Here is a 57671-nt window from a genome sequence, read left to right as displayed (position 1 = left end):
CCCGCAGCGCATCTTCTCGACACGTTCATCGGTCAACAGCAGCCCGCACACAGAAATACTTCATTCGCGATATCACCTGCGAGCGAGTACGCAAATCAAGCCGCTGAAGGATGGCCGACACATGTTCCTTGACGGTGTTGATGGATAAGCCCAGGTTTCGAGCGATGAGCTTGTTGGGCAATCCCTCCAGCAACTGGACGAGCACCGCGCCTTGGCGTTGTGTCAGACCGAGTTCTTCTGGCGTGATTGGAATGCTTTGCGCCGGCTCGAACGATTGGTCATGCTCGTTGAGACGTTTCATCCACGACACCGCCTGAAACCGGGTGCGCACGCCAAGCCGCTTGAGAATGGCCGACACATGTTCCTTGACAGTGTGCTCCGTTATGCCCAGGCGATGGGCGATGTCCTTGTTGAGCAATCCCTCCTGCATCAGGACGAGAACCGCGCCTTGGCGGTGGGTCAGCCCTGTTTCTTCCGGCATCATTGAAGAGGCATCCGCTGTCTCAAACGATTGACCATGCACGTCGTGCGCGTCGTCGCCAGCCAGTACCTCATGCACAGCTACAGTGGCAGCATTGGCGTCCAGATGCTTGTCAACGGAATCGCGAGCGTTGAGCGCGGCAACGCCTCCGCAGGTCTCCATGTTCGCCGCCGGAAGCACGTAGGTAGTCTCGCTAAGATCGCACGGGAAAGAATCGGTGCCAATGAACCTGCTGGCCTGACTGAGCTGAAAACTTGGTGCCCCTCTGTCAGCGTTCAAGGGCTTGTCGCTATCGCGGTAAAACATCCGCTGTCGCTGGCCCTGAAAGTCACTGTTCCCAACACGCGTGCCGCCGTAGTAACGGTCGGCCAGAGGCTGACCTGTCTTGATGGATGGGTTGCGGATACCCTCACCGTTCATCATATCCATCATCGCCCGTAAGTCTTCAATCTGAGGCGGTGTTAATTCCGCCAGTGCCGCAAAAATCTCCCCAACCTGCTCTGAAAACATTGTCCTTCTACCCCGTCTTTCCGCCCCACAGTCCGTGTCAATCGCCGTTCTGCCGAAACCATGAGATGCTGCCCGATTGCGTGCGCATGGCAGATTCACCTAACTAAACACCGAATTGGTATTTAAGTAACTACTTTACATGGCAGCAGCCTGATGCCCGAAGAAGCCGCCCGTGGAAATGTGCGATTAGCGGCCTACAACGGGCACTGCTGTGGGGGCACTTGGCGGAAAGAACTGTTCGCAACAAGAGCATGCATGCATGGGACTCCACTTTCATCTGCGTGAGGTGCACCATAGAAAGCTTGCATCCAAATCTTGGGGTATCTCGCGTCATGCGATGGCAATTTCTGTGTTGCGGATCCCGGATTAAAGGCCCAGGTGGAGCCGGCTTTAGATGTATCGAAAATGCAACAAAAGGCTGTCGTGGGGATGGGCATCCACCGCATGTTGCTACCCCCCAATCGGGCTAGGGGCTTTCTCATGTACACCTGATAGAGTGAGGGCCGTGTGGATTTCCCGTCCACCCGCTCCCACCCCGCGTTACCACCCCGGCAACGCGGGGTTCTTTTTTATGGCATATGGCGATCTCGGCCACTGTTGAAATTCGACTGGATTGGGGTGATAGAAAGGTAGGGTTGCCGTTTCTGTCGGTGGTCGGGGTTCTGACGGCGCTTGCCAACACTTCGTGGGGCACGATGGAAATCATCGGTTGCCGTCCCGGATTGACATTAGCCCGGTCGCTGCGTGGACTTGAAATTCTGATCCAGAACGTCGGTTTGGCAAGAAAGATACGGTCTCCAATGGTGTTTCGGATGCGGGCCACGCTCGGCGGATTGTGAAGTCGGCCGAGCACCGCCCCCTAGCCACGAGCGGCATAGGCTCAGGACGTTGACGAGCGCGTGGCAAACAAATGAGTAAGCTAAGGAACATTGACAAGCTGTTCGAAGGGCGGCATTTCGATCGCGAAGTCATCGTCTTGTGCATTCGTCGGTACCTGCGTTACAAGCTGAGCCTGCGCGATCTGGTCGAGATGATGGCCGAGCGCGGTCTGTCACTGGCGCACACGACGATCATGCCCTGGGTCAAGCGGTTCACTCCGGAGTTCGTTAAGCGCTGGAATCGCTTTGCTATGGCAGCCGGCCGGTCTTGGCGAGTCGACGAAACTTACGTGAAGATCCTTGGCAGGTGGGCCTATCTTTACCGTGCGGTTGACCGGGCTAGTAAGACAGTCGATTTCCGGCTCAGGTCAAGGCGCGATGTCGCTGCTGCCAAGGCCTTCTTCGCGAACCAAGGGCTCGCTCCGAAGACAATCACGCTGGACGGCAGCGCGGCATCTCACCGCCCAGTGCGCGAAATGACGATCGATGAATTGCTGCCCGAAAGTACGACGCTGCGATCGTCGAAGTACTGGAATAACCTGATCGAACAGGATCATCGCAACCTCAAAGCGCGGGTGAACGTGATGCACGGCTTTAAACGCTTTAGGACTGTGGCGACAACCATTTCCGGCATCGAGCTGATGCATCGCATTCGCAAAGGCCAGTTCAACCTGACGGAACTGCGCCTCAAAGATACCACTGCGCCCGCTGTCTGGATGGCTGTTCTCTCAGCTCGCTGAGGTGCCCCGCAATCGGACGCTCTTCGCTGGCCTTCACTATTTGCACCAGAGCCCGATTATCCACCGGCCAGGCAACGAGCCAAACCCGCCCAACAAGATGTTGATTGACCAGGCGATCACAGCGTCGATGCCACAGATCAGCATTCTTGACGTGTTGCCTATCGCCGGGTCAGGCAGCGCTCGCAGTGCGAGGTCGACTTGACCGCGCTGCCGGAGCAGTCACCGTGGCCTACCCTTGTTGCACCGACAGCCGCCGCCGAGGGCAAGCTGCGCCGCGGCCGTGCGCTGGAGACGTCCGGGTGTGCCGACTATCTCGACGGTCGCCGGGTAGCCCTCGATCGTGACACCACGGACGCCCCGCCCGCCCAAGCTTGGGGGTCAGTAGCTTCCTGCCGCCCCAAAGAATCCAAAGTCTGGTCGCACGCAGAAGGAGTGAACAACGACTTGCAAGCTGATCCGCATGGCTGTCTCCCCGTACGTCTGGGCAGCCAGACTAGGGGGATGGCCGGGATTCGTAAATATCCTACGAACAGCACATCATGCGGTTCCCGCGGTGACGCAACCCAAGCAGGGTCACTCTCGGGCATGTGAGACCAAGCGCTCAAGCAGGTGATCGAATTGCTCCCGCTCCGCGGCATCGAGACAGGACACGATTTCGGCATTGCGGCGCTCGATCAGGGCCATCGCCCGCAGCCAGATGCGCTCCCCCTTGTTCGTCACCGTCAGGACGACGCCGCGGCCGTCCGTGGCACTCGCCGCCTTGCGCACCAGCCCCTGGTCGACCAGCGACTGCGCCGCACGGCTCGCCTGACCCTTGTCCAGATTCGCGCGACGCGCCAGATCGTTGACCGACAGCGGGCTGAACGAGCCAATCGCGGCCAGGCACCGCCCTTCGTGCATCGGAATGCCCACTTCTGCTTCATAGGCCTGTTGCGTGATCCGGTCAGTGAGCTTAGTGAGTTCGTGCAGGCGGTGTGTCAAGGTGCGGTCAAGGGCGATTGGGATGTATCTGGAAGTCACCGGCAGGTACCTCTCAAGGCAAAAAAATCATGCAGAAACTATACAGCTGACTGGTTGCGGACTCAACCAAGCGGGTCGATCAACGCCCGTTGGCATGATCCGGGGTTTCGCCTGATGATTCGGCGCATCTAGTTGCGCACGCAACCAGTATAAACCCTAGTGCCGATTCGCATGCCGTTGGCACATACTAGTTGCGCGAACAACTAATAGGCAAGCCGTGTCTGACAACCGCTGCGCCAGACCAGCCCACGTCGGCCAGGCATCAGATTGTGCGAGGCCGTCGTGTTCGTCATCCTTCCATCCATCCAGCCAACGGCGGCGCCGTAGGAGACAAATCCCGTGAGATCACCCATTGCAGCCCCCCAACCCGCGGACGCCGCCGCAACGTTGAGCGCAAATCACTCCATTGCCGAAGCCCGGCTCGTTATCGCCAAGGTATCGCGCCATCTGCTGTGGTTCCTGTTTCTCTTGTTCGTGGTTTCCTTCCTGGATCGCATCAACATCGGCTTCGCCGGCCTGACGATGATGAAGGACCTGGGGCTGACCGGCACCCAGTTCGGCCTGGCCACCACCCTGTTCTATCTTGCCTACATTGCGTGTGGCGTGCCGAGCAATGCCATCCTGGCACGCGTTGGTGCGCGACGCTGGATCGCGACGATCATGGTTGCCTGGGGCCTGGCCTCCACGGCCACGCTCTTCGCTACCGATGCGCATACGCTGTACTGGCTCCGCGTGTTAGTGGGCATCACCGAAGCGGGCTTCCTGCCGGGCATGCTGTTGTACCTGACCTTTTGGTTCCCGGCGGCTTACCGGGCACGCGCCAATGCGCTGTTCATGATCGCCATGCCGGTCACGGCCGCTTTCGGTTCGGCAGCCTCCGGTGTGATCCTCGGCATGGACGGGCTGTACGGGCTCAAGGGATGGCAGTGGCTGTTCCTCCTCGAAGGGTTGCCGGCCTCGGTGCTGGGCGTGATCGTGTATTTCTATCTCAACGACACGCCGGAGCAAGCGCGCTGGCTCTCGCCGGGCGAGAAGCAAACGCTCGCGCAGATGCTGGCTGCCGAGCATCGGGCTGCCCCCGTGGCGCAGGGGCCTGGCGAAACGTCGCGCAGCCTGTGGTCCGAACTGACCTCCGCCACCGTGCTGAAGTTCTCGCTGGCCTATTTCTGCCTGGTCAACAGCCTCGCCATGGTGGCCGTGTGGACGCCACTGATCGTCAAGAGCTTCGCCGGCGGCGCCACCAACACAACCATCGGGCTGCTGGCGGCGATTCCCCAGGTATGCACGATCATCGGCATGATCTGGTGGGGCCGGCGTTCGGACCGCGCGCAAGAGCGCCGCTGGCACACCGTCCTGCCGATGCTGTGCGCGGCGGCGGGCTGGCTGCTGACGGCGTATTCGTCGCATCCTGCGGTGCAACTGCTGGGCGTGTGCCTGGCTTCCACCGGCGCCTATACCGCCATGTCGATCTTCTGGACCACGCCGGACCATGCGTTGAGCTTCGCCGCGCGTGCCTTGGGCATCGCGGTGATCAACGCGACCGGCAACCTTGGCTCCGCCCTCAATCCGCTGGTCGTGGGCTGGCTGAAGGACGTCACGCACAGCTTCAACACAGGCCTGCTCTACGCGGCGGCCTTGCTGGTTGCGGGCTGTGTCATTTTCCTGGTCTTGCCGATCCCGCGCACGCTCAAGCCAACGACCTGACCGCAGGTTTCATACCTTCTGCCCGGTTACCCATTGGCCAGCCGGGAAGCGACGTAGCTGCCGCGCGCTACGCCCAACCCATTCCATTGAATCGGAGTCAAGTCCATGCATCTGCCCACCACTGCAGCCCGTCCTTCGATCTACTACGACTACCAGTTGTTCGAGCCTTGGCTGGCTTCCGCCCACCCAAAGCAGGACCGCAAGAAGGTGGTCATTGCCGGTTCCGGCCCGGCGGGCATGGTCGCCGCCCTGGAACTGGCCCGCCATGGCGTACCCAGCGTCGTCGTCACCTCGGAGCTGCAAGTGTCCCAGGGCAGCCGCGCCATTGTCTTCACGCGTCGCTCGATGGAAATCCTGCAGCAAGTCGGCGTGGCCGATCGTATGAGCGAGAACGGCCTGCCCTGGCGCTTCGGCAACTCCTACTACCGCGGCCAGCGCGTCTTCCGCATGGAAGCCCCGCACGACGGCGACGACCGTTTCTTCCCGATGCTGAATATCCAGCAACAGTACATGGAGGAATACCTGCTCGATGCCTGCGCGGCGAATCCGCTGATCGATTTCCGCTGGGGCAACAAGGTGGTCAAGGTCGAGCAGGAGACCGATTTCGCGCGTGTCGAGGTGGACACGCCGGAAGGCCCCTATTGGCTGGAGACCGAGTGGCTGGTCGCGGCCGACGGCGGACGCTCCGGCATCCGCACCGCAATGGACCTGCAGATGGAAGGCGCCTCCTACGAGGGCTTCTTCGTGATCGCCGACATCAAGATCGACCTGCCGCTGCCGACCGAGCGCCTGGCCTACTTCGACCCGGACTGGAACCCCGGCAACACCATCTTGATGCACCGCGAGCCACATGGCATCTGGCGCGTCGACTACCAGTTGCCCGCCGGCGAAACGCCCGAAGACGCGCTCAAGCCCGAGTCGCTCAAGGCGCGCATCGATGCCCAGTTGGCGATGATCGGCCATGCCGGCGCCCCCTGGGAAATGGACTGGTGCTCGGTGTACTCCGCCCGCACGCTGACGCTGCCCGATTACGTGCACGGCCGCGTGATCTTTACCGGCGATGCCGCCCACCTGCTGCCGATCTTTGGCGTGCGCGGCGCCAACACCGCCTTTCAGGACGCCCAGTCCCTGGCCTGGCATCTCGCCTTCGTGGTCAAGGGACTGGCCGGCCGGAAGCTGCTGGCCAACCACAGCGCCGAGCGGGTCGGCGCGGCACGCGAGATCATCGAGGAGGCGGGCAAGAGCACGCGCTTCATGACGCCGCCGAGCGAGGGCTTCCGCCTGCTGCGTGACGCCGTGCTGTCCCTCTCGCTGACCGAGAAGTTCGTGCGCCCGCTGTACCACTGGCGCACCTCGCGGCCGCACGAGTACACCGCTTCGGTGCTCAACTGTCCTGGTGACGACAACGCGTTGTTCGTGCACGGCCCGGCCCACGGTGCCCCGCCGCAAAACATCCGCCTGGCGGCCAACGACTACCTGCTGGATCATCTGGGCGGCGGCTTCGACCTGTTGTACTTCACCGAGGCCGACGCCATGCCCGAAGCGCTGCAGAGCGTAGCGGCCGCCACCCGCGAGCGCGGCGTGCAGTTGCGCGTCATCGCCGTCGGGGCTGCCAGCCCGGTGACCGGCGCCGACCTGACGTTCGCCGACGCCGATGGCCACTTCCGCCGTCGCTACGGGGTGCAGGCCAGTGGCGCGGGTTATCTGCTGCGCCCCGACCAGCACGTGTGCGCGCGCTGGCTGACGCTGGACGCCACGCGCCTGCAAGCCGCCCTGAACACCGCCCTGCCCCAGTGAAGACCCATTAGGAGAGAGTCCCATGACTGCCCCTCACAACACCCTGAGCATCCCCGGCCTGGAAGCCGTTTATGACGCCCTGGCCACCGCCATCGACCAGGCCGGCGCGGACAAGGCGCAACTGTTCCTGGTCAAACTGGCGCTCCTCAACGCCAACGCGCTCGGCGCGCCGGAGCAATTCCAGCAGCACGTGCAGGTCGCGCTGAAGAACCTGTAAAGCGCCCAGGCCTGCCGTCTTCGCCGCGGCGGGCCTCAGGCTCTGTCGAGAGCGACCGCCTACCACACCAAGGAGTTCCCCATGCTGATCAAGAAAGGCCACCACGTCGCCTACCGCTGCATCGACACCAAGCAAACCATAGAGTCGTACCCCTGGACATGAAGTTCGTGCTGGCCATCGCCGAGGACGAAGTGCCCTCGACCAAGGCGCCGAATCCCTATATGTACATCTTCCTCGATGCCGGACAGGGCAACATCCTGGCCTTCTTCGAACTGCCCAGCCAAGCGCTGATGGCCACACCGCGGACGGATGCAACCTGCATACCTATCTCGTTGCTCACTAATCTATCAGGATAGGTGACGCACGTCATATTGGCACGGGGGGCACTTCGGTGAATTCGTACCAGGCGGCAGCGAATCTCGCAGCGAGGTGTTTGCGATAGAGCGAAGCACGCAGCAGATGTCGTTTCAGCGCGAAGTGTTGCCGAATCGGACCGAAGCTCGAAAGGAAAGCTTGCGTACGTTTGCAGTCGCGAAACCCACGCATGCGCCCCTCGCGTTCTCGGGTTGGCTGATGGCTGTTCTCGGCGCGATTGTTGACGCGGGCGAAGCAGCCTTGACGAATACGTGCTTAACGTTCGCCAATTCCGGGGCGTCAGCCTTTGCCACCGGATAGCTGCGCAGCTGATCGGTGACGATCTTGCGCGGCGCCAGGCATGAGCAAAGCAGCCGCTTGAAGAAGCGTTTGGCCGCAGCCTTCTCGCGCCGCATTTGCAGCAGGGTGTCGAGTTCGGCGCCATGCTCGTCCGCCGCGCGCCACAGCAGGTATGGCTCGCCGCGTAGCGTCACGAACATCTCAACGAAATGCCTAGTGCTGCCCGATTTGATGCCACGTACATGCGTGTGCCGTCGAGCAGATGCATCACCGAGCCCTGACCCGCGAAGCCGCGTGCGGTCAGCGAAGTACCACCGTTGCCGGGCGCCGAGTTGCCCGTGATGCCGGTGGCGCGGGTGACGGCTTCGCGCACGGACTGGTCGCCGCGTGCAGGAATCGTTTCGCCGCTGATGACTTCCACACTCGCCGGCGTTTCCAGCGGTGTCAGGCCCATGCGGCTGCCCATGTATTCGGGCGTCGATAGCGCCATGCCCGGCTGAGCGGCTTCACTGACAACAACGGACGGCAGCGCGGTTTCGTGCTTGTCGGCCGTGTCCTCGGCAAATGCGCAGGGAATACTGAGGCTGGCGATGGTGCCCACCGATGCGGCGACCACGCGCGGGCGATAGCCACGCGCAAGGCGCGACAAGGATTTGGCCGAGCGCGGGCGATCGGCGGAATTCGCGGGCAAACTGTGGTTCATTGTGAAGCCGCGATAGCGGTCGGTAAGGCGCATGAGTCGGAGGACTTCGCGCTTGAGCACTTTGTTAGGCGACCATTCGAAGATGGCATCGTGAAAGCTGCGATGCCGGTCAATCCATTCCGCCCGATTGACCAAGGCGAGCAATTCGTCGAGTTCGTCCCCCGCCAACACGCAAAACTTTGGCGCGCCGGCGGCCGGTGTTCAACGCCATGTTTCAGAGTCAGTCAACAGATTCCATTTAATGACCTTGTTGCGAGTCACTTGAAAGACTTGAAGCCGCCAAAAGTAACGCATAGATTGCATAACGTTTACCGAGCTTCAGGGGGGGCGATCTTCCTGCTCAGATCGCGAAGAAGTGCCGGCTAGGGGTGGACAATCGCCAGTCTGATCCGGGCACGCCAACGATGCGCTGGATGAACGGGTCGCCGAGGTAAAACTAGCTCAGTGGAGCGTACGAATCTTATCGAGTTCGACCTTATACAAATTCATAAGGGAAGCGTCATAGTCACTTGCAATGCGCGCAAGCACCGGGCGGGCTCGCACGCTCAACTTTTTGAGCTCGGCCGGATCCAGCTCATTCATACGCATTCCTTTGGATGCAAGGTCCGCACGCATCTTGGCTTCCTCATCGCGAATCAGGCGCCGCTGGTACTGGCCAGCCTCTCCCGCGGCGTCACGCAACAGTGCCTGGTCAGCCGGCGACAGCGTGTCCCAGAAGCGCTTGCTCGCAATCAATGTCATAGCACCGTAAGAGTGGCGTGTGGCGCTCAGGTATGTCTGGACCTCATACAGTTTGCCCGTCACTATCTGGGAATAAAAATTATCCTGCGCTGCGACGCTCTTGGATTTCAACGCAGCATGCAGTTCAGAAAATGGCAAAGGAATGGGATTCGCCCCGATTTCCTTGAAGCTTTCAACGAACAATGGCGAAGGTATGACACGAATCTTCAAGCCTATGAAGTCGTCCGCATGCAGGATGGGCCCAGTAGAAGTCGTCACCTGTCGGAAGCCGTTCTCCCACCATGCGAGGCCGATCAGATTACGGCTTGCCAGACGATCCAACAGGGTGGAGCCGAAAGGGCCATCGAGCAACGCACTGGCCTGTTTTTCATTGCTGATCGTGAACGGAAGGTCGATCAGACCAAAGCCCTTTTCCACGTCGGCCAGTCCGATCGTAGCTTGCAGCATCAGCTCTGGCGTTCTGCCATCTCCCGCCTGCAGAGACGCGATCTGCCTTGATGGAGATCCCGGCACGGATTCCGCGGCGGCTTGCACGAGTAGGCGGCCATCACTTCGGGCGGCCACCAGTTCTGAAAACTTGTTCATGCCACGGCGCACCGGGTGGTCGGCCTCGAGATATCCACGATAATCAGCGATATGGATAATTCTCGACTCCAGCTTCGCGGCGGGGAGAGGATCTCCGGCCGCAGTGGTTGCCAGTACAGGTAAGACGATGCAACAAGCCAGTCTTCCGAGACTTCGCCTATACCCTAACGACGTCAATAAGATAAGAACACCCAATACGGCTAAATTCTTATGCACTTCTATCTCCTCGTTATGGCACCACGATGCGCTCTACTGACTTCTTGTAAAGGGGTAACAAGTGTGAACGCCCGTCATCCCGCCTTCGCTGAAGCTTCATCGTCTATCCGGGCGCTGGTCGCAGTATAAAATAGCATTTTGCATTTATAATATTATTTTATTTAAAGGGATGAAGGCAAGAATGAGGCGCTCGGCGTATACCCTTGCCGCACCCCCCTCCGTAAGCGGCCTGCAGTCCCACCCCGCCGGTCGACGACAGTTGTGGGAGACAGGATGCATTCAGGACGCGAGCTGCCAGTTGTGGGGGAGCAGATCGTCGATGCAGCTGTTCAGGTGGGCGGGCAGGCATGTCAGCACATCGTTGGCGTAGGCCCACGGATCGTGGCGGTTCAGCTTGGCTGATTGCATCAGGTCATCACGACCGCGGCGCGCTGACCGGCCAGACACTTCCAGCGAACCGCCGGGCTCTCGTGTTCGAGCCACAAGGCAATCTCGCAGGGGTCAACTCCCGCCTGAAGCAAACTCATTGCCGTTCCATGCCGAACCATCGCCTTGAACTCGGCGCTGTACTCCCGCCGGCGCGGCCGCTCAACTGTCGACACTTGATTCATCGTCTCCACGATCCTCCTTCGTGGGGACGACGCTTCGTCGCTTCAATCGTTTCAAGGTGGAAGCGCTGGTCGCTTACCCTTCTCGTGAGCGCACAGCGGCCTCTTTGGCTCGCGCTCCCCTATCAGGGGTAACGCGTTCCGGCCCACCCGCGTCGCGCTAACGAAGCGCCTGGGCAAGGCCCTGGCTTGTTCCCGGATCGCCCGCGGGCCAAGTGCGGAGTTTCCTCACACTCAAAGGGGTTTACCCGCACTTTGCTTACCACCCCCTTGCATTGCTCCTTTTTGAAATATATCATTTGGAATACTAGATTAAATACTATTCGGCAGCTCTGTTGGTGCACGAGTCTGCCTGTCACATTGGTCGGCTAGTAAAAAAGGGCTACATCTCTGGAGCAGCCCTTGAAGCGCCGGACACAGACACCCACGTGAAATGGCGTGGCAGGCATCAACTCACGGCTGAAAGAAGCCCGACGAATCGAAGCTCAGGCATAAGCCGGAAGCTTGATCACAATAGTCTGAGAGACATAATGGAATTGCTCGAACTGTTAAAAAATTCTTATTACGGCGCGTTGATCGGGCAATCAACGTGGGGTTATCCGATCTTTGAAGTGATCCATCTCGTAGGCATCATGATCCTTGTCGGATCAGTCACTCTCGTTGATCTTCGCCTGTTGGGATTGACACAAAAACTCTCTGTCAAGATGACGTCCGGCTATTTGTTGCGCTGGACGTGGATTGGCTTCCTGCTGATTATTTTTTCCGGCGTTAGTCTTTTTATTTCAGATGGCGCACAATTTTTACGCAATCCGGTCTTTATCACAAAAATCTGCCTGCTCTCCGTGGCTGGATTAAATGCTACATTGTTTCATTTGCGCGTCTATTCCGGCGTTGCCGAGTGGGATATCAATGTCACGCCGCCACTCTCTGCGAAATGTTTCGCCGCCATGTCGATGGTGCTGTGGATTTGTGTTGTCGGTCTGGGGCGTCTGATCGCATACCCCAATTTTTTCCAATGATCAGCCTCCTGCTCAGGGTTGTAATTGGAACCGGAAGGAAGCGGGTGTGAGCAAGAGCGGTGAAGCCAGCGTGGGTATGCCCACACCATCCCTAGTAGATGGAGTCAATGCTGTCTGAGAAGAAAATGTAAAGCGCGGTGGTCTTGGCCGGGGCATGCCAGCCGCGATAGGAGAAGAATCATGATGTCACTTGTTCAATGGATTCATGCGACGGGATTTGCCACCGTCGTACGGGAATCGAGCTGGGTTTATCCCATCCTGCAGGTTATCCATGTCTTCGGCATGTGCATATTGGCCGGCTCTGTGTCGATGTTTGACCTGCGCCTGCTTGGACTCGGCCGCAATCTTTCATTGACCCAGTGTGAGAAACACTTCCTCCCTTGGGCATGGAGTGGCTTCGCGCTGATGGTCCTTACCGGACCGACAATGGCAATAGGCTTCATTGACGTGTTCAGTCATAACCCGGTCATGGGTCTGAAGTTGACGCTGATTTTGATTGCAGGCTTGAATGCGGCGTTTTTCCATGCCCGAATCGCACCGAGAAAAGCAAAGTGGGATACCTCGGTAGATACTCCGCGTTCAGCAAAAATAGCGGCAATTGTCTCTTTGACGCTTTGGATTAGCATCATCACCATGGGGAAACTGCTCGGCTATATCGGCGGGAAAGACTGATTCAACCTCATCGGTTCGCTCGAAAATAATATGAACCCGACCAGGATGGCCCGGCATATGGCACCCAAACAACATGATGCAAAGTATCTTTGGCCTGAGAGATACCCAATCTTCATTCGATTTCGCGCAGACAAAAATAATTAGTCTACCACCAATAAGAGGGCGGCATGCTTAAGAAAATAGCATTATTTTTTACTTTCGTTTTTATATCCGCTGCAAGTTTCGCTCACCATTCCCCGGCGAGTTATGACACGGAAAACAAGGTCACTTTGCGTGGTGTTCTAAAAAGTGTTTCCATTCGAAATCCACACTCCGAATTCATTCTCAGTGTGCCAAATGGGAGTGGCGCCCTGGAAGAATGGCAGATCGAGGGGAGTGCCGGTGTTCTTCTGCGTCGCCGCGGCTGGGATTTCACTCGCATAAAGGTCGGCGAGGAAGTCACCATAACCGGTTTTCCAAACAAGTCAGGTACGAAGAACATGTACATACTTGAAATCAAGATGAAAGACGGCACCGTATATGGGCGCCCGGATGAAACCAAGGTTCTTGACTGATCCTGGCTGGCGATATGGCTTAGATTTATGTAGAACCAGGTTCAGGTACGGAGACAAAAGAATGAGAATTTTCCATTTTCAATTTTTATTCAACCGAGTATTGGCAGGATTTTCCGTTGGCATGATGCTAACTGCTAGTGCCATGGCACAGGTGCCAGATTTCTCAGGCATCTGGATGCCAGCCGAACAAAAACTTGTCGTGCGACCAGACATGAACAATCCGCCCTACACGCCAAGGGCAAGAGCCGAGCTGGCATTTCTCAAAGAGAATTTCGACCCAAAGGTAAGTGACCCGGGCCTGTTCTGTTATCCCAATGGTATGCCGTGGTTAGTCGCTACCCGCGCCCCGTTTCCTGTCGAGATCCTGCAGGAAAATAATCGTTTGTTTATGTTATTCGAGGCACATTCCGCAGTTCGTCGCATATTCATGGACGGCCGAAAAATGCCAGCCGACTACGTACCTTCCCAAGAAGGTTACTCCACCGCAAAATGGGAAGGCAAGACACTGGTCATTGAAACAGTCGGGCTCAGTGATCGAGGCAGTTACGTGCTGTTGAAACGCAGCGAGAAGGCCAGGGTGATCGAACGCTGGACGTTGATCAATCACCCCCAATATGGCAAGGCGATCGAGATAAAGATGGTGATGAATGATTCCGAAAACTATCTTGAACCCAGATCATCGTACCAATTGCTGAAAAAGGCCCCGGAGAATACCGTGTTTGCGGAGTACGATTGTGCCGGATCCAATTTCTGGGAGCCGCATGTGCAGAAGCGTCTACAGGAAATCGAAAAACAAACCGGCACCAAGAGCAAGTAACGATTCGATAAAGCTTGCAGGCGACATGGCCCCGGTGGCCCGGCCGCGCCCAAACAAAAACAAAAAAGGCCTTGGAAACACAACGTGTTGCAAGGCTTTTTCATATTGAATTTCTGGTGGACAGAAGGAGGGTCGAACTCCCGACCTTTGCATTGCGAAGGCAGCTCCGTATAGTGGATCGGCCGTTTTGTCAATTGTGGGGTTGGGTTTCGGGGTTTCCTTCATTATTTGTTTGGCTTGTCACCCTGCTGTCCCCCTCGGAGTTGTGATGGCAACCATACGACAACGCAATGACCGCCGGCAGGCAATCATCAAGCGGACTCGATATCCCCACGTTCCACCTCAAGAAGGATGCTGAGAAGTGTGCGAGGCAGCAAGAGCGGCATATTGATGCCGGTACATGTATTGCCACTTCGGAAGTGCACCAAACAACACTCACGCAACTTCTGGCACATATTCAGACGAGATCAGCACTGCACTGCCAAACGCGAAAATCGGTCGGAAGCCTACAGAATCGGGCGCTTCAAGCAGCAAGACTTTGCCAGGCACGACCGTGCCAAGTATTTGCCCCGATCAGGCGCGAAATGAAGAAGCCAGACACCCAGCACGCCCGCCAACTCCACAGATCTAAACTCGCCAGCGGCGTCTTCTGCAGTGACATTTAGCCGAGTCAGGAAGGAAATGCCGAGGCCTTTCCGCAGCATCGACTTGGTTGCAACTGCATGATTTCTGGTCGCAATGACTTGATACTGCCTGGCAGCGTCCAGTGCCGCTCATATTGCGGAGCGGGCCGCAAGCCCTTCCACGGTAAGGATTAGTGGATAGCCAAGACGCTCAGCATGCTGGACCAATTTACGGACGGCCAACGGATGCCCGGCTGGAACAACAACAGTAGATCCACTGAACCCAAAACACAGCCACCTTCGGGTGGCTTCTTTTATGCTGAGGCAGACTTTGGGGACGTCGGCCTTTCCCCCTATTCATCGGTATGAATCCCCAATGCGCCGACGGATCGGCCAGGGGCGTATCGCTAGAATCCATGCACAGGCGAGCGGGCCTAACACCGGGAATAGGGCAATGAAGGCAATCGACTTGGGAAGTCGCGTACGCGCAAGGATACGACGGAGCGGAATGAACCAGAGCAACTGGAAAACGAAGAGGCTGGCGAGTTGGGTCATGTTAAAGAACTGAGGCTATCGAGTCTGGCCCCGTGGACGATCCCGGGGCCATGCCTTCCAGAAGTATCCGAGAGCGATGGCCAAAATGATGCACCTATTGCTCGGAAATCGCTCCCCTACAATGGAGGATATTTTGAGCAATCTAGTGTCTCAGAATCACAGACACAAGGTCAACCGCAGCCGCCCCGAGCGGGCTTTCTCGATCCTTGCGCGAGCCACTTTCATCTGGCATTTCATGCTAGCCCCCCCATGGCGTGCCCCTGAGGCGCAGTGCGCGGCGATGGTGACCGAGCCTTCCCGACGCGTACTTCTGAGCCTCCCAAGCCCATGCATGTGCTCGGCGTTCGCGAAGAAACGGTTCTGCCCTATAAAGGGAACGGCAGCGCCGCGATGACCGACCCGTCATTGGTGCGAGCCCGTGGCGTTACCGGACGCCACGGTGTGAGCCCGCTTCTGAGCCTGGTCCGGAAATCGTCGGCGACAGTGGCGAGCGGCGTGTGCCGCATCCCGTTTGAGAGATCGAGTCGAATTCGACGCTTCCCATGGCGCTGCCGTTCATCAACGATGGTGGAGCAAGCCATGGCAATGCGCAAGCGAGACGACGAGGTGTTCCCGAATGCGGCAGGGATCGATATTGGGGCGTCGAGCCACTGGGTGGCGGTGCCGCGACATCTGGCCGAGCAAGCCGGCTGCGAGCCGGTGCGCGAAGTCGGGGCGATGACGGACGATCTCAACGCCCTGGCCGACTGGCTGCTGGGCTGCGGGGTGGACACAGTGGGGCTGGAGTCGACTGGGGTGTACTGGATTCCGGTGCACGAGGTGCTGGAGCAACGCGGGCTGACGGTCTGGCTGGTCGATGCGCGGCAGATGAAGTACGTGCCCGGGCGCAAGAGCGACGTGGAGGATTGCCAGTGGTTGCAGAAACTCATGAGCCTGGGGTTGCTGCGCGCGGCCTGGCGTCCCGACGGCGAGGTCTGCGTGGTGCGGGCGGTGGCGCCCCGGCGCTAGGTGTTGACCGCCGAGCAGGCGAGCTGGGTGCTGCGCATGCAGAAGGCGCTGGTGCAGATGAACCTTCTATGAGGGCAAGGGTGTCAACCCCCTGCAGTATTGGATTTCGGGATAGAGGCGGATGTCTGTGGCGATACTCTCTCCTTGCAAGCCATTACTTTTCGTTCGCGGACTGATGCGGCGCGAAATTGAGGTCGGGGTCGCTGATTGCCGGGCTGCTGCCCGGACTACCTTCTATCCGTGCCGGCGCAAGGCCCGGCCACCTCATACCACATGCGCAAAGCGCAGGACTACCCCTGTTACCTGCGCGCCCCATCTCTAAGGACGGCTACCCGCGGGGTAGCCCGGTTCATCTACGGGCGCGCTGACCTGCTCTCGTACCGATTCTCTCTCCATACTTAGATCGGAATCACCTCACTACTGGTTTGAGGCTTGCCCCGGGGGGAATCTCGCCGTATTCGAGATAGCGCCACAGGGCAATTGCCAATCGGCGGGCAAGTGCGACAATGCCGACGCGCCGCATGCGCTTGCTGCCTGGTGCGAAGCGCTGATTGAACCATTGCGTGAGCTGACTCGTTGGCTGGTAGCGTAACCAGCTCCATGCCAGTTCGATCATTAGCCACCGAGAGCGTTTGTTGCCCGCCTTGCTGATGCCTTGCTCGACCTGGCTTTCGCCACTGCTGTAAGGCGTCGGTGCCAGTCCCAGGCAGCCTGCGACTTCGCGCCGGTTGTGAAAGCGCCGCCAGCCAAACATTTCCTTGATTAGGAGCCAGGCACTGCCCACGCCAATCCCGCTGAGTCGCGCGAGAAGCGCGATGGCTGGCTGGGCGCCGCCCTTCACTGCCTTGTACTGCTGGGTTTCAATTGTCTTGATTTGCGTTACGACCAACGCCAGTCGCGCGACTTCACGCTCGATCTCAGCAGCTAAGCCAGCGGGCAGTTGCGAGCCATGATCGTTCCACCAGTGGTTCCAGGATCGGTCCCCGATGTGGGCGACCCGCAGGTTGTGCAGTACCAGCAGCGAACGAATCCGGTTGCTGTGGGACGTGCGTTCGAGCCTGAGCCGCCCGAGCTCGCGGTGCAAACGCCGCTCATCTTCCTGCTGTGGTGTCGGTACTCGCGCGACTGCCCACAAGCGCCGCTCGCCAGCGTAGTAACGCATCAACATCGAGAGCAGCTTGTCTCCGTCGACACGGTCGGTCTTGGCGCGTCGGGCGCGGCGGTTGACTTCAATGCTGGCCGAATCCACGACCAGGTTAGCGATGCCTTGTCCCGCTAACCAGCGGTGCAGCCAGAAGCCATCGCGGCCGGCCTCGTAGCAACTGCGCACCGGGGCTAGCGGCGCAAGGCCGCAGCGAGCTTTGGCCTTGGTGATCACTTGCAGGACTGCATTCAAGTCACCAGCAAGCAGCGTATGCCGGCTCGGTCCACGCACGCCATCGCCCAGCGACAGCTTCCAGCTCTTGTCGCCAAGTTCGAAGGCCATGTACAGCCAGCCGGTGATCGTCGTATTCTGCCCCTGAGGGGCTGTGTCAGGCGTGTTCATTTGCGTGCTCCTCTGGAGAACGAGACTGCGAATCTTCGTTTTACTCCAGGGGCTTGCTTCCGCGGCCCTTCATAGTATCTCCAGCTCACCGAGGTGAGATTCTCAATCAAGATTGGCGTAAGCCTTCTTCACCGCCTTGTTGAGGCGTGCCAGGCGCGTCAACGGTTGCCATGTGTCGCACATGGTAGCGTTTCATGCGCGACATCACCTCTGTACGCGTGCGCAGGTCCAGTCGCTGCAGGATGCCGGATACATGTTCCTTAATCGTGTTCTCGGTTAAGCCCAGCCGCCGCGCGATGATCTTATTCGGCAGCCCATCGAGCAGCAGAATTAGGACTGAACCCTGGCGTTGGGTCAATCCCAAAGCTTCCGGTGTAATCGGCGTACGCTGTGTCGATTCGATCGTGCGTTCCTGCCCCACAGCCTCCGCTGCGGCAAGGGACAAGCTGTCGCCCGTCTGCACAGACGCCACGCGCAGGTCCATCAGCGAGATCACTTCAGCACGGGAACGCAGGCCAAGCCGCCGAAGGATGGCGGACACATGTTCCTTCACCGTGGTGACCGTCAGGCCGAGACGGCGCGCGATAAGCTTATTGGGCAACCCCTCGAGGAGCAGATTGAGTACCGATCCCTGGCGTTGGGTAAGACCGAGCCCTGCGGGGGGGATGGAAGTAATCCTCCTGGGCCGCCCAGTTGTGTCATCTCGTGCGCAGGGATCGGGACGCGAGGGCTTGAAGCGTGGGACCTCTGCCAGGCGTTGGCGCTTCACGATCAGGGTGGCTTGCTTGCGACTGGCCACGCCAAGGCACGCAAGGATCGCGGTCACGTGATCCTTCGCGGCCCTTTCAGTCATGGCCAGTCGTTCGGCGAGAACTTTGCTGGGCAACCCCTCAATCAGCAGGACTAGGACCGCGCACTGCTGCTCGGTGAGCGCGCCTAGATCCGCAGGGGCGTCGAAGTGCCGCGCGGACGCGGCCGCCGGCGTTTCCGTAACGCCCGCTTCGTCATCGGCGACCTCCACTAAATTGGCCTTCTGACGATCGTTGACTGTCAATGCCAGTGATCGCTCCGCACCACCAAGCTCGGTCACGAAAAAAAGTCTCCTTTGCGGCGGGCCTGGATTCGGTTGCGCTCCCTGCATGGGGACATGCAAGGATAGCGATTCCCATGGCCTGCCCCGAGCGAGGCAGTGCCGTCCCCTTGTTGACGACTGCGGACTCTCCCTCATGTCCCGTACCGATGGACGGATAACGGGTAGCTTCAGCCCGCATACATTCCACCGTTGCCTGCAACTCTTCGAATTGAGTCGCGGTCAGTTCCGTGACGCCGCGCAACATGTTCCTAAACTGCTGTGAGATCATCTTCGCTTCTGTTCCCCCCGAAGAGAGGAGCGCGGTGGCTTTGGTTGGCTTCATCGCAACGCTGCCGGGTCGTTCTCTGATGCCCTGCTCTATTCGTGTGTCCGCCGCGGTCACTCTACCTCACTTTTCCCATTCCGCTAGGAGTCAAGACGTGAATGCCGCCGCGTGCTGCAGTGCGAGGCGTCTTACGACGTCACTCAATGGATCCAAGGTAGCAGGCGATACCCTACTATCGATCGGCGACTCTGTATTTGAAGTGGCACTGAGGCGCACCCGTTCAGCGTTCGCGAGCGCTCGGTGGTAGTTTTCACTGGCATTCGCCAACGCCTGCGCAAAATTCGCCTGTGCACTCGTTATCGCTTGCAAATCCATCGGTGCCGTGTTTCTGAGTGCTTTGTAGAAGTCGGAATCCGCACGCTCATTCTCCCGCTTCAGCTTATTTCTGGCGGCCCTCGTCGCGATCTCAAACTCCTTCTCCGCGTCCTTTCTCGCGTCAGCCGGGGACTCGGTTGACCCTGAACCATATGTTGAGTTCTCCATGCATTCCTCCATACAGCCCCGCGCTGAGCGACATCGATCCCAGATCCGGTTCGCCCCGGGCCAGCGGTGTCTGCGCGTCCGAACTCGAGTTCGTGCTGGCGGTTGATACCAGTTCGACATCGAGGCCCTCTTCCTTGAAATAGCCCTTGTCGTAGGCCAGGAACCGCCCGCTCTCCGCAAACAGATCAGCCGTATTGATGAGGATCTTTGCCGTGGGGATCATCGACTGTGCGTAGGCTGCGACGGGAACCGTGGTGCAGCAGAGCACTAGTGCCATGATCCGCGCCATGCGGTGCATCGCCGTGCCCCTCTTCATTTTTGCCTCCCATCTCCTGCCGTTGGGCAGCGGCTCTATGCTGGCCTTGGCTATATTGCAGGCTAGATATTATTCAATTATGAATTCTAATGCAACTGTTAACGGGAAGACGGCAAGTCGAGGGAGAGGAAAGGCAGGCCGCTCGGGTGTGATTAGCCGGGCTCCGCTGGGTAATAACGCATCACGGTGGTCAGGTGTGCGCGCATGGCGGCGGCTGCTTCGTCGGTCTGCCGACGTCGGATCGCGTCCACGATCGCCTCATGCTGTGCATCCGACACGCGCCGGTTCTTTCCGGATAATGACGCTAGCCGGAAGCGGCGCCACGGCGCGGTGTGCCGCTTCCGGTTTAGCATCTCGACCATCTCCGTCAGCAGCGCTGCCCACCGCGCGAGCGATCGAGAGATGTAGCGCCATGTCCCAATGTTCATAGTCATCCACGCGAGAGGCGGCTTCCCGCTGGCGCAGTAAATGCCCCATCCGCTCCGCTCCATGTCCGCGGGGCTTGCCGCGCGCTCGGCCATTGCGCAGATCGCGGGCTCCAGCGTCAGGCGCGCCACAAGCATCTCGCGGGCGCTCAGATCCGCCGCCGCGTCGAGCGCCCCACAAGTGCCCGGAGAAGCGGCAACCCGCTGTCGGCGCCGCTAGCGATGAAGGTTCCTCGCCCGACACGCCGCACCACCAACCCATCCTGCTCGAGGATGTCCAGCACACGCCGCACGATGCCTCGGCTGAAACCAAGCATCGTGACCAGCGAACGCTCCGCCGGCAGCCTCCGCTCCCGGCGCGCGAGATGCTGTTCCACGAGCGCTCGCAGTCCGAGCACTGCCATGGTCACGGCGGGCTGGTCGTCCCCAGGCGAGAGCACGGGGTCTCCCTCATGCGTGGCGTGCGAACCAATCGGAACCATACTTGCTACCCCTTGGTCTCCCTCTTTCAGTGGCCGGCGATTCCACAATCGCTACGCCGACTCTCATATCCCATGTCCACTACGCTCCCTTGCCCGGCAGTCCCGATGCCACGTGCCATCGGAATCACGCTGGGATCGGTTGGGTCAGTGTGTGCCGGGGTGGAACTGCTCGGCCGCATGGACAACGGCGTCTCCACCGTGAGCAACACCGGCGGACATTCCGGCACGATGATGAGCCGCGGCGTTACGACACCGTCCTACTTCGCCTTGCGCGGCGCCGAGGATCTGGCGGACGGCAACCGTGCCCTCTTCTACCTGCAAATGAACTATCAGGTCGGCGAAGGCACCCAGCCAGCCGCTACCTTCGCACCGTCGTCGAGCAGCCCTCAGTCCGTCGGCTCGGCATCACCACGCTGTTCTGAGATCGTCCGCGCGAAGGTGGCTTCCTACAAACCGCGCGCCCTGATCGTCGCAAGCATGGATGTCAGAATCCTCTCGCGCTCGCGCTCGAAGCCGTGGATCAACTGCTCGCGGTCGCGCCGGGCCATCGCTGACACCAGCGTATGCTCCAGATGGGCGGTGAGATGCTGACCCGGCAGCCGCACCTCCGAGGCCAGGGCCCGATACCGATCGGTGAGCCTGATCAGGCGAATCGCCTCGCGCCGAAGAATCTTGTCCGGCGACAGGTCGAAAAGGAAGGCGTAGAAATCCTGGTACTGATCGATCCACTCTGCGCGCTGCCCGGTATCGAGGTAGGTGTCGAGCCTTTCCAGCATGGACCTCAGCGCCTTCATCTGCGCGGCATCCGGCCAGACGATCGTCTTCAGCAATTCCCGCTCCAGCAGAAACCGGTAGCGGTAATACTGGCACGCTTCATCAGTGGATAACGGCGCGACGAAGAAGCCACGATTGGGATCGTGTTCGATGATGCCTTCCGCGGCCAGCAGCTTGAGCGCCTCGCGCACGGGCACGCGGCTGATGCCGAACTGGTCCGCCAGATCCGACTGGCGCAATTGCAGGCCCGGCGCCAGCGTGCCCCGATTAATCAGTTTCCGGACCTGCCCGGCGATCTGGGCCGGCAGATCGACGCCTTTCAGTTCGAGAGTGTTCACGATTTGGCTTATGGCGAAGAGGATTCAGTACCAAACAAGATGGACGAAGATGCCTGCGCTCATGACAGGTTCATGCGACTGTACACCCGCCGGACCTGCTCTTGCATGACGGCAACGTTCGCCAGGTAGGCCGCAGTGGCAGCCAGCAGCACGACGCCACACGTCGTCAGGGCCGTCGGGGTCCCTATATGTTGCGCGGCCCAGCCCCAGAACAAGGCACCGACCGGCGAGATGCCAAGGAACGCCACGACGTACAGGGAAGCCACTCTCCCCCGGAATCCGTCCGGCGTGGCAAGCTGGATCAGGGTATTGACCGAGGCAGCCGCCAGCATCGTGCCCATGCCGAGCATGAACAGCATCGCAAACGCCATCCATACTGCCGACGCCATGGCGAAGCCGATTGTGGCGAGCGCCGCCAAGGCCGAGGCGACGCCGATCAGGCCCAGGAGCCAGCTTACCCCGCGGCGCATCGCCAGATAGATCATTCCTGCCAACGCGCCCAGGCCCGCCGCGCCGAGCAGCATGCCCATGGTGCGCGAGTCTCCGTGGAATCGCTCTCGCGCGAACCACGGCATCATGGCCGCATGAGTCTGGATGGTAAAGCTCATCGTGGCGAGCAGCCACAGGCTGTTCCGGCACGGCGCGAACCGATGCGCGTACCGGAGTCCGCCCACGAACTGCCGCAGCCACGGCTCCGGCTGGGCCTTGTGCGTCGTGCGGACGAGGCGCATGGCCCGCAGGGCAGAAATGACCGCGAAGCGCAGGATGGCGTTGGCCGCAAATGCCCACACTTGCCCAAAGGTCGCGATGATTGCACCGGCTATCGTCGGGCCGACGAAGCGGGCACCCGCCATCATGCTGGAATTGAGCGCGATCGCGTTCGCGAGATCTTCCTTCCTGTCGACCATCTGCGACAGGAGGGATTGCCGCGCTGGCGAATCGAACGCGTTGACAATGCCGAGCATCAGGTTCGCCAGCACGATATGCCACGGCCGTAGCGTGCCGGTGGCCACGAGTGCCAGCATCACCAGGGACTGAACGCACGCGACGGTATTGGCGGCCAGAAGCACGTGTCGGGTATCGAGGCGGTCAAGCAGCGGACCCGTCACCGGCGCCATCAGCAAGAATGGAATCTGCAAGGCGAATGCCGCTAGGCCCAAGACGAGCGTCGAACCGGAAAGCGCATAGGCAAGCCATGAAGTGGCGATTAACTGCTGCCAGTTGCCCACTTGCGCAGCGCCCTGCCCGGCCATGAACAGCCTGAAGTTGGGATAAGACAATGCGCGAAGGCTGTGGGGTAATCGCATGGGGAAATACAAATGTTTGCGCCGCTCCGGGCGCGAAGCGAAAAAGGGAGCGGCGGCAAGGGTCCGCCGCCGCTCAAATCGAGCATCAAGTATCGAGGTCGCTATGCCGCAACGCGACTCATGATTTGCTGCCGTGCCTGTCCTTGACGAGCGTCACGATCAGGAAGACCCATGAGAACGCGAGGGCGAAATAATCGAAGTTCCGCAGCGGGCGATAGTCCGCATAGCCGAGCCCTGTCGAGCCGATGCACGCCGCCACGGAAAGGAGCACGCACATCCACACGCCAATCCACATTTCATTCTTCATTGCTGTCTCCTGGTTCAGGCATCCACCCGTTGCACGCCGGTCGACGCCGCGGCTCCGCTATCGCGCGCACGCACCAATTTCCTCCATCCGTCCCAAAGCCACATCGGCTCGACCTTCGCTTGTAGTACCGATGCGTAGTAGCCCCCATAGGCCAGCAGCAGAGCGCCGTTCATGAACAGCTCCTGCGGGCCCGTAAACAGCTGGCGCGGCGTGGCAACGATGAAGGTATTCAGCCAAAAGATATTGACGGTCGCAGGCATCTCCAGCATCAGCGCGAGCAATACACCGCGATTGGTCAGCAGCATGAGTCCGAAGATACATTCCATGTACTTGATGATTTGGAAGATGTAGATGCCCTTCGCAGCCTCCACGTACACCCCGCCTGGCCCGGGGATCTCCGGGATATAGGAAGTCAGGATGAAGCGGATGCCCGAGTAAAACAGGTGGGCGCCAAAATAGATCCGCAACCATAGAATCACGTACTTCCACGGGGATTGATTGGCTCTGTTCACGTCATGTCTCCTTGTTTAAGACGAATGAAAATCCTTGCGGGGTTCATGTGCCCTACAGGTCAACCACCCGCGCCGGACGGCCCTCGGTGCGGATCCGCGACAGCAGTGCCTCGTTCAGTTCCACTCCAAAGCCCGGGCCGTCGCCGGGAGATACGTGGCCGCGATGAAAACGCGCGCCGTGCATGGCAAGGTCTTCGCCATGCGGAATGTCTTCGCTGTTCCAGACGCCGTGCACCGCCAGCGGTCCGGTACTCTCGCTGATGAACTGGCAGGCCCACTGGTTCGACACCCACAGATGCGCGGTCGGGCAGGCCTCTACCCCGGAACCGATCAGGGTGCTGCACAGCACCGGCAGGTCGAGCATCTGCGCCACGGCCAGGAAGCGCTGGGCCTTGAGCAGGCCGCCGACCTTCTGCACCTTCAGGATGACCCCGTCGGCGGCACGCCGCTCCGCGATCTCCTTCAGGTGATGCAACTCCTGTGCAGCCTCATCGGCGTACAAGGGAGTTTCGATGCGCTGGCGCAGCCGCGCCAGGCCCTCGATATCCCAATGCGGCAACGGTTGCTCGACAAAATCGAGGTGATACGCATCCAGCCGGCGAATCGTGCGCAATGCCTGCTCATAGTTCCACGAGCCATTTGCATCGAGGCAAATGCGCGCTCCGTCGCCAAGCGCCTCGCGCACGGCGGCGGCGGTCGCTACATCGTTGTCGAAGGTGCCGCGCCCGACCTTCAGCTTGAGGGCAATGAAACCCGCTTCCCTGGCCGCCAACGCTGCCTGCGCCACCTTTTCCGGCTCACCTGCGGAGAGTACCCAGCCAAGCGGCGCGGACTCGCGCGTGCGCCCGCCCAGCAACTGGTAGACCGGTACGCCCAGTGCCTTGCCCTTCAGGTCGTGCAGGGCGCAGTCGACCAGCCCCTTGGCCTGGTTGTTGTCGCGCGCCAGCGTGTCCATCGCGCCGACGATCTTCTCGATGTTGCAGGGATCCTCGCCGAGGAGTATGCGCGGGGCAAAGATGTCGCAGATCATGCTGACCATCGAGGCCTGGCTTTCGCCGCGGTACCAGGAGGACGTATCCCCCGATTCCGCGATGCCCACCAGTCCCGTATCGGTATGCAACCGCAGCAGCAGGGTATCGAGCTTGGTGATGGTGACATTCGGCAATCGCAGCGGCTTCTTCAGCGGCATCGATACCGGAATGCACTCTAATTTTGTGATTTTCATGGTATTGACTCGTTGAAGGTTAGTGGACAGCGCGGCGCCCGGCTGCGCGCAGGGATCTGGAGACGCGAACCAGCAAGCAGACAGCCAACGCGACCGAGATCACATAACAGGCCACGAACGCCTGGCCGAGCGCATTGGGACCGTCGAAGAACAGCCAGGCCACCAGCGCGCACACGGTCGGCCCCAGCGCCAGGCCCAAGAGGTTTGTAATCAGGTAGTACAGCGCGGTCAGCTTGCCCATCATGTTGCCCGGCGTGAAATTGGCCATCGTGGCCCCTCCCGCCACGGCAAAGATGACGAAGAAGAAGGTCTGCGCACCGTACGCAATGGCGCCGAGCTGGGCGCTGTGGATCAGCGGGAAGCATGCGGTGATGAGTCCTGCCACGGCAGTCGATCCGATCGCCACCCGTACCGGCGCGTCGGTCCACCCGCGCTTCTGCAGCCTGTCGGCCACGCTGCCCCAGAACAGCAGGCCCAACGGCGAGGCCACCAGGCTGATCGCGCCCAGCGTCTGGCCGATTACGGGACGGCTGATACCCATCGAGCGGTTGATGATCTCCGGCAGCCATGCCATCTGGCTGCCGATGGCGATGCCATAGAGGCAGATGGCGATCCAGAGCGGCCCATAGACGCTGCGGTGCTGCCACGCGTAGCGCAGGGCGTCCGGATAGGTCACGCGGTCGGCGTCGACCGGCGCGTCGCGCCGCGGCGGTTCGCGCAACAGCAGCATCACCGCCGCGAGCGGCAAGCCGATCAATCCCGGCACGATCAGCACAAACTGCCAGGGCTTCAGCCCGCCCAGCAGCGGCAGCCCCGACAGCTTGCCGCTGGCAGCGAACGTCAGCAGGAAGCTGCCGAGGACCAGCGCCAGGCCGCTCCCCAGCATCGGCCCCATGTTGTAGATGCCAAATGCGAGCCCGCGCCGCTCCGGTGGGAAGGCATCGCGGATCATCGACGAGGCCGCGGGCGGGAGCATCGCTTCGCCCACCCCGAGCCCGATGCGGGCAAGGAACAGGTGCCAGTAGGTATTGCTCAGGCCGCACAGCATCTGCACGCCGGACCACATCAGGATGGCGCCGCTCAGCAGGTACTTGCGGCGGTACAGGTCCACCAAATATCCCGCAGGAACGCCGAGCACGCTGTACAGCAGCATGAACGACAGCCCGAGCAGCCAACTGATCTCGAGGTCGGTGGCGCCCAGATCCTGCTTGATGGGCCCAACGACCAGAGAAATGGCGCCGCGGTCGATGAAGGATACGACATAGACAGTGGCGAGCACGAACAGCACGACCCAGCCGCCAGGGGCCACTGACGAACTCACAGGTACTGCAGCGGCAGCGGCCATGCGTGGCGGCGACTGGATTGTGGTAGGGCTTTCCAACATGGTTGTCTCCGGTTGACGGCTCTCTCGAGCTCTCGTTATTCAGGCTTCAGCGGTCCCAGGCGGCTTCTTCGAGGGCCGAACGCGCGGCAGTCCGGCCGGACACGATGAACTCTGCGATGTCGCCCATCGAGTTGTAGTAGGGCCCCCACAGGGAGCCGCACTCGCCGATGGCGTACAGGTGCGGGATGGGGGCCTCGCGCTGGTCCAACACGCGCTGGCGCGCATCGTGCCGGGGGCCTCCATGCGTGTTGAGGAAAGTCGGCAGCATCGGACCGATGGCGTAGTACGGTCCCTTGTCCAGCGGAACCAGGAAGCTCTCGCGCCCGAAGTCGGTGTCCTCGCCAGCGCAGCATTGCTCGTTGTAGCGGGCCACCGTGGCCTTCAACGCCTCGGGGTCGAGGTGCCCGGCGGGCCACGCACCCGGTTCCGCATCCCACCGGCACTTCAGCGCCAGCTCTTCCAATGTGTCGGCCTTGATGATCCAGCCCTTCTCCAGTTCGACGAGGTTGTCCCGACTCCACGGCGGCGTGCGCGAGTTGAGCGTCGTCATGGCGGCGCCGCCGGCCCGGACCTTCTCGTCGAAGATATGGAAGGCGGGGACGTTGACGAACTCGGGCATGTCGGGATTGGTGGCAAGCCAGGTTGCGCGGTTGCCCAGCCCGTGGCGCACGTCTGCGGTATCCGTGGTTTCGTTGTGGAAGCGGCGCCCCTGGCGATTCACCCAGATCAGACTGCCGCCGTCCTTGAACGCGCCCGAGTTGTAGCCGAAGCCCGCCACCTTGTTGAGGTCGTACGTCACGTAGACGCGCCCGCCTTCCACCTTGATGCCCCAGTTGAGCGGCCCGGCCACGGCGTTCATGTGCCAGAGCTGAGCGCCCACCTCTTGCGCCATCCGAATGCCGTCGCCCGTCAGGTTCGGGCTGCCAAGGAAATGAATCGGACACGACGTGAGGTATTGCCGGCACATCTGCTCGTCGAACTCAAAGCCGCCGCTCGCGAGTACTGTCGCTTTGCGTGCTTTGACCGTGATGGTGCGTCCGTCGGTGGTGCGCGCGGTCACACCGAGAATGGCGCGTGACACCGGGTGTTGCACGAGCTGCGTCACCCTGGTGTTGCACCGCACGCGGGCGCCATGCTTTTCCGCAACGGCGGCGATGGCGTTGTACAGCCCCGCGCCCCCGGGGGCGGCCACCACGCTCATGCCGTGGATGCTGGCGGCACCGGGTGCGCCCGTAAACTCGGGGAAGAATCCCGGCGCGCTGAAGGGCCTGGGATTGTCCTTCAGCGGCAGTTCCAGCTTGTGCTGGAAGGCGGGGATGTCCTTCAGACCGGCAACGAAGACGCGCAGTACGGCCTCATCGGTCTGGCCAGCGCACAACCAGTTCATGTAGTCGAACGTGCTGGCCTCATCCGTCGAGGTCATGATCAGCCCGCCCGCGACGCAAACCGAATTGCCACCGCCACGCTCGCCCTTCTCCAGTACCAGCACGTCGGCGCCGGCTTCGGCGGCCGCGAAGGCGAAGGTCGCGCCGGCGCCGCCGTATCCGACCACCACCATATCGGCCTCATCGTCCCAGGCGGGCGGCGACCAGTTCACTGCATGTTCTTTCTGTTCCATCTTCTCGTCTCGAAACATTGCAGGTGGAAACCGTCAGGCGGTTTCAGCAACCGGCTGCTCTTCGGTCAGCAGGCGAGCGTAGATCTCGTTGTAGCGAACGATCGGCTGGTCCATCGGCAGCAGCACCATCTTGCGGCCGGGCGAGCGGTGGATCATGTCCTGCTGGGCCTGGATGATCGCCTTGTCTTCCTGGAAGGCGGCATCCGCGATGCCGAAGCAGTGTTCCTTGAGATTGCCGGCAGCAGCCCACGGCCCGAAGTTGAAGAAGAACCTCGACTTGTTCTGGCTGATGGGGGTGATCATCTGATTGGTACAGCGCGCGAAGATCGGCGTCTCGGCCACATCGCTACCCGTGTTGCGGTCGAGCACGCCCGGTTCGTAGGAGTGGATGGTGAGGATGAAGACCCCCGGCACCAGGAACGTGCTGACCACCTTGTCGTCCGAGGGGCGCGCCCCGAAGTATGGATTGGACTGGCGACCCACCTGCCAGCGCTCCGCGCGCACGCCGCGATCGAGCTGGGTGACACCGCGCCGGCTCTCGCTCTCCTTCATCATCTTGAGCGCGATCGGGTCGCTGGCGCCGAAGGTCGCCTCGTGCACGAAGGGGGCGTGGGAAAGGTCGAGCAGGTTGTCGGAGACCAGTTCGGCGTTTGCGTCCATGTCAAAGGTGGAGCACACCATTGCCCACTCCGGGTTGTCTGGGCCGATGATGGGAGGTACCAGCGTCACGTCGGCCTTCTCCGGTGCGCCCATCCAGACCCATGCCGCACCGTGCTTCTCGACAATGGGATAAGCCCGCACACAGACGCGCGGCGAGATGCGCTCCTGGCCCGGCACTTCCGTGCAACGCCCGTCCGGCGCGAACTTTAGGCCGTGGTACATGCAGCGCAGTTCGTCGCCCTCTTTTCGCCCCACAGACAGCGGCGCGAGGCGATGGCAGCAACGGTCTTCGAGCGCGGCCAGGCTTCCGTCGGTCTTGCGATAGATGGCCAGCGGTTCGTCCATCACGGTAAAGGGAACAATGGCGTCCTCGGTGAACTCCGTGGACCATCCGGCCATGTACCAGCAATTTCGAAGGAACATTTTTCTACTCCAGACTGTGTTTTGGGGAATGGGGATTCGTGGCACTCGCCTTCGCGAAGATCACACGCTGCGGCGCTCTTCCGGGCAAGAAGCGAAGACAGTCGGCAACTGCTTAAAGTCTTCGAGCCTTCCCAGCGATGCCCTGCACGTCAGCATCGGCAGGTAGTAACGCAGGTAGGCCAGGATCAGGATCACGTTCAGGTACAGGCACCACACGCTCATGGACGTGCTGAAGATCATCTCATACCGTAGATTGAGGACAATGGCATTGAAGATGACCATGAAGGAGATCGGCAGCGTCATCGCCAGCGCGAACGGCACGAAGAGGTCGAGCAGGAGAAGCAGTCCGGCCAGCAGTTCGCATGCCTTGACGACGTCGAACACGCCGGTCTCGATCAGTGTGACCAACATCGCGTTCGATGCCGGCAGGCTCCCCAGCGGTTGCGGGAAGATCGGCGGATAGCCCCAGTTGGTCAGCCAGTGGCTCAGGCCGCTGTTGATCATCCAGGCCCCGAGAGTGAGCCGCATCAAGGTGAGGATCAGCCGGCCGATCACGGCTGCGTCAATCCTTCCATTCGTCGCATTAGTTTGCGCAATCATTTGTTTTCCCCGTGGAGATTCAGACGAAACATTCAGCTCTGTGCGGACACGATCCTCTATTGACGGTTCGCGGGCGCGCCGTCCTTCATGGCGATTCGTGCCGCCGCCGGCCCGGTCGAAGGGGCGGCATCCGCCACGCCATGGCCGCTCGGTGCGGAGAGGATGAATCGCTGCCTTTCGGCGATCCGGCCGGTGTAGGCGCCCGTCTTGAACACGTCGAGCACGTCGATGGCCGGCTCGCCACGCGCCGCTTCCACACGGTGATAGACGGCGACCATGAGACCTTCGGCGATGACCCGCTTGATCTCGTGGCGGATTGGTGGGCCATCGCGCAACTCGGTGGAGCCCGGGTTGTGGTCGACCATCTTTGGCGAGAAATAGCCGCGCGCGGCTTCTATGCCCTTGCCTTCATCGTAGGCCTGTTTCATGTAGTTCAGGACGATGACGCGTGGCAGCTTGCCAACACCGGGGCCGTTGTCGCCGTACCAGCGCGGATTGAAATGAAGGCTGTACGTGAACGACAGCGTGATCAGTATCCCCACGCAGATGGAGACGATGTAGGTCAGCTTCGACTTCGATTGCATATGTAAACCTCTGCGGATAATTCGCCGTTGTCGGGAACGCACGGATCTTGGGAGTCGGCCACAGCCATGGCCGACCCGAGGGCGTGGTCAGAAGCGGTGATAGATACCCGCGCCCACTGAGTTGACGCTTTCATGCAATTGCGTCGGTGCACCCAGCCCGCCGGGAGGAAAGATCGTTTGTTTGGACGATCCCCGGTTATCCAGTCGCTTGAAAAAGGCATACAGCGTCGTACGCTTCGACGCCTGGTAGGTGTAGCCGACCGCCCATGCGCGGACGTCATCTGTCGCGGTGTTTGAGGGCCGACCGTTCACCACGCCGCTATCGCGGGCGCCGTAGCCGAGCTTCAGGTTACCTGATGCGCCGACCGGAATTGTCGTACCCACCTGCCATGCTGAATCGTGGGCAGCACCCAGTCGATAGCGCAGTTGGTAGGTGCCGTACAGCGTCGCCCATCGCGTTTCATACGAGGCGGCGAATGCATGCTCAATCTGACGGCTGGTGTCAGGCGTGAGATTGGTCGTGCCGGTCGCCCGTGCGAAGCCGTAGCCGGCCGTCAGATGGTTGCCCGAATATAAGAACGAGACGATGTCGTAGTTGCGATTGACCGGTGTGCCAACGTTTTCGCTGAAGACATGCGCCGCCGAAGCGGTCACGTCGCCGAACGACGGCGAGTTGTACCGGATGGCGTTATCCGCCCGCGCCGGATCATTGAGCGGATTGAACATCCACGGGTTGCTCGACTCGCCCGTGAGCGACGCGGCCACCGAGCCGGGAGCCATCAGTACCGGATCGAAAGTCGCGGCAAACTCGTAACCAGGAGTCGGTTGCCGGCCCGCAGCGATCTCGCCGTAGGTATTGCTGAGCATGCCAACCGTGGCGCGGCGGCCAAACAACCGTCCACCCTGGGCGTTGGTTCCGGTATCGACGTTGAAGCCGCCTTCCAGAACGAATACAGCCTTGAGATCCGAAGACAGATCCTCCGTGCCGCGCATCCCCCAGCGGGAGCCGGCCAGTCCACCGGAATTCAGGCTGGTGACGCTCTTCTCCGAATTGCGGAAATAGCCGACGAACGAATCAACGACGCCGTAAAGCGTCACGCTGGCTGCCGATGCTGCAGGGGGCAACAGCATCCCGGCTACCGCTACTGCGGCGAGTCTCTTGTCCACGTGGTCTCCTTTTAGTGGTTTAGTTTTTCTTCTCTGCCAGCGTCGCGGCCTGTGTTCTGGGGCTTGCACGCGTTTGTGTCGCTGGCATCAGGGCTGCTGTGTTGGGGAACCGCGTCCAACCCTTCTGCCCCGCCTCTACATATTATTTAATTTAGTATTTCGAATCTTATACATCGACGCAACCGGGTTCAATCTTTTCTTTGGGGTCACGGGGTAAACCCCGTTCCTCGCAGCGCCGCCCTGGAAATCCGACGTGCGAACACACCGTCCGCGGGTCAATGAACGGCTGACAGCACCGCGACGGCGGACGCGTAAATTCAGAGACCCCGCGCAGCCAGCGACGCCAGCAGGCGTTCCTCTACGGCGTTGCGATCGCGCCGATAGGCCTCCAGCAGCGCGAAGCGGTCTTTGGCGGCAAGCGTCTCTACGAGGTGGTGTTCCGGATCGGCCGGGAAGCGATACCCGGCGATATCCGGTGGGGCCATCGCCCGGTAGCGATCCGTCTGCCGCATCAGACGCATCACTTCACGCCTGAGCGCCCAGTCTGGGGACAAGGAGAAGATGGCGCCATGGAACGCGCGGTGTGCGCGCACCCAGGCAGCGCCTGCCCGCTCCGTCAGCTGGCGATCGAGTTCGGCGAGCCGCGCGCGGAGATCGGCGAGTTCATCGGGATTGGGCCATCGCACTGTCGACAGCAATTCGGTTTCCAGCAGGTGGCGGATGCGATAGAGCTGACGCGCCTCACTGCTGGACAGCGGCGCCACGTGGAATCCGCGATTGGGATCATGCTGGACCGCGGCCTCGGCAACCAGCAGGCTCAGCATTTCGCGCACAGGCACCCGGCTGATGCCGAAGCGCCTGGCTAGGTCCTGCTGCCGCAATTGCTGTCCGGGCGACAGCTTGCCTTCGTTGATCAGCTCGCGGATTTCGGCCGCGAGCCGCGAAGGAATGTCAGGGTCCGTTGCGCGTGGGGCTGGCGCCGCAGGCAGTGCAAACACCTCACGCCGACCCATCTCAGCGCTCGCCCCAGTACACCGCGCGCGCCGTATCGTGCAGCACCTTGCGCTGCTCCGCCTCCGACAACAGGGACACCGACTCCCTGGCAAGGGCGGCCATCTTCGCATACGTCCCCTTCGACTGCGCGATGTCCGAGCCCCACATCACACGATCCGCGCCGAACTCGCGCACCACTCGCTCGACCATCGGCGCCGCCGGCATCTGCTGGGCGGCGAGCTTGCCCAGGTTGATCATGGAGTAGAGCAGGTAGACGTTGGGATGATCGACCATCTCCAGCAGCGACGCGTCGACGCCATGATCCGGTGCGCCGCCCTCGGCCGCGATATTGGAGAAGTGGTCCAGCACCACGGTAGTTTGTGGGAATGCCACGAGCACCGGCTTCAGTGCCTTCAGGCATGCCTCCCGGTTCCAGCGGTAGAAGTGCAGCCGCACAGAGCCGCCGAGTTCCGACACGGTCTCCCACGCCGCCATTGCCTCGCGCGAGGCGAACCAGGACGGGTCGGCGCCCTTGAACGGCTCGGTCAGGCGGATGCCGACCGCGCCCCGCTCGCCGACCCAGTGCCGTACCTGCCGGCGGATGTCCGGGTCCAGCGCGTCCACCATCCCCAACGCGCGCAGGCGTTCTGGGTAACGGGCGGCCGCGTCGCAGACATAGGCGTTGTTGAAACCGTAGATATGCGCGCGCTGCACGGCCAGCGCGCGTTCCACGCCCTGCTCGTCCATCAGCGCGAGCAGGCGCTCCACCGTCACGGGATTGTCCAGGGCGCCGGGTTCCAGCTCGCCGCTCAGCGGAGACGGCGGATACCGTTCCACGTCGGCGGAAATCAGGTGTGCATGACTGTCGATCATCGGGAATGTCTCCTCTGTATCCGTTGGTTCTGCCCTCGTCAGTACGCGGGGCAGTTCACTTCCATGGGTCTACCGTGACGTGGACGGTGCCCTCCACGCCCCGGCCGGCCGTGGCCAGGATCGCCTCGTGAGTCTGAGCCAGCCCGAAGGTGTGCGAACATACTTCGTCGAGCGGATACTTGCCCGAGGCGATGTAGCGCAGGGCCAGTTCCACCGCCGCGTAGCTGCGTCCGCGCGGCGCGCGTACCGTCAGGTAGCGCTTCTTGATCTCGCCGATCGGCACGCTCTGCTCCAGGCCGTTCAGGCTCAGGTACGCACCCTTGGCGGCCAGGCCGATGGCGAACTGCGCCACTTCGCCGGTCGGATCGCCAGTAGTGTCGACCACCACGTCGACGCCGCGCCCCTTCGTCAGGCGCATGACCTCGGCATGCAGATCCTGATTCTGCACGTCGATGGCATGATCGGCACCCAGCCGCAGCGACAGGTCGAGGCGGGCGCGGTCGCGCGTCATACCGGCCAGGATCACGGTGAGCGAACCCGCCGCCTTCGCCGCGAGGACGCAGCCCAGGCCCTGTTGCCCCGGACCGAACACCAGCACGGTCTTGCCCGGCCCGGCGCCGCCGTCGTGGCAGGCCCACTGCACGCCGTTGCCGAACGGCACCGCCAGCGTGGCGTGGACGGCCGGCATGTCCGGTGGAATCACATGCATCACCGTGTTCAGCGGCAGGTGCATGTACTGCGCGTAGCCGCCCCAAAGGTGGGGGGCGATATTGCAGGTGGACATGCCGAAACGCAGCGTATTGAGCCTGTCCTTCACATTGAAGAAGTCGACTTCCATGCAAAGCCGGAAGTCCCCTTTCATGCACCATTCGCAGTGCCAGCACGGCAGGTACTCGTGCAGCGCCACTCGGTCGCCGGCCTTGACGCCCCAGCGCTGCTGCGCGATCTGGCCGACCTCGACAATCGTGCCGACGTTCTCGTGCCCCATGATGACGGGGGCATGCCCGGGCTTGCGATACAACTCTGGATCACTCCCGCCCACGCCGCTCGCCTCTACCTTGAGAATGCCGGAGTCCGGCTGCACTTGCGGGTAGTCGAACTCCCTCAACTCAGTCGTCTCGACACCAGTCTTGACGGCCGCCAGAACTTTCCTTGTCATGTCATGTCTCCTTCCAGAATACGCGGCGCGCGGTGCCGCCCAAGATGGCCTCGCGGACCGCAAAGGGATAATCGAAGAGGCACTCGCGCACCAGCGCCAGGGCATTGCCATAGCCTTCACGGCTGCTCACCACCGGGAAATCGCTGCCCCACATCAGGCGCTGCCCGCCGAAGGCAGCGATAGCGGCTTCGAGCAGGGCAGCGGCGGCACCGCCGAACGTCCGTCCTCCGTGCAGCGCGGACGGTTCGCGCGGCGCCAACTCGCCGAATCCCGGCACCTTGAGGCTGACGTTGTCGAAGCGAGCCAACCGCAAGACCGTGTAGCGCAACTCGCCGTCCGCTTCGGTCTCCATCGGCTTGCTGGTGTCGCCGAGGTGTTCGAGCACGACATGGAGCCCCGGCACCGTTTCCAGCAATTCCGCGAAGGCCGGCGCCATGAACGCTTCGGCGTTGCCGACGCAACTGACCGCCAGCCCGCACGCCTCGGCTGCCTTCCAGATGGCAAGCGGGTCGACGCCGGGCGAGCGAGCGCCGGGACGCAGGCGCACGCCAGCGGCCCCTTCGCTCGCCAGCCTGGCGAGCGTTTCCGGTGCATCGGGAGCCGCCGGATCGATCCACACGATGCTGGCAAACTGGCCGGGATGCGCCTGCACGCAGCTTGCCTGGTAGGCGTTGTCCACCTGCCCGATCATCTGCGTCAGTACCGCGCGCGCTACGCCGTGGCGCGCCATCTGGCCGAGCAGCGTTTCGACCGGCTCGTACCAAGCCGGCGACACGTGGGCGTGACTGTCGATCAGCATTGCCGCCTCAGGCCGTAAGCGCCACGTCGGGGTTAAGCGGGACTTCCTGCTTCCAGGTCCGCTGGTTGCTGAAGATCACCGTGGCCGCGCGGATCTGCGGGAACGGCATCGGTGCGATCAGCACGCTCGGCACCTCACCCCGCTCGGCTAGCGCACGCGCGGTGCGAATCATCTGCCGGCGCCACGCCACCACCGCGACGTCGGACGTACCCAAGTGCTCCTTGGTGCGGTCCAGGATGCGGCCCTGCGTTTCGCTGACCGCGTGGTCCTGCGTCAGGATTCCCTTGATGCCGGACATCGAGCCCGTCTTCATCCACTTCCGGTCCTGCTGGTACCAGTTGTCGATGTTGAGCATCTTGCGGAAGCTCTCGTCGACCCAGTGGCCGCCCTCCTCGATCCGGTAGGCGACGTCCACCGGCTGGGTTTCGTCGAAGAACCACTGGATGTGCCAGGTGGACTCGTCGTCGCGCGGCACGAAGGCGTTGGCCATGCGGCGGTTCTTTCGCACTCCGAAGCCGTCGGGCGGAATCAGCGTGAAGAAGGGCAGCACCACTTCGGTCACGCGCGCGTGCAGCTTGCCTTCCTCGCGGAAGTTGCGCACGCCGGCGTAGCGCAGGCCGTACTTCGTGTACTCGACTTCGATCTTCGGCTGCAGGTCGCGCTCATGGTCGTACTTTGCGGGCGCGTTCCAGGGCTGCTCGCGGTGGAGCACGCCGGCGTGCGCCGAGTCGATGGTGCCCTCGACCGCCTGCGCGTAGTTGCAGTCTTCCAGAACCTTGAACGGCACCGCGTTCACAGCCGGATAGGACAGCCACTCGAACTCCGGAAACTGCGGCTGCTCGGCGGCCGGCCCCATGTAAGTCCAGATCACGCCGCCCACTTCGCGGGTCGGATAGGCCTGCGCGCGGATGCGCGAGCAGAAGGCGGAGCCGGACGGCTCGGTGGGCGTATCCAGGCAGGTGCCGTCGGTCGCGAACTTCCAGCCGTGGTAGAGGCAGCGCAGTCCGCCGTCGGAATTGTCGCCCAGCGCCAACGATGCGCGGCGGTGGGGACATTGCTCGTCGAGCAGGCCGACCTTGCCGTCGCTGTCGCGGAAGGCTACGAGGTCTTCGCCGAGCAACCGCACACGCACCGGCTTGCCGCCCGGCTCGGCAATTTCGGACGCCAGCAGCGCGGGAATCCAGAAGCGCCGGATCAGTTCGCCCATCGGGGTGCCACGACCAACCTGGGTCAGCACATTGTTGTCTTCGCGAGTGAGCATAGGTCCTCCTATCCTTGAGTCTGTGTATCTTCTCTGTGGGTAAATATCGGCACGCGCCGGCTTCAGTCCAGAAGCGCAATGGCACGGCCCAGGCGTTCCCGGGCGGCAACGGTGTCTCCGTCGTTGCCGACCAGGTCGTGTGCTTCGATCACCAGGGAGCGCATGGCCTCCAGGCGCTGCAACTGCTGCGCGTTGCGGCCGTCGCGCGCAGCATTGGCGACGTCGGCGTCGAGCAGGCGCCAGACTTCGTCCAGTTCCGATTCGCGATAGATCATGTGCTCCACCTCATGAGAGGCCGCCATCCTGTCGCAGATGGATGACAGGGTCGCGGTAGAGTAGTCGTCGATGGAAGTCAGGTCGTCGGCGTGCATGTCGCTCTCCACTATCTACGGGTCAACGGCCCTTCGGCCCGAACTTGGACGGTTGCAAGCCGATGGCAGCGCGTCCGTAGCTGGTCATGGCGCTGTCCCACGTAAAGGCGAAGTGCTGCGCGGCGGAGTTGACGTCGCGCCAGATGCGCTGCAGCTCGGAGGTGTTGTAGATGCCGGAACCGCCGGCGGCTTCGAACAGCGCGTTCACCGCGTAGCGCGCCTTCTGCGCGGCATAGGCCCAGTCGCGCGGGATGCGCGCCCAGTCGAGCTCGCTGATCAATCTGGGGTCTTCGGCACTGTCCACGCGCCGGGCATCCTCGCGCACCACGGCCAGCGCGGCGTCGATCTCCGCCACCGATTCCGCCACGCGCGCGAAGGTGGCGGACTGCTCGGCCACCTGCTCGCTGCTGAATGTCGAGAGGCGCGCGGCAAGCCCTTCCGTGAACGACCGCACCGCGGCGCGCGCCATGCCCAGCGGTGCGCCCACCAGCGAGAACGGCGTCACGTTCTGGAACGGCATGCGATAAATCGGGGCGCGTACCGACCCGGTTTCGTCGGTCATGCCCGACATCATTTCCCTGACTGACACGGAGCGATGTGCCGGAATGAAGGTCTCGGCGATACGGATGGAGCGGCTGCCGGTGCCGCGCATGCCGGCGGTGAACCAGTCGTCGACGATCTCGATGTCTTCGCGCGGCACCACGAAGAAGCGCGGTTCGGGCGGTTGGCCTTCGCGCTGCACGGCATTGCCGACGATGACCCATTGCGCGTGGTCGATCCCGGAGCAGAAGCGGCCATCGCCGTTGACCAGGCGGTAGCCGCCCTCCACTTCGGTGATGGTGCCGCCGAGGCGGAACACCGTGGCGGTCAGCACGCGCTCGCCGCTCATCACCTCGCGCTGCGCCAGCAGCGGGAACAGGTTCAGCATCCAGCTATGGCCGGCCAGCACGCCGTAGACCCAGCCGGTTGACCCACACGCCGAGGCAATCTCGGCGGTCACGTCGACCAGCGTGGCGAAGCCCAGCTCTGAACCGCCGAACATGCGGGGCGTCACGACGCCGAACAGACCGGCGTCCATCAGGTCATGAATGGTTTCCTTGGAAACGATGCGCTCGCTTTCCGTGCGCTCGGCGCGGGCGCGAATACGGTCTTGCAACGCACGTGCCGCTGATACGGCAGCGTCGTGGCTGGCGAGTACGGGCACGCTGCCGGGGGAAGTTAGGGGGGATGTGCTCACGTCTTGTCTCCTGTGTGAGGACGTACGCCGCCGTGCCGCGCGGTGGAAGCCGCGGCGTGGCAAGGCTCGTCGTTTCTGAATGGTTCAGCCGGGCGGCTGTCAGGTGCCGGTGCGCATGCGGTCCTCCACCTTTTCGCGCTCGTCGGCCCGGAGGAACCAACGGTAGTGGCCGCCCTTCGAGATTGGCGGCAAGTCATCGGCAAGGGTCTGCCAATGCTCGCCACCGTCTTCGCTGGCGTAGACCTCGCCGGTCGCGGTGCCGGCCAGCAGCATGATCTGGTCGCCCCAGTGATACAGGCCCATGCCTTCGATATTGCCGACCACCTCGGCAGGCAGGCCATTACGGATCTCGTCCCATGTCACGCCTCCGTCCCTGCTGCGCAGCACGGTCGCGTCCGCGCTGCGCTTTGCCCCCCATTCGCGCGGCGCGTTGCCGGGGCCGCCGAGGTAGAGTACGTTCTCGTCGCGCGGGTCGATGAACATCGCGTCGGGGTAGCCTATGTGGTCCGCGCGCGTCATCAGGTGTGTCCACGTCTCTCCGGCGTCCGCGCTGTAGTGCAACCCTTCGCCGCCGCACATGAAGAGCTGGTCCGGATTCGAAGGGCGGATCAGCACGCGGTGGTTGTCGTGATAGAACTTGTCCTGCTCGGATTCATAGCTGCGCGGCTCAGTCCAGCTCGCGCCGCCGTCCGTGGTCTTCAGCAGCGCGCCCTGCTCGATGCACACGTATAGCGTTTCCGGCTGCGCCGGGTGAAAGGCCACGTTCTTGACGTGTGCCACGTGCGGGGGCGGCGGGAACGTCCATTTATCCTGGTCCGGCACGGAAAGCATGGCCGAGACTTCCACCCAGTTCTCGCCCAGATCGTCACTGCGGTACAGCGCCGAGGGTTCGGTGCCGAGGTGCAGCACGACGCGCCCGTCGCGCTGCTGGGCCGCCAGCGTGTACACATGTTCACTCTTCAGGCCGTTGCCGCGCGGCTCCCACGTTCGGCCGAGGTCCCGGCTGCACCACATGCCGCCCTTACCGTGTGCGCCGGCAAACAGCAGTCCCGAGTGCAGCTCGTACAGCAAGGCGCTCACATGGTGGTCTTCCAGCGCCGAGCGGGTTCGCTTCCATGGGGCGCCCTGCCCCGCCCGCTCGAACACGTGCATGCCATGCAAGGTGGCAACGAAGAGCTGATTGGCGGGGCCGCTGCCGTGCGTGACTGTGCCGCCGTTGCAAGAAAGGACTGCGATCAATTTTTTCTCCATTCCATGTGACGCGGGAGGTGCCGCTGCGCTGCACGATGCCGTTGCCTGTTTCCACCGGTGATGTGACCCTTCGTGCCGATTCGGTGAAAAGTCCCGGCTCGAGAGTCTTTGACTTTTTTCTTGTTAGTCGAAATAATATGCAAAAAAGAATTTCGCGTCAACGACGAAGCAGCCGGACTCAAACCGGATGGCATCGGACCCCAGGCGCCGGCAGGCACCCGCCTCGCCGATCCGTGATTGCTGTAACTGGAGACAACACATGAACGACCAGCCCCCTTCCACGGCCGCCCTGCTGAGGCTGCGCCTGGAGTCGATTCAATACCTGGCCCGCGACACCCTGCTCTATGCCTTCACCTCGCCGGCCGGCGCCACCCTCCCGCCCAGCGAGCCGGGCGCCCACATCGGTCTGCACCTTCCCAACGGGTTGGTGCGCCAGTACTCGTTGCTCGAAGGCGGACGGGACCAGCGGCGATACCAGGTCGGCGTGAAGCGAGACCCCAAGAGCCGGGGCGGCTCCAGCTTCATGCACGAACAGTTGCGCCCCGGTGTAGTGATCGACGTAGAACCGCCGCGCAACAACTTCCCCCTCAACGAGGAGGCCGCGCATTCCGTGCTGATCGGCGGCGGCATCGGCATTACGCCCATCCTCTGCATGGCAAGGCGCCTAAAGGCGCTTGACCGTTCGATGACGCTGGTCTGCTCATGCCGCGATCGGGTCGACGTCGCCTTCCTGGAAGAGCTGCGGGGCTACGAGAACCTGCATCTGCACATCGATGCGGAAGCCGGGGGTGTGCTCGACATCGAGGCGCTGGTGGCGAGCCAGCCGGCAGACGCCCACTTCTATTGCTGCGGCCCCGGCCCGATGCTCGCGGCATTCGAGGCCGCCACAGCGCAACTGCCGCCGGCGCAGGTCCATGTCGAGTACTTCACCGCGAAACAGGAATCCGCGCTGGACGGCGGCTACACGGTGGAGTTGAGCCGCAGCGGCAAGTCGCTGCAGGTACCGGGCGGCAAGACAATCCTGCAGGTGCTCAAGGAGGCCGGGATCGAAGTAGCACACTCCTGCGAGGAAGGCGTGTGCGGCGCCTGCGAGACTCGCGTGCTGTCGGGCCTTCCGGACCATCGCGACGCCATCCTCTCCGACCCTGAGAAGGCGGCCAACAACACCATGATGATCTGCTGCTCGGGCTGCAAGGGCGAGCGGCTGGTCCTCGATCTGTAAGTCATTTCATCCAAACCGGAGACATCCCATGATCATTGACTGCCACGGCCACGTCAGCCCGCCTGCCGAACTCTGGGTCTACAAGGCCCACATCCTTTCCCACCGCGGCGAGCACGGGCGCAAGATGCCGGAAGTGACGGACGAGGAGATCCTGCACTACGCCAACCGCAAAGAGATGGGCCCGGCCGGCCACATCGACCTGCTCGACCGCGTGGGCACCACTGTCCAGTTGCTGTCGCCGCGTCCATTCCAGATGATGCACAGCGCCAAGCCGGGCAAGCTGGTGCACTGGTTCACCGAGGAAACCAACAACATCATCGCCCGCACGGTCAAGCTGCTGCCGAAGCGCTTCATCGGCGTGGGCGGCCTGCCGCAGGTGGCCGGCGACCCCATCGAAGTGGTGCTGCCGGAACTGGAACGCTGCGTGAAGGAGCTGGGCTTTCGCGGCGTGTTGCTCAATCCGGACCCGTTCGAGAACAGCGGCTCCGAAGCGCCGCCGCTGGGCGACCGCTACTGGTATCCGCTCTACGAGAAGTTGTGTGAACTCGATATCCCAGCGCATATCCATGCCACCGGCTCGCATTCCGCTCGCTCGCCGTACACGGTCCATTTCATCAATGAAGAGACCATCGCCGTCTTCGGCCTCGTGAATTCCGACGTATTCAAGGACTTCCCGTCGCTGAAGATCCTGGTCTCGCACGGCGGTGGATCCATCCCCTACCAGATCGGCCGCTTCCAGTCCGGCGCCGCGCGTGCGGGCCGCGATTTCCTTGCCGGGATGCGCAACCTGTACTACGACACCGTGCTGTATTCGGAGGAATCGCTGCGCCTGCTGATCAAAACGGTCGGCGCCGACCGCTGCCTGTTCGGTGCCGAGTGCCCCGGCGTGGGTTCGCAGGTCAACCCGGCCACCGGCCGCACCTTCGACGACATCAAGCCGTTTATCCAGGGCTTCGACTGGTTGTCGCCCGAAGAGAAGGACATGATCTTCTTCGGCAACGCGCAAGATCTCTTCAACCTCGACCTGGCCGCGTACCGCTAGAGCAAACCAGAACGAAAAGAGGAGACCAACCATGGCAGAAATCGTACTCGGCATGGGCACCTCGCACGGGCCCATGCTGGTCACGCCGCCGCACACGTGGGGCTCACGCCTGCCCGATGACCGTCGCAGCCTGCATCACTACCAAGGCCGAACCTGGACATTCGACGAACTGGTCAGGCAGCGCGCCTCCGAGAACCTGGCTGCGGAACTCACGCCGGAAGTCTGGGAAGCGCGGCACGCGCGCTGCATGCAGGCCATCGAACGCATGGCGCAGATCCTCGCCGAAGTCCGCCCGGACGTCGCCGTGATCGTCGGCAACGACCAGATGGAGATCTTCGACGACATGCTGGTGCCCGCCTTCAGCGTGATGTGGGGCGAGACCATCGTCAACAACATGATCAGCGATGAGAAGCTGTCACGGCTGCCGCCCGGCGTGGCGCACGCCATGCCCGGCTACATGCCGCCGGAAGCGACCTACGCCGGCGTGCCGGGCCTCGGCCGGCATCTGATCGAATGCGCGGTGGCCGACGGATTCGACATCGCGGCGCTTAAGCGCCTGTCGGCCACGGAGACGCCGCACGCATTCGGCTTCGTGTTCCGGCAGTTGATGAAGGACCAGGTGATCCCGACCGTTCCGGTACTGATCAACACGTTCTATCCGCCCAACCAGCCGACTGCGGGCCGGTGTCACGCCTTCGGCCGCTCTCTTGCCCGCGCGATCCAGTCGTGGGACAGAGACGCTCGAGTGGCGATCATCGCGTCGGGCGGCCTGACTCACTTCGTCATCGACGAATGCGTCGACCAACTGATCCTCGACAGCATGCGCGCGCATGACTTCGCGCCCGTCGAGGGACTTGGCGAAGCGATCTTCCAGGCCGGCACCTCCGAGGTCAAGAACTGGATTCCGGTCGCCGGGGCCATGGACGAACTCGGCTTCGAGATGGAAGTGGTCGACTACGTCCCGTGCTACCGCAGTGAAGCCGGCACGGGCAACGCAATGGGGTTCGCGTGCTGGCGGCCCGACAGCAACAAGGAAGCCATCCGATGACTACCCCTCAGGAATATGTGCGCCGCCTACGTCGCCTGGATTGCTGCGCAGTGTCCGATACGCTCGACAAGCTCGACCTGCCGGGCGTCGTGAGCGGCGTCCGGCAGGAATCCGGCGAGGGCCGCATCGCCGGCCGCGTGATTACCGTCAAGCTGGGCACCGGCGCTTCGCCGCCCGGTGAGCCCCGCCATCTCGGCACTACCGCCATCGAGGCTGGTGGGCCAGACGACGTGATCGTGGTCGAGCAGCATACCGGCGTCGAGGCTGGAAGTTGGGGCGGCCTGCTCTCGCTCGGTGCGAAGGTGAAAGGCATCGCGGGCGTGGTGGCCGACGGCCCCGTGCGCGACATCGACGAAGCGCGCGCGATGCACTTCCCCGTCTTTGCCGCCGCGCTCACCGCCCGTACCGCGCGCGGCCGAATCGTCGAGAAAGGCACCAACGTGCCGATCAAGGTGTGGGATGTGGACGTTGACGCCGGCGACTACGTGGTGGCAGATCGCAGCGCGGTCATCTTCATCGCCTCGTCCGACATCGCCCGCGTGCTGGAAACCGCAGAAGGCATCGTCGCCCGAGAGGCCCGTATGGCGAAGGCCGTACTGGCCGGCACGCCGATGAGCCAGGTCATGGGCGGCAACTACGAATTCATGCTGAAGGAATAAGCCATGTCTAAACACCTCGAAGACCAGAACGTCGCCCGCGCCGGCAAGCTGGACAGCGCCACGCTCAGCGACGCCATGGACCGCCTAGGCATCGTCGGCCAGTGCCGCGCCATCAAGCCGCGTGATCCTGCCTTCCGCATGGCCGGTCGCGCCTTCACCATTCTCTACGGCCCTGCCGCCAGCCCGGCGGGCACCGTCGGCGATTTCATCGACGACGTGCCGCCCGGACACGTCATCGTGCTGGACAACGGCGGCCGCACCGATGCCACGGTCTGGGGCGACATCATGACCGAGATCGCCCATCGGCGCGGCATTGCCGGCACGGTAATCGACGGCATCAACCGCGACGTCCACCTGTGTCTGTCGCTCGGCTATCCCGTGTTCTCGCGCGACAACTGGATGCGTACCGGCAAGGACCGCGTGCAGGTCGAAGCGACCAACGTGCCTGTCAACATCGGCGACGTGCGCGTCGCGCCCGGCGACATCCTGCGCGGCGATGGTGACGGCCTGGTGTCAATCCCGCGCGAGCACGAAGCACGCATCCTCGCCGTGGCGGAAGAAATCGAAGCCGCCGAGAACGCGATCCGTGCGGCAGTCGCCGGCGGCATGCGCCTCGACGAAGCGCGCAAGCAGTTCCGCTACCACCAACTCCAGACGCGTATCGAAGGAGCCAAAGCATGACCTCGCCAATCGACCGCGTTGATCCGCGCGACACGACGCAACTGGAATTCGCGCGTACCGCCCCCGACATCGTCGACGCCGCGCGCACCATCCCGACGGCTACGCTGCACGAGGCGGGCGGCAAGATCGGCGTCTTTCCCTCCGCGATCAAGCCGGTCGCACCGGGCTTCCGGCTGTGCGGCCCCGCCGTCACGGTGCATGCCCCTGGCGGCGACAACCTGTGGCTGCACCGAGCCATCTATGCTGCACAACCCGGCGACGTTCTGGTGGTGTCGGTCAGCGATGCCTTTGAGCACGGCTACTGGGGCGAGGTGATGTCCACCGCCAGCCAGGTGCGCGGGCTCGGCGGTCTCGTCATCGATGGCTGCGTGCGCGATGGCGTGCTTCTCGAAGAGATCGGCTTCCCCGTGTTCGCGCGTGGCCTGTGCATTCGCGGCACCGGAAAGGACTTCGGCGCACGCGGATGGATCAACGCGCCGACCGTGTTCGGCGAAGTCGCGGTGCATGCCGGCGACCTGATCGCGGGCGATGGCGACGGCGTGGTGTGCATTCCGCGCGACCGCGCCGGGAAGGTGGTGGATGCCGGTCTGGCGCGCGAAGCCACTGAGGCCGAGCAGTGCCGGCGACTGCGGGCCGGTGAGACTACGCTCGACATCTTCGGCTGGAACTGAGCGGGAGACCACACGACATGAACGAAGACGAGTCGATCCGGACCAACTGGATCAGCATTACGGCGCCTGATGGCCGCGCTTACGAGGGCTATCTCGCCCTGCCCCCGGCGGGCACGGGCCCCGGACTGCTCCTCTTCCAGGAGATCTTCGGCGTCAATCGCCACATCCGCGCGGTGGCCGAGCAATATGCACAGCTTGGCTTTGTCGTGCTGGCGCCGGAGGTGTTCTGGCGCCAGGCGCCGCGCGAAGAGTTCGCCTACGTGGGCGACGAGGCCGCCCGGGCACGCGACATGTTAGTCCGCGCCGACATGGCCGAAATCGTCGCCGACCTGGAAGGCACCGTGCGCACCCTGCGCGCGCGGCCCGAGGTGACGGGCGGTGTCGGTGCGCTCGGTTTCTGCATCGGTGGCCGGCTGGCCTACCTGGCCGCCGCGGCTGGGCTGGTGGACGCCGCCGCCTGCTATTACGGCGGCGGCATCCAGGACCAATTGCAGAAGGCGGCAAGCGTGCGTTGCCCAATGCTGTTCCACTATGGCGCAACGGATCCCATGATCCCGCTCGCGGCAGTCGAGCGCGTCAGGGCTGCGTTTGCCGATCGAGACTCGGCGAAGTTCTTCGTCTATCCGGGCGCCAGCCATGGCTTCAATTGCTGGGAGCGCGCCAGCTACCAACCGCTTGCCGCCATGCAGGCGCACGGCCGCACCGTGCTGCACTTCGCCCGGCATCTCACCACGGCCGCATAGCCCTGCCCCACCCGCACGCCGGAGGAATCGTCATGAGCATCGACGCATTGCAGTTCAAGGCGGCCATGCGCCGCCTCGCGGGACATGTCTGCCTGATCACCACGCTTTCACCGGACGGTTCGCGGGCGGGGCTTACGGCCACGGCCGTCTGCTCAGTATCGGCCGATCCGCCCACGCTGCTCGCCTGCGTCAACCGCAACAGCGCGTCGTTCCGGGCCATCCAGGCGTCGGGCATTTTCGCCGTGAACGTGCTGGCGCTGGAGAGCCGGCACCTGGCGGACCGCTTCGCGAGCCCGATCCCGGCGGAGCAGAAGTTCGCGGACGGTGTGTGGGGGCAGGCGATGACCGGCGCGCCGGTGCTGCGGGACGCACTGGTCAGCTTCGATTGCCGCGTGGCCAGCGCCGTGGACGTCGGCACCCACGGCATCCTGTTCGGCGCCATCGAAGCCGCAAGGCCGCGCGCCGACCGCAGCCGGCCGCTGCTGTATGCGCATGGCAGCTACGGCGAATTCTCGTCGACCGAAGCTGCCGCGGTCCAGGAACTGCTGTGGATTCCGTCATGGGATCCCGAGCCGGCCGGCAGCCCCTGTCCGCCCATATCCTCCGCGGGCCTCCCTGCCGCGCGGAAGCAACAACAATAAATCCAACAGCGACGACGACATATGGTCTATCAAAGGGCTACGGGGACACCGGCACTTCGCCGCTTGTCATTCGGCATCGCATTGATTGCCGCCACCACGCAAATGCACGCGCAGGGCCATCACCATCGGCGGCCTGCTCGATGAGGGAGCGCGCTTTATCGGGACAACGGCGGAGATTCCCAGGTCCGCGTGCAGGATTTCGCCATTTATCCATCGAAGTTCTACTTCCGCGGCACGGAAGACCTTGGCGGCGGCCTGCAGGCATCGTTCAGCCTGGATTCGATGATCTCGCTCAGTATGGGAGCGCTCGATCCCCAGTCACGCGGGGCTTTGTTCGAGAACTCGGCATGGGTCGGCCTGCACAAGGTCGGGCTCGGCGGCATGCAATTGGGGCAGCAGAACGACTTCGCGTTCGACTATTTCCTGATCGGCGCCATCGATCCCGCGACCGGCATCGCTGGTGGCATGTTGAGCTTCCGCACCGGCAGCTTCGGCGCGGACCTGCTCGGACTGAAGGGGCCGGCACAGATCGCCAGGGCGATTTCCAGTTCGCCTTACGCACGGATCGTCACCAATGGCGTGCCTATGATGCATCGCTTCTGACGTCGAAAGCGAGGCGCTCTGGCGCCCTGCCTCACACGCCACGCGCCGCCAGGATCTGCATGAGACCTTCTGCCACCATCTGCCGGCCCTCCTCAAAGGCTTCCAGCAGCATTTCCCGGTTTTTTGTACTCAGTGCTTTCACGAGCTTCTGCTCCACGTTCGCCTTCAGATGGTGCTCGCGCAGCGTGATGTCGGCAGCCAGCGCGCGGTAGCGGTCGGTCAATCGCATTAGGCGCAGCGCCTCGCGCTTGAGAACCTTGTTCGGCGACAACTCGAACACGGCGTCATGGAACGCACGATGGTGCTCGATCCACTCGGCTCGCTTGCCGGCCGCGAGCAGGTCGTCCAGTTCGACCAGCGCCCCCTTGAGCTGCTTGAGTTGGGCTGGCGTCGGCCACTCGACGGTAGACAGCAACTCCGCTTCCAGCAGGTGCCGCATCCGATAAAGCTGGCGGGCCTCGTCGGTCGACAGCGGCGCGACGAAAAAACCGCGGTTGGGATCGTGCTCGATGATGCTCTCGGCCGCCAGAAGCTTCAGCGCTTCACGCACGGGCACGCGGCTGATGCCGAAGCGGTCGGCGAGATCCGATTGCCGCAACTGCAGGCCTGGCGGCAACTGTCCGCGATTGATCAACTTGCGAATTTCCTGCGCGATCTGGGCGGGAATGTCGATGCCTTGTAGTTCTGCGGTTGCCACGGTTTTTGCTTTGGTGTTGAAGGTAATATGCAATATTGCATGCAATAATACCCCCAATCGACCTCGGCGAGAAGTAATGCAGGCTGCCCGTGGCGCCCGCACAGCATCGAGCGGAATAATACATGCCCGGATTGCGGCCGTACTCCCGCACGATGAAGGCGCTACCGCGACGCTGCCAGCCGGCGTGAAGGAGAGTGCAAAAGTTGGGGAGGCCCCCAAGGGAGGACCGCTCGAGCATCTGGGCGCCGCGCCGGCTCCGTGTGGACTACGCTGATCGGTATCGCAACGGTGGGAGCAAACCATGCGGTTGATCATCGAAGCCAGGTTGGCCGACGAGGGCAGCGACACTGGCCATGACATTGACGGAATTCTGGCCGTGATTGAGCGCCGAGACTGTAGTCTTGCGGACCTGGGCCTGCCCCTCGCGGAGGGGCGGTCGCTGTTGACCAAGGTTCAGGCCGAGCTGGTTTCGAAGCAAGTGGAGGGGTGGCTCCCGGGCCAGACCCATTGTCGGTGCTGCGGCGCGAGTGGAAACAATATTGTCACTTCGCCGCCCGGGCCTCCTTATCCAGTGTGGATTCTGGCGGGATTCCGGATTGACAAAATTACTTCGCTCTACGCATGCCGGGCACGATCGAAAGTGCGACCGAGCGCGAGCGGCTGCACGCGGCGCGCTGCCGCTGACTGCTGACCGTGCTGTACCTGGGGGGCTTGCGGGTGGCGGAGGTGGCCAGCCGTAGACGAGAGCGTGCAAAAGTTCGGGAGGCCGATTTCGTCAGGCGCCCTGGCTTGCGGCGAGGATGTCAGGGTTAGTTCTGTTCGTTGGCCGGTGCCGGCTTGGCGATGCGGGCCTAATGCATTTGCTGTGACGCGAGGCGGCGATCTCGAGCGCCGAGATGCGGTTGAGTGAGAATTCCCTGTTCAAAACCGCGACCCTGGTCTGCACCATGCAGTGCGCCCCTTCGTCCGTCCAGCGCATCTGTCGCTTCTTGGCCAAGCGATGGCTGACGACCTGGTTCACCGCGGACTCCGCGACGCTACTGCTGATCGGCAGGCCCTTTCGATGTCGAGCGCCGTAGTTAACGTATGCGCGTTGTTCCTCAGGTACCAGGAGACTTTATCCAGGTTCCACCACAGCGTGCTGAATTCATACCCTGTCCTCATCAGCAGTCTAGCGTCCAACGCCTTGATGCGCTCCAACGCTTTGCGGCCCTTGTCATGCCAGACCAGCCACTTGGCGTGAGTGATTTCGGTCTCTATCGACTCTCGTTCCAGTGAGCCGATCATCTTGTTGCCAAACACGGAACGCTGCGCCGCGTTGAACTTCATGGCGACGTGGAACCAATCGAGAATCCTGCCGCGAGCCAGCAGACTGCCCTGGACGGTCTTCTCAAATTCACCGGCGTCATCGCTGATCACGGTCATGCGTTCATCGGTTGCCACACCGTTTCGACTGAGGAACTGATCGAGTCGCGCTGCAGCCGAGGTGACGGAGGTCTGGCCGTGATTGAGCGCCGTGACTGTAGTCTTGCGCTACTGGGCCCGACCCTCGCGGAGGGGCGGTCGCTGCTGGCTAAGGTGCAGGAGACTGGGGCAGCTTCGCGACGTCACGCTCGATGTCAGCGTCGGGTTGTTTTCCAAGAGTGCGAATCCGACCCCGGGTGCCGCTGAACGAAATGACCTTGTCTAGCGCCCAACTTTTGCACGCTCTCCTCTACGATTCACCACGCCTCAGAGTATCCGCTGAGGTTCCGGCAAGCCGGCCAGATCTACATTGCGCATGCTTACTTCGCTGGGGCTGAAGCTATCTATGGCTGGGCGTCCGACAATGGTGCCGGACGCCTGCGAATCCATTCGGCGAAGGCTTCGTCCTCGATGCGGTATTCGCCAACGGCCAGGCGCGTCACGATATTGTCGGCCTGCAGGCGCCGCAGGGCATGGCCTGCCGTGTTTCGGGTAGCGGGCTTGCCGAGCATCACACTGAGTTTCTCCAGACCGGCGCTGGAGTGCAAGTCCGACTCGCCGCGAGCCAGAAGGTACAGCACCGCCTGGTCAGCCGGCTTGCGCTGGCTCCACTGTGTGAGGGAATGTTCGTCGGAAAATACCGATGCTTTTGTGTAGGCGAGCGCTGCGACATCGCCTTGCGGTTGATAGATCATGTACCGCTCGATGAACCGCTTGAAGAACTCGGGGGTTCGATGTAGCTGATCGAACGCGCGCTTGCCCTGCTCCAGGGTCAGTTTCTGGCGGGCCATGCTGTTCAGCAGCTTGACCGTGAAGGCGACAAATTCGTCGCCAAGCAAGGGGAACGGCTCGAGGGGTGCCCAATTGAAGAATGGCTCCGATGCCCGGGCAAACATTCCGCGCAAGGTCGTTTCCGAACTGCCAGCGAAGATGACCTTGATGCGGTCCTTGCGAATATCGAGTGCCGCGCGGAGTGCATGGGCAAAATCACTGTGGCCCGCGCCCGCCAGGACCTGCGCTTCGTCGATGATCAGCAGCAGCGGCTTCTTTTTGCGGTCGAGTTGCTTGAGTACCTCGTGCAGGGCCGCGGTCCGATCCATTCCCGCCTTACCCAGCTCAGCCTCCAATGATCCCTCTACGCCCCCTGGAATCTTTGCAGTGGCTTTTACCTTCTTGACTGGTGCACGAAGCTTCGACAGTAGCACTGCGGCCCCTTTGGGCTCAAGGGCTTCGGTGAGCGCTGCGACGAGCGCGGTCTCCGGCGAATTCCGGTTGTCCCAGAGGTTCGTGTACGCCGTCAGATAGCCGCGCTCCACGGCCGCCGGCATGAGGTCTCGACGGAGGAACTCAGTCTTGCCCATCCGCCGGCGCGCGAACAGGCCACGGGCTGCGGAGAGCTTCAAATCGAACGCATGTAGATACGCGTTGGCCAGCTCTGGGCGCGCAAAGTGCCAAGGGTCCGCCACTGTTGTATCGTCTTTTCTCATGGATTATGAGAGTTCTCAAAAATCGTGAGAAACCATGATACAAGGCGCCCTCCCTCCCGTAAAGGGAGCGATCAGGTACAAAGATAACCCTCCAGCAGCTGGAGGGGGAGGCTCAGGTAATCTTGAGGTAGCCATTGATTTCCACAGCGCCGGCATAGACGCTTTTCACGTTAGAGTGACCGGTCAAAAGTACTGCGCTTTGTCCTCCTCCGTGGGGTGCCCCGCCGTAGCCGTGACATGCGACCGACCACTGAATTGGTCGACACATCTCCTGCGCGGACGTTCGGTACAGCAATTCTGGCAGCAGTACGACGGTCCGCTTGCGGGCCCTCATTGCTGCGACGAAATCGGCGGCTTTGCTGTTCGACCCGCGCCACGCCTCTCTGCCACCTTCGTCAAGATGTCGCGCGGATGGTCGCTTTGCTCTGCAACGTCAATGCCGCTCAGCCTGCGTACGACCCCTGTCGGTGGATGCAACGGCTTACGCCACGGAGCGTACGCGTGCCGGCAGTCGCCCCAATGCATCGCCGCGAGTAGCCAGGAAACAACGTCGGCCTGCACCGGCGCCACCTTGGTGATAGCACCCCGGTAGCGCATCGGATCCGCTACCGTTGACGGTGCGGCAGGCTCGCCCACAATCGGCGCAGCGGTAGCCAAGTCGGCCGCTCGAAATTGCGACGCAGCTCATGCGATTCGGCTCCTGCCATCGGGCCAAACGTCGTACCGGGCAGGTCACCGCCCTACCGTGGCTAGCTGCTGACGGGTTGCACCAACAGCCGTGGCGAGCCACTATCGGGGCCCGCTGCGCGGAAATCCCTCTCGGCTTCCTCCTCGGTGGCCCCGCTCAGCACTATGGGCGGCCGCCCCAAATCCGTTCACCTAAACCCCTCTGTGCGCGTGGGTGTCCTCACGGGTGCGCAATCGGACTGCAGATCGAGCAGTCGGTGGTGGCGCTATTGACCGGGTTCATGAATGCGCACGCGAGAACCAGGCCGCGGCGTTGGCCTGCACCGGCGCCCCTTGATGATTGGCTTGTCCGGATATAGGACCCGGGTAGCGCATCGGATCCCCTACCGTTGACGCTGCGGCAGGCTCACCCACAACCGGCGCAGCGGTAGCCAAGTCCGCCGCGCGCAATTGCGAAGCAGTTCATGCGATCCGGCTCCTGCCATCACGCCGATCGTCGTACCGCGCAGGGTCACCGCCCTACCGTGGCTAGCTGCTGACGGTTTGCACCGGCAGCTGTGGCGAGCCATTATCGGGGCGTGGAAGTCCCTCTGGGCTTCTTCCTCGGTGGCCCCGCTCAGCACTCTGGGTTGCCGCCCCAAATCCGTTCACCTACACCCATTTGTACGCTTGGGTGATCTCACGGGCGCGCAATCGGACTGCAGATCGAGCAGTTGGTAGTGGCGCTATGGACCGGGTTCATGAACGCGCAGGCGGCCGCGCAAGTGGTGTGGACGGTGGAGATCGGCATGCCAGTGCTACTGCGGACCGGCTGACGGGAGCCCCGGCATCTCACCGGGAAACAGCCGCGCCCTGGGGTGAGCCTCGTACCAGTACAGTCGCAGGATATCGAGCAGCCGACGGCGACAGCATCACGTAGCGGTCCTTCCCGTTCTTGCCCCGGTGGCCCTAGGTGGGAGAATGCGTCGGCTACAAGCTGTTCAAGCCACAAATCCCTCTTCGCCTATCAGGCATATCACTCCGACCGTGATCACCTTGGAGGGCCGCGTTCACTGCCCTCTATGCATGCCTGGGTCGAGATGCGCATGGGGGTTTTTCGCTGGTGTCAGTACCTAATGCGCTCACTTCTTGGCCAGATTTCCCCCCTGCTTTTGGCCGCTCCCCGCGTAGATCGTCGTGCAACGGCGTGCCGTCTTGGCAGACCTGGGTCGCCCCGAATGAATCGCCTCGCGAGCTTACCGTGACGCGGTCGTTGACGTGGCCCCGGCACTATTGACTGAGCCCTGAATCGTGGGCTAAAGGGAGAGGTCCTTCCCCAAATCGGTTCACCTAAACCATCTGTGCCGGGCCTGATCAACTTGGAGGGCCGCGTTCACTGCCCTCTGTGCATGGCTGGGTCGAGATGCACATGGAGGTTTTCGCTGGTGTCAGTACCTAATGCTCTCACTTCTTGGCCAGATTTCACCGCCTGCTTTTGGCCACTCCCCGCGTAGATCGTCGTGCAACGGAGTGCCGTCTTGGCAGACCTGGGTCGCCCCGAATGAATCGCCTCGCGAGCTTACCGTGACGCAGTCTTTGACGTGGTCCCGGCACTATTGACTGAGCCCTGAATCGTGGGCTAATGGGAGAGGTCCTTCCCCAAATCGGTTCACCTAAACCATCTGTGCCGGGTGGTAAGGCGAAACGAGTCCGAATCATCTTGGAAATTCGAGGCTGCTGTGCGGGCTGTCGGCGGCAAGAAGGGCTATCGCATGCGCTAACGTATGGCACGACACCTTGAGCAGTGAGCCCAGCATCGGCATTGGAAGCCCAACGGCCGAGTTACTCACTGGTCGCACAATCGACGTTGACGCGAGGCAACGATCAGCCTGCGCGGCGCAACCTTTCGCGCAGGCGCTCCAGAGCGCTCTGCGCTGCGTTACCGTCAGACCGGGAGCCGGGAGCCATCGCGAAATAGACAAGGGACTTCGGCATTGTGTGCAATTATCGGCATTTGATTTAGGTACACAACTTCGCATGGCTCGGATTTATAAATGACGATTCATGTTGAAAATCAATCACTTGGCGCCGTTTCGTGCCGATGGCATTGCATGGAGTTGAGAGCGACCTGCCCGTCCGCTCGAAGGAGATTTGGTGATAGCAGACGAGATCTGAGCCTGGAGGCTAGCTAGGCTCGCCTCCGACCAGTGCCCTGGATTGACCAGTTGCCAAAGTACGCCTCGTAGGCGCGCCAAGTTGGCCAACGCCGGCGGCGGCTCCGGACTGTCCGGCATGGCAATCAGTGCGAAGATCGGGCGCGACCACGCTCGCGACGGTTGTCAATTGTGCTGCAAGGCATTCCTGGATGCGTGGATCGACTCGCATGGCGTATTCACTGTGACCTTGATACGAGGGGGCTGCGTGAACACTCGTGCAATCCGGCGACCGGGGAATGCTTACCCCGACTAGATATCCCGTACCCCGCCACCGGCCGAGGTAACGCAAAGCAACTCGCTGGAGAGTCCGCCGAATGTTGCATCAGCTCATTTGGAGCATGGGAAATTCGCTTGCGTCGGACCGTCGGCTCCGGGGCAAAACGCCTCGCATTGTTTGTACCGACTCACCCCTCCCAGCCAATAAAAGATACCAATAAAGCACTTTCATGCATGAAAGTACGAAGATGGCCAATGACAGATACGTTTCAGCCATCTTCGCGCCCGCATCTTTGCAGCGGTGGGCCGGGTTGAAACTCACTTGGGGTGCCGGGCTGGTGCGAATCGCTCCTTCAATTCGTCGACAAGTGCACGCCGTTGAGCCGGATCGAGCAGCGTGATTTCGAATGACACTTTCCCGGAATCCCAATCTTTCAACACCCCAAGCGGCTTGCCGTCGGAATCGATGAGACGATGCTGGCGGGACGTCTCCTTCTGCTTACGGGCTGGCTTGGACTCATAACGTGCGCGGGCCTCTTCTACGTCCCGGCAAAAGGCCTGTTCGTCAGCAATTCTAGTCGCCATTGCACCGGTTACGGTGCTGCCCGCGACCTTCTCCAGAAGAGTGAGTTGATACAGCGTGGAAAGGGCAAACGCCTCCGGCTTCTCCCGCACTATCTCGAGCACAGGCTCCGAGAGTTTCATGATGGCCAGGGTCTTATTGATATTCGGCAGTGACATCCCCGTTACCTCAGCAATCGCCGACTCGTTTGGGTAGACGCCTTGGTCAATCAACGATCTCCAAGCCAATGCATTATCCAGGGGAGATTGGGCCTCCCGCTCTGCATTCTCCTTGTAAGAGAGTTGATAGAGTTGCTGATCACTCAAGTTAGGGTGTACCAGCAAGCGCATACTCTGAATGCCAGCAACCTTAAGCGCCTTGAAACGATAGTGCCCACCGGCGAGGACGCGGCGGCCGTCCCGAATCGTTGCAATCCCTGGGACCAGCTGACCGTCGGCCCGAATGCTCTCAGCCAACTCGTGGACCCGTTCAGGGCGATAGAGTCTACGGGCATTGAACGGGTTGTCATCAATCAGACCAAGGTCCGCTTCTTCATAGTACGGACCACCCCGCTCTTCCACCGCTCTGGTCACAGTTGCGACTGTTTTCGCTGCGACTTCCCCGGCCCCATCATGCTTAAAGTTTGGCGTCAATACCTCGGCCGAATTGGGGGGGATGACAACGGCCATCTCAGGTTGCTTTTCAGCAAATCCGTTCGGTTGGCGTTCAACAAGAGCCTGGGCACGCGCGAAACGGTCTGGCGGCGGCGCCGCTGCGACAGCCTTGTTAGCCTGTTCACGCATCATTTCGAGCTTGCTCTTCCCCATTATGCGACCTCCCGTTGCTTGTTCATGCTTCCCTTGCCTTTGACTGGCTTGCGCGTCGACTCAATACCCAATTTGCCCAACACAACCTTCGCTAGTTCCTCAACTTCTTTGGCTGCAGCGGAAGATCCAGACAGTCCATGCACTGACAGACCAAACATCTGCGATTCTCCATAGGCATTTCTCTGCTGGAGTCCGGTGTCGAGTAGGGGAATGCCTTGATCCTCCTGCAAGATTTCAGTGCAAGCCTTGAAGACATTCCCACGCCTGGCCATTGACGGCACGCAGAAGGTTTGCAGATCCGGATTTTCTTCGAGGGCACGCCTAGCTAGTTCCTTGGCTTCTCGGCTCGCCCATACGTTGTCCATAAGTGGAATCACTGGAATCAACGCGAGATCGGAGATGTTCAGCGCAGCCCACGGGATCGAGGATTCGATGGCTGGAGGGCAGTCGATCAGGATGATTTCGTGATTCTCCGCGTGCTTCGCAATCTCGCCGATCAGCTTTTCGCGCAGTGGTGCAAGGCTAATGACCGTCGCTGGAAACGGCTTATCCTGAGATGCCTGCCCCGCCCAAATCGTACTGGTTCCTTGCTTGTCCATGTCGACCAGCATCGTCCGGTGCCCGCGCAGAGCGAAACTCGCGGCAAGCTGCATCGACACCATAGTCTTGCCGCAGCCCCCCTTCTGGTTGAAAACGGTCACGATCTTTGCCGGCATACACTCCCCCAAGAAATCCAACTTAAATAAAAAATATCAGGCACGTAGAACTTTAACTTGCCTCGAACCGTGATAGGCATTTTCACGCATAAAAGCCAGAAATTTATGAAGGATGCGTTGCCTGCCGACAACAGGAAGATGGTTGCGTATGGTTCCCCTTAGCGCCCGGCCGCCGAACCTTCCTCGCGCTTTCATAAATGAAAGCGCGAGGAAGTTCAGGCGTCATCTTTCAAGCATGAAAGTGCGGAGCCTGAGGACCAGCACAAGGAAGGCTTGTGACGCAATTTCGTACTCCCGCCGCACAGCGCTGACGACCGGCTTTCATACATGAAAGCTCCCACTTTGCCTGCGCAAAGGAGGCCGTCCCCTCTCATTCCTGCCCGGGTCGTCGGTTTCGTCGCCTATCACGCAATCCGATTTAACCGCTGATGCATTGCATGTCAGAAAGGACGGTAAGCGATTCGTGCAACCTCAGGTACGCAACCCCCGAACCACCCCCCAGCCCCCTTGGCAAGACGCCTCAACTTTCATGTGTGAAAGTGAACAAGAAAGGCCAGTCTCCGCATCCAAAAGCGCGCTTTCACGCTCGAAAGTCGGATTCGAAACACCACTGAGAGAAGCTTTGGTTCTGCAGCTTTAGTGATTACTAACTTGAGGCTCGGCCAGTTTCAGGCATGAAAATTGTCAGACGCGTCTGCAACAGAGTAAAGATGTGGGCTCTGATTGGTTTATGCAAATAAATAACAAATTTGTGCAGGACCGGGGGTGTGGCTTTCAAACATGAAAGCCTTCGACGACGCGTGCCTAAGAGTTTTTGATCTGAAACGGTTCAGAGCTCGCGACCAATCATCGATCGACTTTCATGCTTGAAAATGTGTTGCTGCGGGTTCTGACGATCCATGAACTGATTTGCTGACGGGGTAAAAGTAGACAACAACGCCTGCACGTGGGATCAACGAAGCCGCCGTCACAGCAAGACTTTCATGCGTGAAAGTACGTCCGCACAACAACAGATATGTCTACCGAGGCTCTAGTCTCTCGAATTCAAGAATATTTGGAATACGCATGGGAGGTAGTGAGTGCCACGGTAAGGTGCTTGTCTTCTACTACGCGTGAAAGATGTTGCCAACTTTATATATTTTATATACATTTAAAATACGTCTACTCGGAACAATATGGACGCACTTTCACGCGTGAAAGCGTTGTGCTCCGGTACTGCTGCGTGAGTAGTACAAACTGCCGACGGGTTGAAATCTAATATTGAACTCTAGCGTTTGGTCATATTCCGATCGGCGTAAGCATTGGACTTCAAGTAAACGACCGGCAGGCGAGCCAAACGCAGACTCGGCTGTGGCGCGTCAAGGCCAAGGGTGCGCCGCCAAAGGCCAAAGGCGAAATAGGACGGCTCAGGCCCGTGGCTCAAGAACCAGGTCCGCACTCCTGGGGCAGAGCGTTCACGTTCGCACATTCAGGGTACTGCGATGGAACAAGCTTCCCCTCAGGGTACCTCCGTATCACACTTCGAACGAGCGTAATCAATGTGGCCGCACCAACCCGAGCAATTGGGCCTCGCAAGGTGTGTTTGTCTGCCAATGCTGCGACTTGCCGCGCCAACGCGGACCACAATTCGAGCCAGGTGACTCGCGACCGGGGGTGGACTGCTCCTGTCGGGAGAACTCTCGACCAAGGGCAGGAAGAAGAAAGAGGAGAGCCGCTTTCGCTCTGCCTCGTCGGAGGTCCGCTTCGCGATGGCTTGTCGCACCTTCGCGCATGCGGCCGCCTTGTACGTCAGGATGTCATTGACGGCATCCTTCGTGGTCTCGGCTCGGATCGTGCCGTCCACCGCGAGCGACGCATACCAGCCGCCAGCAGTCACTTCCTTGCGGATGTCGGCC

53 protein-coding genes and 8 pseudogenes (1 of these 61 running past the window's edge) are annotated in these 57671 nt (G+C 61.6%); 20 read left to right on the top strand and 41 right to left on the bottom strand.

What is annotated here, in order from left to right; all coding sequences use genetic code 11:
* The 3 genes and pseudogenes from ACYP5B_RS00905 to ACYP5B_RS00895 form a co-directional block, all read right to left on the bottom strand.
* Positions 1-36 carry the start of a type ISP restriction/modification enzyme gene (locus ACYP5B_RS00905; RefSeq protein WP_400100430.1) on the bottom strand. It extends 144 nt beyond the left edge of the window, so only the first 36 of its 180 coding nucleotides appear in the window; the start codon lies at positions 34-36; its stop codon lies beyond the left edge, outside the window.
* A pseudogene (locus ACYP5B_RS00900) lies at positions 26-262 on the bottom strand (response regulator transcription factor); the annotation flags it as partial. The pseudogene ACYP5B_RS00900 and the gene ACYP5B_RS00905, both read right to left, overlap by 11 nt.
* Before the next feature lie 51 nt (positions 263-313).
* Positions 314-481: pseudogene (locus tag ACYP5B_RS00895) on the bottom strand (response regulator transcription factor); the annotation flags it as partial.
* Between the two features lie 1088 nt (positions 482-1569).
* Here ACYP5B_RS00895 and ACYP5B_RS00890 point away from each other — a divergent pair.
* On the top strand, positions 1570-1830 hold the full coding sequence (locus ACYP5B_RS00890) for a hypothetical protein (RefSeq protein WP_459568204.1): 261 nt from the start codon (positions 1570-1572) through the stop codon (positions 1828-1830).
* 71 nt (positions 1831-1901) lie between these two features.
* Positions 1902-2609, top strand: coding sequence for an IS6 family transposase (locus ACYP5B_RS00885; protein WP_459568203.1), 708 nt, complete (start codon positions 1902-1904; stop codon positions 2607-2609).
* A gap of 573 nt (positions 2610-3182) precedes the next feature.
* Here the strand turns inward: ACYP5B_RS00885 and ACYP5B_RS00880 are convergent.
* A complete protein-coding gene (locus ACYP5B_RS00880; RefSeq protein ID WP_459568202.1) occupies positions 3183-3590 on the bottom strand; it encodes a MarR family winged helix-turn-helix transcriptional regulator in 408 nt (135 codons plus the stop codon).
* Between the two features lie 378 nt (positions 3591-3968).
* Here ACYP5B_RS00880 and ACYP5B_RS00875 point away from each other — a divergent pair, with 378 nt between their 5' ends.
* The 4 genes and pseudogenes from ACYP5B_RS00875 to ACYP5B_RS00860 form a co-directional block, all read left to right on the top strand.
* Positions 3969-5333, top strand: a complete 1365-nt coding sequence (locus ACYP5B_RS00875; RefSeq protein WP_459568201.1) for an MFS transporter — start codon at positions 3969-3971, stop codon at positions 5331-5333.
* A gap of 105 nt (positions 5334-5438) precedes the next feature.
* Positions 5439-7130, top strand: coding sequence for an FAD-dependent monooxygenase (locus ACYP5B_RS00870; protein WP_459568200.1), 1692 nt, complete (start codon positions 5439-5441; stop codon positions 7128-7130).
* A 22-nt stretch (positions 7131-7152) separates the two neighbouring features.
* Complete coding sequence (locus tag ACYP5B_RS00865) at positions 7153-7347, top strand: DUF2783 domain-containing protein (protein WP_459568199.1); 195 nt, start codon at positions 7153-7155, stop codon at positions 7345-7347.
* 81 nt (positions 7348-7428) lie between these two features.
* A pseudogene (locus ACYP5B_RS00860) lies at positions 7429-7640 on the top strand (VOC family protein); the annotation flags it as partial.
* 73 nt (positions 7641-7713) lie between these two features.
* On the opposite strand, the pseudogene ACYP5B_RS00855 reads toward ACYP5B_RS00860, so the two are convergent.
* The 5 genes and pseudogenes from ACYP5B_RS00855 to ACYP5B_RS00835 form a co-directional block, all read right to left on the bottom strand.
* Positions 7714-8231, bottom strand: a pseudogene (locus ACYP5B_RS00855) (DDE-type integrase/transposase/recombinase); the annotation flags it as partial.
* Positions 8192-8455, bottom strand: a complete 264-nt coding sequence (locus ACYP5B_RS00850; RefSeq protein ID WP_459568209.1) for a TonB-dependent receptor plug domain-containing protein — start codon at positions 8453-8455, stop codon at positions 8192-8194. The pseudogene ACYP5B_RS00855 and the gene ACYP5B_RS00850, both read right to left, overlap by 40 nt.
* Positions 8456-9145: 690 nt before the next feature.
* Positions 9146-10246, bottom strand: coding sequence for a TRAP transporter substrate-binding protein (locus ACYP5B_RS00845; RefSeq protein WP_459568198.1), 1101 nt, complete (start codon positions 10244-10246; stop codon positions 9146-9148).
* A gap of 279 nt (positions 10247-10525) precedes the next feature.
* The gene (locus ACYP5B_RS00840; protein ID WP_459568197.1) at positions 10526-10654 is read right to left on the bottom strand and encodes a transposase domain-containing protein; all 129 of its coding nucleotides are present in this window, start codon (positions 10652-10654) and stop codon (positions 10526-10528) included.
* The gene (locus ACYP5B_RS00835) at positions 10654-10857 is read right to left on the bottom strand and encodes a hypothetical protein (protein WP_459568196.1); all 204 of its coding nucleotides are present in this window, start codon (positions 10855-10857) and stop codon (positions 10654-10656) included. Before ACYP5B_RS00835 ends, ACYP5B_RS00840 begins: the two co-directional genes overlap by 1 nt.
* Positions 10858-11384: 527 nt before the next feature.
* Here ACYP5B_RS00835 and ACYP5B_RS00830 point away from each other — a divergent pair.
* The 5 genes and pseudogenes from ACYP5B_RS00830 to ACYP5B_RS00810 form a co-directional block, all read left to right on the top strand.
* Positions 11385-11873 carry a DUF6644 family protein gene (locus ACYP5B_RS00830; RefSeq protein ID WP_459568195.1) on the top strand — a complete coding sequence of 163 codons (489 nt, stop codon included), beginning with the start codon at positions 11385-11387 and terminating at the stop codon, positions 11871-11873.
* A 180-nt stretch (positions 11874-12053) separates the two neighbouring features.
* Positions 12054-12545 carry a DUF6644 family protein gene (locus ACYP5B_RS00825; RefSeq protein ID WP_459568194.1) on the top strand — a complete coding sequence of 164 codons (492 nt, stop codon included), beginning with the start codon at positions 12054-12056 and terminating at the stop codon, positions 12543-12545.
* 167 nt (positions 12546-12712) lie between these two features.
* Positions 12713-13099 carry a DUF6152 family protein gene (locus tag ACYP5B_RS00820; RefSeq protein ID WP_459568193.1) on the top strand — a complete coding sequence of 129 codons (387 nt, stop codon included), beginning with the start codon at positions 12713-12715 and terminating at the stop codon, positions 13097-13099.
* Between the two features lie 61 nt (positions 13100-13160).
* Positions 13161-13916: a hypothetical protein gene (locus tag ACYP5B_RS00815; protein WP_459568192.1), complete on the top strand. Its 756-nt coding sequence runs from the start codon at positions 13161-13163 to the stop codon at positions 13914-13916.
* Between the two features lie 1757 nt (positions 13917-15673).
* Positions 15674-16168 (top strand): annotated as a pseudogene (locus ACYP5B_RS00810) (IS110 family transposase); the annotation flags it as partial.
* A gap of 343 nt (positions 16169-16511) precedes the next feature.
* On the opposite strand, the gene ACYP5B_RS00805 reads toward ACYP5B_RS00810, so the two are convergent.
* From ACYP5B_RS00805 to ACYP5B_RS00685, 25 genes and pseudogenes are all read right to left on the bottom strand, one after another.
* Positions 16512-17648: an IS110 family RNA-guided transposase gene (locus ACYP5B_RS00805; RefSeq protein WP_459568191.1), complete on the bottom strand. Its 1137-nt coding sequence runs from the start codon at positions 17646-17648 to the stop codon at positions 16512-16514.
* A 172-nt stretch (positions 17649-17820) separates the two neighbouring features.
* A pseudogene (locus ACYP5B_RS00800) lies at positions 17821-18030 on the bottom strand (response regulator transcription factor); the annotation flags it as partial.
* Between the two features lie 114 nt (positions 18031-18144).
* Positions 18145-18789 (bottom strand): annotated as a pseudogene (locus tag ACYP5B_RS00795) (response regulator transcription factor); the annotation flags it as partial.
* A 713-nt stretch (positions 18790-19502) separates the two neighbouring features.
* A complete protein-coding gene (locus ACYP5B_RS00790; protein ID WP_459568190.1) occupies positions 19503-19865 on the bottom strand; it encodes an ABC transporter substrate-binding protein in 363 nt (120 codons plus the stop codon).
* A gap of 152 nt (positions 19866-20017) precedes the next feature.
* Positions 20018-20422, bottom strand: a complete 405-nt coding sequence (locus ACYP5B_RS00785; protein ID WP_459568189.1) for an FCD domain-containing protein — start codon at positions 20420-20422, stop codon at positions 20018-20020.
* 17 nt (positions 20423-20439) lie between these two features.
* A complete protein-coding gene (locus ACYP5B_RS00780) occupies positions 20440-20667 on the bottom strand; it encodes a GntR family transcriptional regulator (protein WP_459568188.1) in 228 nt (75 codons plus the stop codon).
* Between the two features lie 551 nt (positions 20668-21218).
* A complete protein-coding gene (locus ACYP5B_RS00775; RefSeq protein ID WP_459568187.1) occupies positions 21219-21884 on the bottom strand; it encodes a GntR family transcriptional regulator in 666 nt (221 codons plus the stop codon).
* A gap of 59 nt (positions 21885-21943) precedes the next feature.
* Complete coding sequence (locus ACYP5B_RS00770; RefSeq protein ID WP_459568186.1) at positions 21944-23164, bottom strand: MFS transporter; 1221 nt, start codon at positions 23162-23164, stop codon at positions 21944-21946.
* Between the two features lie 145 nt (positions 23165-23309).
* The gene (locus ACYP5B_RS00765; RefSeq protein ID WP_459568185.1) at positions 23310-23498 is read right to left on the bottom strand and encodes a hypothetical protein; all 189 of its coding nucleotides are present in this window, start codon (positions 23496-23498) and stop codon (positions 23310-23312) included.
* A gap of 14 nt (positions 23499-23512) precedes the next feature.
* The gene (locus ACYP5B_RS00760) at positions 23513-24010 is read right to left on the bottom strand and encodes a hypothetical protein (RefSeq protein ID WP_459568184.1); all 498 of its coding nucleotides are present in this window, start codon (positions 24008-24010) and stop codon (positions 23513-23515) included.
* 52 nt (positions 24011-24062) lie between these two features.
* Positions 24063-25235 (bottom strand): mandelate racemase/muconate lactonizing enzyme family protein, encoded by a 1173-nt coding sequence (locus ACYP5B_RS00755; RefSeq protein ID WP_459568183.1) that lies wholly within the window; start codon positions 25233-25235, stop codon positions 24063-24065.
* 19 nt (positions 25236-25254) lie between these two features.
* Positions 25255-26619, bottom strand: coding sequence for an MFS transporter (locus tag ACYP5B_RS00750; RefSeq protein ID WP_459568182.1), 1365 nt, complete (start codon positions 26617-26619; stop codon positions 25255-25257).
* A gap of 46 nt (positions 26620-26665) precedes the next feature.
* Complete coding sequence (locus ACYP5B_RS00745) at positions 26666-28237, bottom strand: FAD-dependent oxidoreductase (protein WP_459568181.1); 1572 nt, start codon at positions 28235-28237, stop codon at positions 26666-26668.
* 33 nt (positions 28238-28270) lie between these two features.
* Positions 28271-29320, bottom strand: a complete 1050-nt coding sequence (locus tag ACYP5B_RS00740; RefSeq protein ID WP_459568180.1) for an aromatic ring-hydroxylating dioxygenase subunit alpha — start codon at positions 29318-29320, stop codon at positions 28271-28273.
* A gap of 60 nt (positions 29321-29380) precedes the next feature.
* Positions 29381-29920 carry a DoxX family protein gene (locus tag ACYP5B_RS00735; RefSeq protein ID WP_459568179.1) on the bottom strand — a complete coding sequence of 180 codons (540 nt, stop codon included), beginning with the start codon at positions 29918-29920 and terminating at the stop codon, positions 29381-29383.
* A 56-nt stretch (positions 29921-29976) separates the two neighbouring features.
* Positions 29977-30504: a hypothetical protein gene (locus ACYP5B_RS00730; protein ID WP_459568178.1), complete on the bottom strand. Its 528-nt coding sequence runs from the start codon at positions 30502-30504 to the stop codon at positions 29977-29979.
* Positions 30505-30591: 87 nt separating this feature from the next.
* A complete protein-coding gene (locus ACYP5B_RS00725; RefSeq protein WP_459568177.1) occupies positions 30592-31671 on the bottom strand; it encodes a porin in 1080 nt (359 codons plus the stop codon).
* Positions 31672-31988: 317 nt separating this feature from the next.
* The gene (locus tag ACYP5B_RS00720; RefSeq protein WP_459568176.1) at positions 31989-32684 is read right to left on the bottom strand and encodes a GntR family transcriptional regulator; all 696 of its coding nucleotides are present in this window, start codon (positions 32682-32684) and stop codon (positions 31989-31991) included.
* 1 nt (position 32685) lies between these two features.
* Entirely contained in the window at positions 32686-33537 is an 852-nt protein-coding gene (locus ACYP5B_RS00715; protein ID WP_459568175.1) for an amidohydrolase family protein, read from the bottom strand.
* Between the two features lie 55 nt (positions 33538-33592).
* The gene (locus ACYP5B_RS00710) at positions 33593-34696 is read right to left on the bottom strand and encodes a zinc-dependent alcohol dehydrogenase (RefSeq protein WP_459568174.1); all 1104 of its coding nucleotides are present in this window, start codon (positions 34694-34696) and stop codon (positions 33593-33595) included.
* Between the two features lies 1 nt (position 34697).
* Entirely contained in the window at positions 34698-35495 is a 798-nt protein-coding gene (locus ACYP5B_RS00705; protein WP_459568173.1) for an amidohydrolase family protein, read from the bottom strand.
* A gap of 7 nt (positions 35496-35502) precedes the next feature.
* Positions 35503-36756 carry a Rieske 2Fe-2S domain-containing protein gene (locus tag ACYP5B_RS00700; RefSeq protein WP_459568172.1) on the bottom strand — a complete coding sequence of 418 codons (1254 nt, stop codon included), beginning with the start codon at positions 36754-36756 and terminating at the stop codon, positions 35503-35505.
* 62 nt (positions 36757-36818) lie between these two features.
* Positions 36819-37127, bottom strand: coding sequence for a hypothetical protein (locus tag ACYP5B_RS00695; protein ID WP_459568171.1), 309 nt, complete (start codon positions 37125-37127; stop codon positions 36819-36821).
* A gap of 22 nt (positions 37128-37149) precedes the next feature.
* A complete protein-coding gene (locus tag ACYP5B_RS00690) occupies positions 37150-38364 on the bottom strand; it encodes an acyl-CoA dehydrogenase family protein (RefSeq protein ID WP_459568170.1) in 1215 nt (404 codons plus the stop codon).
* Between the two features lie 99 nt (positions 38365-38463).
* Positions 38464-39603 (bottom strand): WD40/YVTN/BNR-like repeat-containing protein, encoded by a 1140-nt coding sequence (locus tag ACYP5B_RS00685; protein ID WP_459568169.1) that lies wholly within the window; start codon positions 39601-39603, stop codon positions 38464-38466.
* A 271-nt stretch (positions 39604-39874) separates the two neighbouring features.
* Here ACYP5B_RS00685 and ACYP5B_RS00680 point away from each other — a divergent pair, with 271 nt between their 5' ends.
* From ACYP5B_RS00680 to ACYP5B_RS00640, 9 genes are all read left to right on the top strand, one after another.
* Positions 39875-40837 (top strand): PDR/VanB family oxidoreductase, encoded by a 963-nt coding sequence (locus ACYP5B_RS00680; RefSeq protein ID WP_459568168.1) that lies wholly within the window; start codon positions 39875-39877, stop codon positions 40835-40837.
* Positions 40838-40865: 28 nt separating this feature from the next.
* A complete protein-coding gene (locus tag ACYP5B_RS00675) occupies positions 40866-41879 on the top strand; it encodes an amidohydrolase family protein (protein WP_459568167.1) in 1014 nt (337 codons plus the stop codon).
* 31 nt (positions 41880-41910) lie between these two features.
* Positions 41911-42927: a DODA-type extradiol aromatic ring-opening family dioxygenase gene (locus ACYP5B_RS00670; RefSeq protein WP_459568166.1), complete on the top strand. Its 1017-nt coding sequence runs from the start codon at positions 41911-41913 to the stop codon at positions 42925-42927.
* Positions 42924-43586 carry an RraA family protein gene (locus ACYP5B_RS00665; RefSeq protein WP_459568165.1) on the top strand — a complete coding sequence of 221 codons (663 nt, stop codon included), beginning with the start codon at positions 42924-42926 and terminating at the stop codon, positions 43584-43586. The genes ACYP5B_RS00670 and ACYP5B_RS00665 overlap by 4 nt, the downstream gene beginning before the upstream one ends.
* A gap of 3 nt (positions 43587-43589) precedes the next feature.
* Positions 43590-44267, top strand: coding sequence for an RraA family protein (locus ACYP5B_RS00660; protein ID WP_459568164.1), 678 nt, complete (start codon positions 43590-43592; stop codon positions 44265-44267).
* Complete coding sequence (locus tag ACYP5B_RS00655; protein ID WP_459568163.1) at positions 44264-44938, top strand: 4-carboxy-4-hydroxy-2-oxoadipate aldolase/oxaloacetate decarboxylase; 675 nt, start codon at positions 44264-44266, stop codon at positions 44936-44938. The genes ACYP5B_RS00660 and ACYP5B_RS00655 overlap by 4 nt, the downstream gene beginning before the upstream one ends.
* A 17-nt stretch (positions 44939-44955) precedes the next feature.
* Positions 44956-45681: a dienelactone hydrolase family protein gene (locus ACYP5B_RS00650; RefSeq protein WP_459568162.1), complete on the top strand. Its 726-nt coding sequence runs from the start codon at positions 44956-44958 to the stop codon at positions 45679-45681.
* A 32-nt stretch (positions 45682-45713) separates the two neighbouring features.
* Positions 45714-46322 (top strand): flavin reductase family protein, encoded by a 609-nt coding sequence (locus tag ACYP5B_RS00645; protein ID WP_459568161.1) that lies wholly within the window; start codon positions 45714-45716, stop codon positions 46320-46322.
* A gap of 189 nt (positions 46323-46511) precedes the next feature.
* Positions 46512-46925, top strand: coding sequence for a porin (locus ACYP5B_RS00640; RefSeq protein ID WP_459568160.1), 414 nt, complete (start codon positions 46512-46514; stop codon positions 46923-46925).
* A 31-nt stretch (positions 46926-46956) separates the two neighbouring features.
* Here ACYP5B_RS00640 and ACYP5B_RS00635 read toward each other — a convergent pair whose 3' ends face one another.
* The 7 genes and pseudogenes from ACYP5B_RS00635 to ACYP5B_RS00605 form a co-directional block, all read right to left on the bottom strand.
* Positions 46957-47622: a GntR family transcriptional regulator gene (locus tag ACYP5B_RS00635; protein ID WP_459568208.1), complete on the bottom strand. Its 666-nt coding sequence runs from the start codon at positions 47620-47622 to the stop codon at positions 46957-46959.
* A gap of 775 nt (positions 47623-48397) precedes the next feature.
* Complete coding sequence (locus ACYP5B_RS00630) at positions 48398-48643, bottom strand: hypothetical protein (RefSeq protein ID WP_459568159.1); 246 nt, start codon at positions 48641-48643, stop codon at positions 48398-48400.
* Complete coding sequence (locus ACYP5B_RS00625; RefSeq protein ID WP_459568158.1) at positions 48640-49065, bottom strand: hypothetical protein; 426 nt, start codon at positions 49063-49065, stop codon at positions 48640-48642. The genes ACYP5B_RS00630 and ACYP5B_RS00625 overlap by 4 nt, the downstream gene beginning before the upstream one ends.
* Positions 49066-49430: 365 nt before the next feature.
* The gene (locus ACYP5B_RS00620) at positions 49431-50573 is read right to left on the bottom strand and encodes an ATP-binding protein (protein ID WP_459568157.1); all 1143 of its coding nucleotides are present in this window, start codon (positions 50571-50573) and stop codon (positions 49431-49433) included.
* A gap of 3416 nt (positions 50574-53989) precedes the next feature.
* A complete protein-coding gene (locus tag ACYP5B_RS00615; protein WP_459568156.1) occupies positions 53990-55060 on the bottom strand; it encodes a ParB/RepB/Spo0J family partition protein in 1071 nt (356 codons plus the stop codon).
* Positions 55060-55776: an AAA family ATPase gene (locus ACYP5B_RS00610; RefSeq protein ID WP_459568155.1), complete on the bottom strand. Its 717-nt coding sequence runs from the start codon at positions 55774-55776 to the stop codon at positions 55060-55062. The genes ACYP5B_RS00615 and ACYP5B_RS00610 overlap by 1 nt, the downstream gene beginning before the upstream one ends.
* Before the next feature lie 1498 nt (positions 55777-57274).
* Positions 57275-57671, bottom strand: a pseudogene (locus ACYP5B_RS00605) (hypothetical protein); the annotation flags it as partial.

It is taken from the genome of Cupriavidus sp. 8B, from assembly GCF_054589115.1.
The sequence above is the reverse complement of the archived record's forward strand: the minus strand, read 5'-3'. Positions and strand labels throughout refer to the sequence as shown.

Bases quoted from the DNA above. Each gene is read 5' to 3' on its own strand.
- ACYP5B_RS00715 (WP_459568175.1), bottom strand. From the start codon at position 33,537: ATGATCGACAGTCATGCACACCTGATTTCCGCCGACGTGGAACGGTAT.
- ACYP5B_RS00650 (WP_459568162.1), top strand. From the start codon at position 44,956: ATGAACGAAGACGAGTCGATCCGGACCAACTGGATCAGCATTACGGCG.
- ACYP5B_RS00835 (WP_459568196.1), bottom strand. From the start codon at position 10,857: ATGAATCAAGTGTCGACAGTTGAGCGGCCGCGCCGGCGGGAGTACAGC.
- ACYP5B_RS00645 (WP_459568161.1), top strand. From the start codon at position 45,714: ATGAGCATCGACGCATTGCAGTTCAAGGCGGCCATGCGCCGCCTCGCG.
- ACYP5B_RS00820 (WP_459568193.1), top strand. From the start codon at position 12,713: ATGCTTAAGAAAATAGCATTATTTTTTACTTTCGTTTTTATATCCGCT.
- ACYP5B_RS00655 (WP_459568163.1), top strand. From the start codon at position 44,264: ATGACCTCGCCAATCGACCGCGTTGATCCGCGCGACACGACGCAACTG.
- ACYP5B_RS00610 (WP_459568155.1), bottom strand. From the start codon at position 55,776: ATGCCGGCAAAGATCGTGACCGTTTTCAACCAGAAGGGGGGCTGCGGC.
- ACYP5B_RS00670 (WP_459568166.1), top strand. From the start codon at position 41,911: ATGGCAGAAATCGTACTCGGCATGGGCACCTCGCACGGGCCCATGCTG.
- ACYP5B_RS00755 (WP_459568183.1), bottom strand. From the start codon at position 25,235: ATGAAAATCACAAAATTAGAGTGCATTCCGGTATCGATGCCGCTGAAG.
- ACYP5B_RS00825 (WP_459568194.1), top strand. From the start codon at position 12,054: ATGATGTCACTTGTTCAATGGATTCATGCGACGGGATTTGCCACCGTC.
- ACYP5B_RS00750 (WP_459568182.1), bottom strand. From the start codon at position 26,619: ATGTTGGAAAGCCCTACCACAATCCAGTCGCCGCCACGCATGGCCGCT.
- ACYP5B_RS00765 (WP_459568185.1), bottom strand. From the start codon at position 23,498: ATGAAGAATGAAATGTGGATTGGCGTGTGGATGTGCGTGCTCCTTTCC.
- ACYP5B_RS00720 (WP_459568176.1), bottom strand. From the start codon at position 32,684: ATGGGTCGGCGTGAGGTGTTTGCACTGCCTGCGGCGCCAGCCCCACGC.
- ACYP5B_RS00850 (WP_459568209.1), bottom strand. From the start codon at position 8,455: ATGGGCCTGACACCGCTGGAAACGCCGGCGAGTGTGGAAGTCATCAGC.
- ACYP5B_RS00790 (WP_459568190.1), bottom strand. From the start codon at position 19,865: ATGAAGAGGGGCACGGCGATGCACCGCATGGCGCGGATCATGGCACTA.
- ACYP5B_RS00840 (WP_459568197.1), bottom strand. From the start codon at position 10,654: ATGCAATCAGCCAAGCTGAACCGCCACGATCCGTGGGCCTACGCCAAC.
- ACYP5B_RS00735 (WP_459568179.1), bottom strand. From the start codon at position 29,920: ATGATTGCGCAAACTAATGCGACGAATGGAAGGATTGACGCAGCCGTG.
- ACYP5B_RS00885 (WP_459568203.1), top strand. From the start codon at position 1,902: ATGAGTAAGCTAAGGAACATTGACAAGCTGTTCGAAGGGCGGCATTTC.
- ACYP5B_RS00705 (WP_459568173.1), bottom strand. From the start codon at position 35,495: ATGCTGATCGACAGTCACGCCCACGTGTCGCCGGCTTGGTACGAGCCG.
- ACYP5B_RS00740 (WP_459568180.1), bottom strand. From the start codon at position 29,320: ATGTTCCTTCGAAATTGCTGGTACATGGCCGGATGGTCCACGGAGTTC.
- ACYP5B_RS00870 (WP_459568200.1), top strand. From the start codon at position 5,439: ATGCATCTGCCCACCACTGCAGCCCGTCCTTCGATCTACTACGACTAC.
- ACYP5B_RS00680 (WP_459568168.1), top strand. From the start codon at position 39,875: ATGAACGACCAGCCCCCTTCCACGGCCGCCCTGCTGAGGCTGCGCCTG.
- ACYP5B_RS00745 (WP_459568181.1), bottom strand. From the start codon at position 28,237: ATGGAACAGAAAGAACATGCAGTGAACTGGTCGCCGCCCGCCTGGGAC.
- ACYP5B_RS00615 (WP_459568156.1), bottom strand. From the start codon at position 55,060: ATGGGGAAGAGCAAGCTCGAAATGATGCGTGAACAGGCTAACAAGGCT.
- ACYP5B_RS00660 (WP_459568164.1), top strand. From the start codon at position 43,590: ATGTCTAAACACCTCGAAGACCAGAACGTCGCCCGCGCCGGCAAGCTG.
- ACYP5B_RS00675 (WP_459568167.1), top strand. From the start codon at position 40,866: ATGATCATTGACTGCCACGGCCACGTCAGCCCGCCTGCCGAACTCTGG.
- ACYP5B_RS00830 (WP_459568195.1), top strand. From the start codon at position 11,385: ATGGAATTGCTCGAACTGTTAAAAAATTCTTATTACGGCGCGTTGATC.
- ACYP5B_RS00665 (WP_459568165.1), top strand. From the start codon at position 42,924: ATGACTACCCCTCAGGAATATGTGCGCCGCCTACGTCGCCTGGATTGC.
- ACYP5B_RS00710 (WP_459568174.1), bottom strand. From the start codon at position 34,696: ATGACAAGGAAAGTTCTGGCGGCCGTCAAGACTGGTGTCGAGACGACT.
- ACYP5B_RS00730 (WP_459568178.1), bottom strand. From the start codon at position 30,504: ATGCAATCGAAGTCGAAGCTGACCTACATCGTCTCCATCTGCGTGGGG.
- ACYP5B_RS00805 (WP_459568191.1), bottom strand. From the start codon at position 17,648: ATGAACACGCCTGACACAGCCCCTCAGGGGCAGAATACGACGATCACC.
- ACYP5B_RS00890 (WP_459568204.1), top strand. From the start codon at position 1,570: ATGGCGATCTCGGCCACTGTTGAAATTCGACTGGATTGGGGTGATAGA.
- ACYP5B_RS00620 (WP_459568157.1), bottom strand. From the start codon at position 50,573: ATGAGAAAAGACGATACAACAGTGGCGGACCCTTGGCACTTTGCGCGC.
- ACYP5B_RS00700 (WP_459568172.1), bottom strand. From the start codon at position 36,756: ATGCTCACTCGCGAAGACAACAATGTGCTGACCCAGGTTGGTCGTGGC.
- ACYP5B_RS00815 (WP_459568192.1), top strand. From the start codon at position 13,161: ATGAGAATTTTCCATTTTCAATTTTTATTCAACCGAGTATTGGCAGGA.
- ACYP5B_RS00695 (WP_459568171.1), bottom strand. From the start codon at position 37,127: ATGCACGCCGACGACCTGACTTCCATCGACGACTACTCTACCGCGACC.
- ACYP5B_RS00865 (WP_459568199.1), top strand. From the start codon at position 7,153: ATGACTGCCCCTCACAACACCCTGAGCATCCCCGGCCTGGAAGCCGTT.